The following is a 53,495-nucleotide window of genomic DNA, read 5'->3' as shown; positions in this document are numbered from 1 at the left end:
GGGCGGCTCGCTTTCGCCGCCTGGCGCGCGACTATGAGCGGCTTGCCGACACGCTGGCAGGACTTCATTTCGTCGCCTTCGCATGTCTCATGCTCAGTAAGGCCGCTGCCATGCTGGGTCAAGGTTCATAACACCCTCTAGGAGAATGCCGTCCGGTGTAATGACAGTCTGTGCAGTGCCCAAATCATTACAGACGTCGAGCAGGCCGGGCATGCCGTCCATGACGACTGAGCCGCGCGGGTTCCTCAACGGCCGCAAGGTCGACCTTGTCGATGATAGCTACGACAATGCTATCGGAATTGGCAAACTGCCGGAATCCGGCTGGCCGCTCGAGAGCCTGGAGCAAGCAGCCTCATCTTTCAGCCATGCTTCATCGTCGAGAAAGACGTCCGAGCCGGAACTATCTTTCTGCAATGGTCAGGACATTTGTTGATGTCCCGTTGGAACAGCTTATCCAAAGGAAGAAGGCAATCATTGATACTGCTTTAGTCCCAATAGATGCGTATTTAAATTGCCTGTATAATCGGCGCCGTCATTGGGGAGTAGCCGCCCTTCACCTTCTGAAGGGGCCTGCGTCAACATACTTGGCCCACCGGCCATGGCGCAAGCGGTTTCCAGACTTGGCAAGACCTTTGACCACTTCGCCTCCACACTGGCCGGGGACGCGTTGTGGTCAATCGTCTATGAACCGGCTCGGGATATTCTATGGAAGCACTCCTCATCTCAACAGGTGTTGTTGCCTTGGCAGAAATCGGCGACAAGACCCAGCTCCTCGCGTTCATCCTTGCGGCCCGCTTCAAAAAGCCTCTTCCCATCGTGGCCGGCATCCTGTGCGCGACGCTGGTCAATCATGGTCTCGCTGGCGTCCTTGGTGCGTGGATTACCGCGGCACTCCGTCCTGAAGTTTTGCGCTGGATTCTTGGCGCTTCCTTCATCGGCATGGCCATTTGGACGCTCATCCCGGACAAAATCGAGGAAGAAGAAACTCAGGTCGCCAAAAAGTTGGGTGTCTTCGGAGCCACCCTTGTCACTTTTTTTCTCGCGGAAATGGGCGACAAAACCCAGATTGCAACGGTTGCGATGGCTGCCCATTACTCGAATCCGCTGCTCGTCGTAGCCGGCACCACCCTCGGCATGCTCATCGCGGACGTGCCGGCTGTATTCGTTGGCGATAAGCTGGCGTCCAAGATTCCAATGAAATTGGTTCACTCGATTGCCGCCGGCATCTTTGCTCTGCTTGGCGTTGCTACATTGCTTGGGGCTGGCAAGGAACTTGGATTCTGATTTGCGCCGACGCTCAACTTCTTCCTTCCCTGACGTGTCATGGAAAGGAATGCAGACACCATGAACGCAAGCACAAAGAAATCGTGCGATGTACGTTGAGGCGATAGTCCTCTGTAGCTCAATATCTTGCGTGCAGAGTGCCGCTACTCACCAAGGCGGAACCACTGAGCGAAAGGCAGATGTATGGCGAATTCATATTGGTGGCAAGCGTGTTTTCGGCGAGGTGGACTTGATGCCCATGAAGTTTGCAAACGATTCTGCCGGCACGGCTGAATTCAAGCGCAATATCGTCCCAATTGAACGCCAAGCCAGTGGGCAACGGATTGCCCAGGCGGTTGACCGGAACGTCAAGTCATCGACGTCACCCAAGACCGTGCGACGATTTGTCAATCGCTTGCACCGTTCTATTTGTCTGTATCCTCAGACGGTGCAGTTACCTTTTATGCCGACGTCCTGTTTCAATGTGCGCAGTATCCAATACTGGCGCCGGAGCACTGATTGCTGCGGCGAGGGCGGCGGAAATTGCTATACGTTTCAACATGGCGGAGTCTCTTCATGAGTGCATGACCGGATACAGAACTAATCCGGCAACTGCCGAAGCCGCGATGACCACTGGTTCTTGGAGTTTTTTGAAGCGCCACAGCAAAATCACTACGACGACCGCGATGACGGCTGTCGGGATGTCGACGATTGAACGTCGCGCTAGCACTATGACGGAGCCGGTGATGGCACCGATTGCAGCCGCGGTTATACCATCGACAAACGCCACCACCCCAGGCAACTTGCCGTATTTTTTGAAATACGGTGCCGGGATGATGGTAAACAAATAGCAGGGAACAAACGTCGCCAAGGCTGCAACGATGGCTCCATTAAGACCAGCAATCAGGTAGCCAATGAATCCGACGGTAATGACCACCGGCCCAGGAGTAATCATCGCAACCGCCACAGCGTCGACGAATTGTTTCTCATTGAGCCAGTGGTGCTGCTGCACGACCCCGCCATACAGGAACGGCACAATGGCCAGCCCCGAGCCGAAGACGAATGCGCCGGCCTTGCCGAAGAACAGTCCGATTTGTGTCAGCAAGGACGCGTCCATCGACCCGAACCACGCACCTGTCATCGGTGTTTGCACCAACACCGCGGCATGGACGTCGCCACCTGTCAACCATTTCGGCGGAGCGCGCAGCAACCATATGGCGACGCCAGACGCGATGAACAGCCAGGCCACTTCCGACTCGGTCACAACCGTGACAGCTAGCAGCAACAGGTAAATCGCCCAGAGCTGCTTATCCTTGCCAATACTTTTCTGCGTCAGCTTCTTCGCGCTCATCGCGATAATGCCGATGACCGCCGCCCCGACCCCATAAAACACTGCCTGCATCCACGACAGCCCACCGAACCGGGCATAGGCCCAGCCGAGCGCCACCACCATCAGGAATGACGGCAATACAAATGCGAGACCTGCAAGCGTCGCACCGAGGACGCGATAGTGAACGAAACCGAGATAAATGCCGAGCTGCGCGGCTAGCGGGCCGGGCGCCATCTGAGCCAGCGCCAGCCCCTCCTTATAGTCGCTTTCGGTAATCCACTTCCTGTCTTCCACCAGGTCGCGATGCATGTAGCCAACCAGAGCTACCGGGCCTCCAAAACCCATCGCACCGAGACGCAGCATGTACAGCACCATCTGCCAAAGGCTGTAATGGGGAGGCTGATGAATATCAGTCATGTTGCCGGCTCCTTACGGTAATGGCGGTGGAGTGAATCCAGGACATGACTGAACTCCCTAAGAAGTTCATCGTCGTCCCGTAAGCGTTCCCGCGTTCCTGCCAGAATGGCTTCGCACCCGGTGGCTTCCGGGTGCGCGGCACCACCGACATCAAGGAAATGGACGAGCGCCGCGATTTGCGACAAGCCACGGTCTTTCTCCAGGTCGAAGCTCTCAAGTAGCACCTCGAATGTGACTTTGCCGCCGACGTGGGTGAATGCCGCGCCGTCGAAATCGAAGCCCAATGCATCCGGTGGGCAATGGGCCGGACTGTCAAGCCAGAGGAACTTCGACTCGCGGTCGATGAACCGCTTGATGTAGCCATGCCCTTGTATTTACATTCATGTAGCGAACTCTACTGCACGTCACAAAAATAACAAAATAGATTCACGAAATAACACGATGGGCAGCCCCCCCCTTCAGGCACGACATCCAACAATTTGCTCTAGCGGAATCCGCGCTGCCACTTCTATTGGCCTGCGCAGGAATTCTGGTATCGCACACTCCAACGCCTTCTCAATTATCTGGCCAGCGATTTCCTCAAGATATTTGCTTAGGCGCCATCAGGAAAGAAACAATGATTCATCCCGAGCTTCGTGCGTTCACCCAAAAGATGGCTGTGGTCGTGAGGGCGACTTGCATGCCGGTGTCCTTTATTGCCATCCTCTCCATACCATTCCAGCCTGGTTGCCGGGCGGGACTGCGGATTCCTTTTCAATTTTCGAAATTATCGAGAACCCGCGATGGCGACTAGATACGGTTTCGGAAAAAACGGTCGACAATTCATTCTCAGATGCAATCGACAAGGTGACAAAGGCACTTCAAGAGGAAGGATTCGGTATTTTGAGCGACATCGATGTGGCTGCAGCGTTAAAGAAGAAGCTTAATAAAGACATTCCTCCCTATCGCATCCTGGGCGCATGCAATCCTCCACTAGCTGACCTGGCCATCAAAATCGTCCCGTCCATCGGCTTGCTTCTTCCTTGTAACGTAGTTGTACGTCAAGACGACACTGATCGAGTACACGTCGAATTCATGGATGCAGATGCCGTGTTGAAGCTGGTCGACTCACTGGAAATCGCGGGGTTGGCAAGTGAGGTACGCCAACGATTGGAACGAGTAATGGAAGCAGTGCAGGAAACTGGCGGCACGCAGTTCGTCTCGTGTATCTAGGCCGCTACGCGAGAGATTTGATCTGACCCGGATTTCACTCCATGCTTTCTCTGAACAGCAGGTATATCGTCAAGTGCACGCCGGCGGAACCAAACGCTTTCCCCGTTACCCCTCGTTCGACCTCAGGCGCCTTCTGCATGCGGATACAGCAAATGCAGACTACGCACGAAGTGAAGCATTGTTCGAATAGCGCTTCGACATGCCCTCGATTTTTCGACGAGACAGTAACGAATATCTGCATTCATTTCCCTATCAAATAGATGACGGCGAAGTATTTGGTGCCTCGACGAATTTCCCGCCATACCCGCCTTGTGATACTCCGCGTATATGAGACGAGACTTCGTGCTGTTCTGTGTTCCAGCGCAGGTACTGCCCTAGCACGAGGAGTTGCGCAGGTTGTCTTTGCAGGTGAGAGAACCGCATTCGAGAATGCATTGCGTACTCCATCAGCAGCTTCTAAACGGGAAGTCCGGCTTTGCGCGGATAGCTTCTAGCTAAGAACAATTTTCGGCTACAATTATAAGTTGGAGGGTTGGCCGAGTGGTTTAAGGCACCGGTCTTGAAAACCGGCGAGGATGCGAGTCCTCCGTGAGTTCGAATCTCACACCCTCCGTATTAATTGCAAGCTCATGCAACTTCGGATTAGTTCACCCAATTTATTGCTTCTCATATTTCACGGACGGTTTCCCATCGGCAGTTTTCAAGACTGCCGGCTAAACCACTCACCCAAGTCTCCTAAACTTTATCCATGCCTGGTTGCGGAGATGATCCGCCTGCTACGGAGGCTCCTCCCTTCGAGCCCGCATGGAATCAAGAGCTCCAGGAATGGGAGCGACCTTCAGGATCAGTGCCGTAAACCGCTCGGCCGCGCCTCCGGTCATGGGAGCCATCACACAAGTGGCGGCGGTACGACCTTCGAATGCGAGAGCGTTCGTCCTCTGCCAATTTTTGTGCAGTGCGCGTCATACCTAAGTCGCGCGCGATTTCTCTGACGCCGATAGCAATTAATTCAGAAACAACTGTTGCAGGTCGTTCAGGAAGCGCTGTCCGAGTTCGGTCGGCTTGATGATCTTGTGGTCGCGGTACAGCAGCCCCTTGGCTTCAGCCGCGTTGAGCGCTTTTTCAATCGCATTGATCGTCAATCCGGTGCGCTCCGCGAACAGATGGGTTTCAAACCCGTTATTCAGCCGCAGGGCATTGAGCATGAACTCAAAGCCGAGCTCGTTCCTGCCGACTTCGAATTCTTCCTGCACCGGCCGGCCGGCTTGCACTTGTTCCATGTAGGATTTCGGCTGCTTGTAACGCATCTGCCGCACGATCCGATGCGGGAATGAAATCTTGGAATGCGCCCCTGCACCGATGCCGAGATAGTCGCCAAACTGCCAGTAGTTCAGATTGTGGCGTGCCTGCCGGTTGGGCTGCGCATAAGCCGAAACCTCGTAGTGCTGATAGCCGGCGTCGCCGGTCAGTTCCTGAATCATGTCCTGCATTTCGGCGCTGGCATCGTCGTCCGGCACCACCGGCGGATACTTCGCGAAGTAGGTATTCGGCTCGAGCGTCAAGTGGTACAGCGACAAGTGCGGCGGAGCGAAACCGATTGCCGTCGTCACATCCCTGCGCGCCTCTTCCAGCGTCTGCGAAGGCAGCGCATACATCAGGTCGAGATTGAAGTTGTCGAAATTCGCCTGCGCGATGTCGATCGCCTTGCGGGCTTCCTTGTCATCGTGGATGCGGCCAAGCGCCTGCAGATGCCGTGCGTTGAAACTCTGGATGCCGATCGACAGGCGATTGACGCCGCTGTCGCGGTAGGACTTGAACTTGTCCGCCTCGAAGGTGCCGGGATTGGCCTCCATCGTGATTTCCGCCGCGCCGTCGAGCGGCAGCAGCGTGCGGATGTCGGCGAGCAGCTTGTCGAGGCCGGCCGCGGACATCAGGCTGGGCGTGCCACCGCCGATGAAGATCGTGTAGATCTTGCGGCCCCAGATGAGCGGCAATGCCTGTTCAAGGTCGGCGCGTAGCGCGGCAAGGTAGTCGTCCTCGGGGAACCCGCCTTTCGCTTCATGTGAATTGAAATCACAGTACGGGCACTTCCGCACGCACCAGGGAAAATGCACATACAGCGACAACGGCGGTAGCGCTGTCAAATGCAGCGCGCCCGGTTTCAGGAATGCGTTTGCTGTTTCAATCGGCGTACTCGCCGTCTTGCCACCCGACGAAACGGGCTTAATGGGAATCATCGTAATTTCTCAACCAATGCACGCAGGGCCTGCCCTCGATGCGACAAGCGATTCTTTTCCTCGGCCGACAATTCGGCCGCGGTCTTGCCGAGTGCAGGCAGCAAGAAATGCGGGTCGTAACCGAAGCCGCCTTGCCCGCGCGGCGTCGCAACAATCTCGCCATTCCAACGCCCTTCGGCGATCACGGGCTGCGGGTCGTCGGCATGGCGCACGAAGACCAGTACACAGTAATAATAGGCCGACTTGTCGGCATGTGCGGCCAGGTCCGCAACCAGCTTCTGGTTGTTGCGCGCGTCGGATTTCGGCTCGCCGGCGTAGCGCGCGGAGTACACGCCTGGCGCTCCGCCCAGCGCGTTGGCGCAGACGCCGGAGTCATCCGCCAAGGACGGCAGGCCGGTGATGCGCGCGGCGTGGCGTGCCTTGGCAAGCGCATTTTCGACAAAAGTCGGATGCGGCTCTTCCGCCTCCGGTACGTTGAATTCACCTTGAGCATGCACTTCAAAGCCGATCGGGGCGAGCATTTCACCGAATTCCTTCAACTTGCCGGCATTATTCGATGCGAGAACGAGACGTTGCGTCATGAGAACCATAAAATGAAAACACGCGACCGTCGATCACCGGGCCGCGTGGCTTGAACGTGTAGGCAATGATCAGGCAGGCAACCCGAGGCTTGTCTTCTGTAGTGAAATCAGCTCAAGGATACCTTGCTGCGCGAGATCGAGCAGCCTGTTCATCGTTGCACGGTCGAAGGCCGCACCTTCCGCCGTGCCTTGCACTTCGACAAAATGGCCGGCATCGGTCATCACGACATTCATGTCGGTATCGCAGTCGGAATCTTCAAGGTAATCGAGATCGAGTACCGGCATGCCGCGATAGACACCGACCGAAATGGCCGCAACGAAATGCTTCAACGGAATCGCGGTAATCAGATTCTTCTGCGCGAGTTTGCTGAATGCATCGTACGCAGCCACCATGGCGCCGGTAATCGCCGCCGTACGCGTGCCGCCATCGGCCTGGATCACGTCGCAATCCAGATGCAGCGTACGCTCGCCGAATGCTTCCAGGTCGAACGCGGCGCGCAGCGAGCGGCCGATCAGACGTTGAATTTCCTGCGTGCGGCCGGACTGCTTGCCTTTGGCGGCTTCGCGGTCCATGCGCGAATGCGTCGAGCGCGGCAGCATGCCGTATTCCGCCGTCAGCCAGCCCTGCCCTTTTCCTTTCAGGAAGGGCGGGACTTTTTCTTCGATGCTTGCCGTGCAGATCACCTTGGTGTCGCCGAACTCGACCAGGACGGAACCTTCGGCGTGCTTGGTGTAATGACGGGTCAGGCGGACAGGACGCAATGCATCGGCGGGGCGTCCGCTCGGACGGTTTTCAAACAACATGGGTATGCCTTAATTTTTGGAAGTTACGCGGGAAGTCTTTTCGATGGCGCCACGGATCTCTTCGATCGCTTTTTCGATTTCCATGTCGTTGAAGACATCGGCGCCCTCCAGGTCGGCGTGGCGCGGCGCCTGGATGGTTGTGGTAACGCTGCCGATCGGCAGGGTATGCGTGATGATGGTGTTCGGCGATTCCTGCAGCGTGGTCGCGCCCTCCCACATCATTGCCAGCGCGGTGACATTGTCGCTGCTCTTGCCGGCGATGCCGGTGGCGGTCGCCAGCAATTCCGGTACCGCGCGCACGACGGTATTGGTGGCCAAGCTCTCTGCAAGCACATGGTCCGGCAGTACCGACCACAAGCCATCCGAGCACAATAGCAGAACATCGCCCGGTTGCAGGCTCGCGCGGCGCGACAGTTCGACGATGGGCATGTTGGGCGCGCCCAAGCAGTTGAAGAGCTTGTTGCGTTCCGGATGCGTGTCGCGTTCGGAGGGATCGACCTTGCCTTGCGCGATCAGGGTTTCGATGCGTGAATGATCGCGGGTACGCGCAAGAATCTGCCCGCGTCGCATCCAGTACAGCCGTGAATCGCCGCAATGCGCCCAGAACGCATTGTTGTGCTGGATGAGGCAGGCAACAATCGTGGTGCGCGGCGTTTCAGGCAAGTTGTTGATCGCGCGATAGCGATGAATTTCGCGGTGTGCCGCAAAGAAACTGTCTTCGAGAAACTTCTCCGGTTTTTTTACATACGGATTGGCATTCTGCTGGAACAGCGATCCGATGGTCTGCAAGGCGATGGTCGCGGCCATCTCGCCCTGAATATGGCCGCCCATGCCGTCGGCCAGCACCAGCAGCAGCGCATCGCGGGTAAAACAGTAGCCCATGCGGTCCTGGTTGTTCTTGCGGCCGCCGATATGGCTTTCTTGATAGACAGAAAATCGCATGCGCTTGTCGACTTAGCGTGTGTTGTTTTGGATCGTGGTGGTACCGGCATGAGGATGCTTGCCGAGACCGCTGAACAGGCCGCGCAGCTTGCTGCTCATTTTCTCCATCAGGTCCGCTTCCTTTTTCTCCGGCACCGGCTCACGCAAGGCCTTTTGCAAGGCGAACACGCTTTGCGGCCGCTCCAGCGGCTCGATGCGCAGCGCCCAGCGAATGACCTGGATCAGTTCACGCGAATACATGCCTTCGAGCTTGCGGAAGTGATCCTCCATCTTGTCGTTGGTCTTGCGCTGGTCGGCCGGCTGCGGCGGCGCGCCGACCATGCAGGCGAACATCGATGCGCCGATGCTGTAGATGTCGGTCCAGGGGCCGAGACTGCCGTTCTTGGCATACAGTTCGGGCGGCGCAAAGCCGGGCGTGTACATCGGGTACAGCTTCGGCATGTCGGTTTTCAGGGTCTGCCGCGCAGCACCGAAATCGAGCAGGATGGGCGTGCCGTCCATGCGCAGATAGATGTTTGCCGGCTTGAGATCCAGGTGCAGCAGCTTGTTTGCGTGCACTTCGCGCAGGCCGTTCATCACCTGATTGAACATTTTGCGGATGAATCGTTCCGACACCAAAGGTCGCTCGCCCTTGTCGCGCCGGCGCAGAATATGATCCTGCAAGGAACGTCCCGATTCATAGGCCATCACCATGTACACGGTGTCATTGGCGCGAAAGAAATTGATGACGCTGACCACATTGGGGTGGGAAATGCGCGCGAGCGCCCTGCCTTCCTCGAAGAAGCATTTCAGGCCGATGCGGAAAACCGGCAGGTTTTCCGAGGAAATCGCAGGGACGAGCTCGCCTGGCTGTCGCAATACCAACGAACTGGGCAAATATTCCTTGATTGCGACGGCGTTGCCATCTTCGTCGTAAGCCAGATAGACAATACTGAACCCGCCGGACGCAATCTTCTTTACAATGCGGTATCCAGCAATTTCGAGTCCGTCCGGCAATGGTGCATTGTTTTGCGCAGCCATCTTGTCCTTACCATATGTACATGCGAATGCCATAAGCATTCTTTCCGGATTGATTGTCTTGAGAAATCAGTGATTTGTAAAGCAAAAGGACTGCACTTTGACTATTAGCAGCATGACCGGATACGCAGTAGCCACACGCGAAACTGCCGCCGGAACCCTCACCGTGGAGCTGAAAAGCGTCAATTCCCGCTTTCTGGATTTGCAATTTCGTATCAATGACGAGTTGCGCGCCGTCGAACCGGCATTGCGCGAGGCCATCATGGGCCGGATCAACCGCGGCAAAGTCGAATGCCGCCTCAGTTTCGGCCGCAAATCGGGCACCGGAAGCGCGCTCAACCTCAATGCGACGCTGTTGACAACATTGTCGCAAATGCAACATCAAGTACGCCAAGTCTTTGCGAACGCGCCGGTCATGTCGGTCAATGAGTTGTTGCGCTGGCCCGGCGTGATCGAAGAACCGGAAATCACCCAGGAAACCCTGCAGGCCGATATCCAGTCCGTTCTGGCGGAAGCACTCGACGCTTTTGTCGATACCCGTGCCCGCGAAGGCGCCGCGCTGCAAGCGATGCTGCTCACTCGCATCGATGACATGGAAGCCATCGTGCAGCGCATCACACCGCTCATTCCCCAGGCGATCGCACAATTCCAGCAGAAAGCGACCGAACGCATGAAGGAAGCGCTCGGCCTGGCCACGCAGAACGGCGCCACCCCGTCGCAAAGCGTGTCCTCGGAAGACGCGTTGGAACGTATTCGTCAGGAAGTAACCCTGTATGGCATTCGCATTGACGTGGCGGAAGAGTTGTCGCGCCTGTCCGCGCATCTGACCGAAACCCGCCAGATCTTCAAGAAAGGCGGGCAGGTCGGCAAGCGTCTCGATTTCATGATGCAGGAGCTCAATCGCGAAGCCAACACGGTTGGATCCAAGGCTGCAATCAAGGATCTGTCCGACGCCTCGATGGCAATGAAGCTGTTGATCGAGCAGATGCGCGAACAAGTTCAGAATCTGGAGTAAGCCTTGACCGAGAATCTCATGTCCGAATCGCCCCCCCCGTCCGGAAGCCTGTTCATGGTGGTCGCGCCCTCCGGCGCGGGCAAATCAACCCTGGTCAACGCGCTGCTGGCGCAGGAACCGACGATCAAGCTCTCGATTTCCTTTACGACACGCGCGCCGCGCCCGGCGGAGCAGCATGGCCGCGAGTACTACTTCACGACGGTCGAGGATTTTCTGAAACGGCGCGAAGCCGGGGAATTTTTGGAATCCGCTGAAGTCCACGGTAACTATTACGGAACATCGCGGCTGCTGATCGAAGCAGAAATGAAGGCCGGGACCGACGTTCTGCTCGAAATTGACTGGCAAGGCGCTCAGCAGGTGAAAAAGCAGTTCCCGCATGCGGTCGGCATCTTCATCCTGCCGCCGTCGATCGCCGCGCTGGAAGAACGTTTGAAGAAGCGCGGACAGGACGAGCCGCATGTGATTACACGCCGGATTCTGGCCGCGGGCGGCGAAATCGCGCACGCTCCGGAGTTCGAATATGTTATTATTAATCAAGAGTTTGCGACCGCTTTGTCCGAATTGACCGCAATCGTCAAAGCGACCCGTTGCCGGTTCCCGCAACAGGCTGCACGCAACGCTTCCCTGTTCACCCAGCTTGGCATTCATGCCAGTTTGAGCTGATACCGCATTTTTAGGAGTATTCATGGCCCGCATCACTATCGAAGATTGCCTCAAACAAATTCCGAATCGTTTCCAACTGACTCTCGCTGCGACTTACCGCGCCCGTCAACTGCTGCAAGGCCACACACCCAAGGTCGACGCAAAGGACAAACCGACGGTCATCGCCTTGCGCGAAATCGCGTCAGGCAAGGTCGGGATCGAAATGCTGAAGAAAGTCCCGAGTTAAGTCACACCAAACGCCATGCGGCTGATATGCTTAAAGTATGAACCTGACACCTGCAGATTCAACACTATCAGCTGCTCCAAATAGCCGGGCGACACCCGATCGCCCGGTCGCCAAGAACGCCGACCCAGCCTTGAAGTCCGATCCCAACGCGGGACAGAACGCAAGCGTCGCTTCCGTTACCCATCTCAACAACAAGCTGGCCGAGTATCTGACGCCTTCGGAAATGAAGAAGGTGAAGGAAGCGTATCGCTTTTCGGATGAACGCCACCTGGGTCAGATTCGCAAGTCGGGCGAGCCCTACATCTCGCATCCGATCGCCGTCGCGGAAATCTGTGCCGACTGGAAGCTCGACGCGCAGGCCATCATGGCCGCGCTCTTGCACGACGTCATGGAAGACACGGACGTCAAGAAGGATGAATTGATCGAGCGCTTCGGCGCGCCGGTCGCCACACTGGTCGACGGACTGTCCAAGCTGGACAAGATCGAATTTCAGAGCCAGATCGAAGCCCAGGCGGAGAACTTCCGCAAAATGCTGCTGGCCATGGCACGCGACGTGCGCGTCATCCTCGTCAAGCTAGCCGACCGCCTGCACAACATGCGCACGCTCGGCTTCATGATCCCGGAGAAAAAGCGCCGCATCGCACGCGAGACGATGGAAGTCTATGTGCCGATCGCACATCGTCTCGGCCTGAACAATATTTATCGCGAACTGCAAGACCTGGCATTCGCGCATCTGTACCCATTGCGCTACAAAACGCTGTCGAAAGCGGTCAAGGCCGCGCGCGGCAACCGGCGTGAAGTGGTCAGCAAGATCATGGAGTCGGTCAAGAACACGCTGGTGGCGACCGGTATCCAGGCGCAAGTGTACGGACGGGAAAAGACGCTGTACGGCATCTACCGCAAGATGCGCAACAAGCACTTGTCGTTCTCCCAGGTGCTCGACGTCTACGGCTTCCGCATCGTGGTTGACAGCTTCGCCAATTGCTATGTCGCACTGGGAACGCTGCACGCGCTGTACAAGCCAATGCCTGGCAAGTTCAAGGATTACATCGCCATTCCGAAACTCAATGGCTATCAGTCGCTGCACACGACTTTGATCGGCCCGTACGGCACACCGGTTGAATTCCAGATCCGTACTCAGGAAATGCACCGCGTCGCGGAAGCCGGCGTCGCCGCGCACTGGCTGTACAAGGACGAGGAAGCCAGCCTGACCGATCTGCAGCAACGCACGCACGCATGGCTGCAATCGCTGCTCGATATCCAGAAGCAAACAGGCGATTCGGCCGAATTCCTTGAGCATGTGAAGGTCGACCTGTTCCCGGATTCGGTCTACGTGTTTACGCCGAAGTCGACAATCATTGCCTTGCCGCGCGGCGCGACCGTGCTGGACTTCGCCTACACCATTCACACCGATATCGGCGACCAGGCAATTGCCGCGCGCATCAATCATGAACAGGCGGCGCTGCGCACCGAATTGCGCAACGGCGACATCGTGGAAATCATCACGGCGCCCGCTTCGCGCCCCAACCCCAACTGGCTGACGTTCGTTCGCACCGGCAAGGCACGTTCCGCAATCCGGCATCATCTGCGCACGATTAACCTGGCCGAATCGACCGAACTCGGCAAGCGCCTCTTGGCCCAGGCGCTCACGGCGCTGCAGATCGATCCGGTACTGCCGGACACGATGCTGGAAAAACTGCGGAACGAGTCGAGCGCGAAATCGCTCGATGAACTCTATGCCGACATCGGCGTCGGCAAGCGCATGGCGACCCTGGTTGCGCGCCACATTCGCGGACTGATGGAGAGCGACCCCAATTCGCCGCAACCGCCTGCGATCGAAAAATCCTCGGGCAAGCTCGATCCGGTTGCGATCAACGGTAACGAAGGCGTTTCAGTACAATTGGCCGCCTGCTGCCAGCCGATTCCGGGCGACAGCATCATCGGCCAGCTCAAGCGCGACCAGGGCATCGTCGTGCATGCGACCGACTGCGACGTCGCCAAGCGCCAACATGCGAAGGAGCCGGATCGCTGGATCGAACTGGTATGGGATACGGAACTGACGCGCCGCTTCGACTGCCGCATCAAGGTGCTTGTCGATAATGAAAAAGGCGTACTGGCGCGCGTTGCGGCGGAAATCGGCGAATCGGATGCGAACATCACCTACGTCGGCATGGACGACGACCGTGACCAAATGATGAAACAGCTGCGCTTCACGGTCCAGGTGGAGGACCGCGTCCATCTCGCCCGCCTGATGCGCAACGTACGCAGAATCCGCGGCGTCGCCCGCATTCTCCGCGAACGAACCTAGAGCTCAGTTAAGACCGATCTATGCCGCATGGATGCTCTTGTGCATCCGGCGCAAGCCCAGCCACACGCCCGCTGCAATCAGCGGCAGCAGCAGCCCGGTCGACACATCCGGATTGACCGGCCAGCCCACCGCCTTCGCCGCCTTGCCGATATAGCTGAACAAGCCCGCCGTATAGTACGAGATCGCCACCACCGACAAACCTTCCACGGCCTGCTGCAGCCGCAGTTGCTGGGCGGCGCGCGCATTCATCGACTGCAGGATTTGCCGGTTCTGCTTTTCCTGCACGATGCCCACGCGTGTGCGCAACAAATCGTTGGTATGCGCGATCCGCTCGGCCAGCGCTTCCTGGCGGCGTGCCGTCGCCTCACACGTGCTCATTGCCGGCGTCAGTCGCCGGTCCATGAACTCCTCTACCGTTGGAAATCCCTCGATGCGCGTTTCGCGCAACTCCTCGATACGCGCATGGACGAGTCGGAAATACGCCTGCGAAGCAGAGAAGCGATAGCTGTTGTTCAGCGAGAGCTTTTCGATCCGCGCCGCCAGTCCGGTGATGTTGCCGAGCAGCGCCTGCTCATCGTCGGTATCCGAAAGCTGCGGAACATTGGACGTATTGACCATGGCTTCCGTCAATGTCGCCAGTTCGCCTTCAATCGCGTTCAGCACAGGTGTCGCGCGCTGCGCATGCGGCAGGCCGAGCAATGCCATCATCCGGTAGGTTTCGATCTCCAGCAAACGCTGCACCAGGCGCCCGGCCTGCTGTTCATGCAGGCCGACGTCGCGCACCACGAAGCGGCTGAAGCCGTCCGACTGGATCAGGAAATCGGTCCAGATCTCGCCGCCTTGCAGGACCTGGCTGCCAACCAGATTATTGCCCTCGAAGACGCGGCGCAGCCCGCTTGCGAAGGCTTCGGCCGAACCTCGGGTTTTGTCCAGCACGACATGCGCAGCCACCATGATCTTGCCTTGCAGGCCCAGCAGCCATTCCTGCGGAATTTGGAACAGCGGCACGCGTTCAAAAGCTTCCGCAAGCGACGGACTTTCATCATGGCGCTCGGCGAAGGTATAAGTCGCGAATTCGGTGTGGCACTCCCACTTGAGACGAAATCGACCGAAGTCGTGAAAGAAGTACTTGGCATCGGCGCCGGGCGCCGTGACACCGAAATGCTTGCATAAGGCGGACAGCAAGACGTGCTGACGCGCGGCGTTGGAGACATTCGGATTGGCGTCATCGCGCGCATAGACTGCCATATGCGTCAGGCTCTCCGGCGCGTCGAGGCTCAGAAAGGGGCGGGAATGCACTTCCGCGGCAAGCGGAACGCGCAGAACATGGTTCAGGCTGGAATAGATCATGGTCATGAAATTGTTTGTGTTCTTTTAAGCTATGCGGTCTCGCCACATTGTGTGCCGCGAAAATGACGGCGCCTTGACAAGCGGTGACAAAGGTGCGACCTGTCCGCGTCCTGTCCTGGCACGAATCAAATCAACCACCAATCGCTTATGACGCCGGATAGCTGACTTCGAGGATGGTGAGTTCATCGATACCGGCAGGCGTTTTCAGCACCACCGAGTCGCCCTCTCTGGCCTTGATCAAGGCGCGCGCCACGGGGGAAATCCAGCTGATTTTGCCATTGAGGGGGTCGAGTTCGTCGATGCCGACAATGGTGACGGTAAATTCGTCGCCTGCCTGATTCTCATAAGTTACGGTCGCGCCGAAAAAGATCTGATCGCTGCCGTGATGCACGGTCGGATCGACCACCTCGGCATTGTCCAGGCGCTTGGTCAGGAAGCGGATGCGGCGGTCGATCTCGCGCAGGCGGCGCTTGCCGTAAATGTAGTCGCCGTTCTCCGACCGATCGCCATTGGAGGCGGCCCACGACACGATGCCGACCACCTCGGGCCGGTCGACGTCGATCAGGTGCAACAACTCGTCCTTCAGGCGCTTGTGGCCGGCCGGCGTGATGTAGTTTTTCGTGCCGGCCGGTATGGCGGGCAAGCCGACGTCGACGTCATCATCGTCGTCCGATTCCTTGACAAATGCTTTGCTCATAATTGGCTATTGTAGCCCCGTGCGGCGCGTTCGAGACAGACGCTCACGGCAATCAGTTTGCGCTATGCGAAATCGCATTGCTCCACTCAAAGGCGGCGAGCTGCAGTTCGTACAGGTCTTCGCTCGACAGTTGCAGTTTTTGCAGCAATGCGTGAGCCTGTTCGCCGGCCTCCTCGATGTGCTCGATGCATTCCACCAGCTTGAGCATGTCGCCGAAGATCCCGCTACGCGACAAGAGCGCATCCTTGACTTCATCGGCTACGTGCAAGCGCGCCAGGGCTTGTTCCATGGGCAGTCCGAACAAGGCATCCATCAGCGACATGATGCCGACCGTAAATGCGGTATCGGCCATCGCATGATCCCCCGGCCGGATTTTCTCTGCCATCAATTCAAGCAGCTTCCCGCGTGTCGTTGCCAGGACAAACAGCGGCGACACCACGCCTCGCGGCCTGCCGAATTCAGCATAGAGCAGGATCTGCAGCCAGCGCTGCAGCTGAGCCCGCCCCAGGACCGTCAGTGCCTGTCCCAGAGAATTGATGCGTTGTCCTTCCGCCGCATTAGCGAGTCGCAGGAGCATCAGGCCAAGCGAAGCATCCCGCTTGATGTTGCGTTCAAGCTCGGCGTTATCCGCATTGGAAATGACTTGCGCCATCAATCGCATGATGGTCATCTGTGATGGCGACAGCTTTTTGCCCGTCAGCACCAAGGGCTTGGCGAAGTAATATCCCTGGAAATAATCGAAGCCGAGATCGAGGCAGATCTGGAACTGCGCAAGATTCTCCACTTTTTCTGCCAACAACTTCTTTTCTGCCTGCTTGAATCTGGCGCTCAGTCGGGACAAGCCCTCTTGCTCAACTCCTTTGATATCCACCTTGATCACTTCGACCAAGGGCAAGAGCTTCTGCACGCCGTCCGAATCGGCGACCACATCATCCAGCGCAAATACGTATCCCTCGCGAACAAGTTCCCGCACACGCCCGACCAGCCGGTCCGTGACCTTCACGGTCTCGAGGATCTCGAGCACAACGCGCTCGCGTGGAAGAAACTGGATGAAGTCGCTCATCAGGACCGCGGAGTCCACGTTGATGAAAGCGCGGGAAACGCCGATGACGTTCTCCATGCCGAGTTCCGAAGCATGCGCGATAACGGTGGCTGTCGCTGCAACATCGTCGGTGACGTTGGCGGGTCCTGCTGCGGCACTGCGAAACAGGAGTTCGTACGCAATGAGTTCTTGATCGCGATCGAGGATGGGCTGCCGCGCGAGGAAAAACTCCCGTCCGGGATGCGCGCGTGTGAAAATCTCCGGCGAAATATTGGCTACGAAATCGTCCATTGGCACGGTACTTTTTTCCTTGAACGCCGCTCCGGCGGGCCGCATGCTCAAACGAGGTCGGCACAGCACGGACGGACTTGAATTGATTTTCTCTCTTTATGATTGAAAATCGTTTCAATGATTCAAATGGTTACAGGTCTTGCCCTGTGCGGGATCGATTTTTCCAACGAATAAGCAAGCAATCAGCCGCGGCGCGCGCCGCCCTGGGTGCCGAGACCAGTGCCGGTTTCCAATGTAAACCCGGCGCCCGGGTCTTGTGCCAGCGCCTTCACCAGATACGGCATCAGTTCGCGCAACATCGGCTCCAGCGTCCAGGGCGGGTTGATGATGAACATTCCGCTGCTGTGCAAGCCGAAGCCATCGGGTGACGGCGTGCTCACGGACAAGGTGACGTTCAACCATTCCTTGACGGGTAAACGCTTGAGCTTGTCGGGCAGCTGACGCGACTCCATACGGTTGAGCACCGGGTACCAGACCGCATAGGTGCCTGTCGGGAAGCGGTCCAATGCATCCACCAGCGTGTCTTTCACACGCCGGTAGTCATCCTTCACTTCATAGGGCGGATCGATCAGGACGAGCCCGCGACGCGAGGGCGGCGGCAACAAGGATTTCAGGCCGATGAAGCCGTCCGTTTTCTGAATCATTGTCCGCTTGCCGCGTGCGTTCACGCGCTGGCCTTGCGCAGCGGCATGGGACTCCGTTTTGCGGAAGTTTTCTTCCAGAATTTTGCTCTCGCTCGGATGCAATTCGAACAGGCGAATCCTGTCCTGCTCGCGCGCAACCTTGTCCGCACAGTAAGGAGATCCCGGGTAATAGCGCATCTTGCCGCTCGGGTTCATCTCTTTGATCAAGCCGACATACTCTGCCAGGGCCGGCGGCAGGTCGGTGCGATCCCACAAGCGGCTGATGCCGGATTCGTATTCTGTGTTCTTGGCTGCGTATCCGGTGTCGAGCGCATAGACGCCGGCGCCCGCATGCGTATCGATGTACATGTACGGCGCGTCCTTCTGTCCGAGGTAGCGCAGCAACTGGATAAGCACGACGTGTTTCAGCACGTCCGCATGATTGCCTGCATGGAAGGCGTGGCGGTAACTCAACATGGGGATGCCCGGCAGTGATGATTGGTGAGGGCGCCCATTTTAACAGCCGGCACCACTATTCCACCGCCAGCTTGTCATGGTCAATGCATTTGTTGCAGACTGGCGGGCGCTTCAACTTCAGCTCTCCCGCTTCGTCATTTCGCCTTCTTTACGAACTCGCGCACCGATCGCCCAGCAAGCGAGAGTGAGCATGAAAAAGGCAAGAACGCCTTGCGCCAATTGAATTGCGCTATCAAAGAGCATCGGGGCAACCACGCCAGACACGAGAGAGAAAATCAGCATCTGCACGAAGCTCATCAGGGATGCCGCCAGTCCGCGCGTTCTCGGAAAAAGGTCAAGCGCCATGAGGCTCATCACTGGCATGGTCAGGCCCAATCCGAACGTGTAGAGCATGAGTGGCAGGACGGCCCAAGGCACCTTGGCAACGAAAAGCGCGTTGTAGGCCAGATTGCCGGCGGCAGCAACTCCCATGCAGGCAAATCCGATTCGCAGCAAGACGTTTTGCTGCATGCGATGCGCCAGCTTGCCGCTGAGCGCGGAACCAAGCACCATCCCTCCGATCATCGGCAAAAACAGCCAGGCAAACGCCGTCTCGGGTAGATGCAAGATCTCGATGATGAAACTGGGCGCAGAGGCAATGTAGAGTCCCATTCCGCCGAAGGCGAGTCCGACGGCCAGTGTTCTGGCCACGAATTGCGGATGCCGCAATGCGTTCCAATAATTTGTCGCCAGCGTGACCGGATGAAATCGAATACGAGATTGCCGCGGTAGGCTCTCCGGCAAGAAGCGGAAGCACGCCAGGAGCAATGCCAGCCCGAACACGGTCATGAAAACGAAGACCGAGCGCCAGCCGAAAGCGACATGCAAATATCCCCCCAGCACGGGCGCAATGGCCGGCGCCAGTCCGAATACCATCGTGACATGCGACATCAGGCGTTGTGCCGCCGCGCCCGTGAAATGATCTCGGATGATCGCCTGGCCGACCACGCGCCCGCCGCCGGCCGACAATCCTTGCAGCACGCGAAAGGTCAACAGCCATCCGAAACTGGGGGCAAGTGCGGCGCCGATGGAGGCTGCTGTAAAGAGCAGCAAGGACCCCAGGACGACCGGACGGCGCCCGAAGGAATCGGACAGCGTTCCGTAAAACAGGCTCATGACGGAAAAGGCGAGCAGGTACGCGCTCAAAGTCTGCTGCACGACCGCGAGGCTGACCGAAAACTGGCCGGCAATCGCCGGAAAGGACGGCAGGAAGGTGTCGATGGCGAATGCGCCGAGCATTGCAAGCCCGGCAAGCGTGGCGGTAAGTATCCAGGACGGCAAAACGTGGCTCCTCGGGCGGTTCGCTATTCGGGCTCGGATTCAAGATTGGCGCGCACCCGCTGAAGCAAGGACACAAGCTGCCCGCATTCCTCCGCGCTCAGACCCTTCACGGCGACACCGGACAGGCGAGATCCCTGTTTGTGCAAACTCCTGTGAATGGCCCGCCCTTGCTGCGTAAGTTGCAGATGCGTGCTGCGGCGGTCGCCCTCATCGATGCGGGCCTCCAGCAATCCCTTGTCGCGCAAGCCGCGAATCAGGCGCGCAAGCTGCGCCTTGTCGCGCCCAGAGTGCGTGACAAGGTCGCTCTGGGTAGCACCGGGATGCCTTGCAAAGAAACCCAGCACCTTGTTTTCCATGTGCGTGATGTCGTGAGGCCCATCGCGCAGACCACGGTACTGACGCGAGCGATAGAGATGCATGATGGTGTGGATCGACTCGAACACCTCGTCTGAAAGCATGGCAGCCATTTGGTTAACAACATCAACTTTTTTGCACAATGGATGACATTATCAACCAAATTCAAGAATTGTGAAAACCTTTTTCGACTGCGCGGGGCTGCAAGATTCCGTCATGAAGCGCCGCAACGAGCGGTGGATGTTGTTCGGGCGAATCCTTTCGACGCCAGCGCGGTTTGCACGCCAGCATCGTAGGAACGGGCAGCATGATTGCAAGAAAGGCAGTTTCTTGCCGATGCGTGGATATTTCTTGATTTGGAAAAACTCATACGCCGCTGCCAGGTATTAAACAGTAGTACTATTAAGCAATATAGCGCTGCACACATCAAAAAGGATCGTGCCGGCGCGCGAACTGCATGACCAGCGTGCATTCGTGCGGATCTACGTCGCAATGAATCAAGAAAATTCTTCCATTCCGCTGTCCGGCCTAGGTCAAATGGGCAAGGTCGCGAGCGTTCAGCCCTCGCATCTGCGTATTCCCGAATTGAAGCGTCTCAAGCGGCGCCAGGCCATCTTTCTGTTCGCCCTTGCAGTCATTTTTCTCATCGTCTGGCAAGCGCCGCCTCAACACGCATTCGCAGGCGTATCCCACTATGCCTGGCTGCACACCCTACTCGAGACGTTCGCCATCGTGGTGTGCGGCATGGTGTTTGGCGTCGCGTGGAATGCCTACAGCCGCGAGCGGCCGGGCAACACGATTCTGCTTGCGACCGGCTTGCTCGCCACCGGCATTATTCATGTCTTCCATATGCTGTCCTTTGCCGGCATGCCCGAGTTCGTCACACCGGCAGATCCGGAAAAGGCGATCAACTTCTGGCTCGCGGCACGTTCCCTGTTTGCGGCCTTGCTCCTGTACGTCGCGTTCCGCCCATGGAAGCCGTTTTCCCGGCCATCCGTGCGTTATATGCAGCTGGGCGGCGGCTTGGCCGTGGCGCTGCTGATCGGCTGGGTCGGCCTGTTTCATCGCGATCTGCTTCCGCGCACCTTTATCCCCGGACAAGGCCTGACAGAAATAAAAGTCGGTGCCGAATACATTCTTGTCGCCCTCTTCGCCGTTGCCGCCATTGCGTTTTTCCGGATACCGCAACAGGATCCGGCATACAACATCCCCAGCCTTTTCTCCGCCGCTGCTGTCTCGATACTCGGCGAGCTGTGTTTTACCCTGTACGCCGATGTGACCGATGTATTCAATCTCCTCGGCCATGTCTACACCGTGGTGTCGTTCGGCTTCATCTACCACGCCGTATTCATCAGCAGCGTTCGCGAGCCGTTCGAGCGGCTGGTGCGGGCCGAAGCGAAGACACGCGCCGCTTCCGCCTATGTGCACGGCCTGATCGAAACCAGCCTCGATCCATTGGTCACCGTCGGCATGGGCGGCAAGGTGACCGGGGCCAATCACGCCATGGAGGAAGTGACCGGCATCGATCGCGCGGGATTGATCGGAAGCGATTTCAGCACTTACTTCGTCGAACCGGAAAAGGCGCATGCGATATTCAAGGCCGTGCTCGAGCGTGGCCTGGCGCGCGACTATGCGCTGGCAATCCGTCACATCGACGGAAGGGCAACGCATGTGCTCTGCAACGGCAGCGTGCACTTTGACGAAGCGGGCCGTATTGCCGGCATATTCATCGCCGCGCGCGACGTCACCGAAACCAAGAAGGCGGAACGCGCCCTCGAACAGGCGCACGCGCTGCTCTCCAACATCACGGCGACCAGCCCGATCGGCATCACGGTATGGGATCTCAACGGGCGCATGAAATTTGTCAACGCCGAAGCGCAGCAGATCCTGAAGTGCAGCAAGGAAGAGTTGATGCAGTTGCCCTGGAACTCGGCAAGCTGGCGGATCACGGACTTGCGCGGCAAGACTTTGTCCGACGACGATCTGCCCTTCCACAAGGCGCTGACAAGCAAGCACCCCGTGTACGACTGCGAATTGGCCATCGAAGGACGCGACGGAAAACGCATCCTGCTTTCCGTCAATGCCTCCCCGCTGCGCGATGCCAGCGGAAAGCTGGAAGGCGTCGTGGCGACGCTCGACGACATCACGCAACGCAAGGCGGCGGAGGAAAAACTGCTCACTAGCGAAGAGCGTCTGGCGCAAGCCATGAGCGCAGCGCATATGGGTGCCTGGACCTGGGACGTGACACGCGACAAGGTGAAATATTCCGGCGATTTCATTGCACTGCTCGGATTGCCGAAGGATCAATCGGAAGCGAATCGCGCAACATTCTTTCAGCTGGTTCATCCGCAGGACCGAACCATGCTCGCCGATAAAATCGATCGCGCACTTCACGGCGACGAAGATTATTCAGCCGAATTCCGGGTAATCTGGCCGGATAAGAGCATTCACTGGATCGGCGTCAACGGCAGCGTCAGCTTCGACAGCAGCGGCAAGCCCTTGAAGATGTCGGGTGTCGGCCGCGACATTACGGGACTCAAGGAAGATCAGCTCGCATTGGAGCGCGCCGACCGGGCGCTGCGCACACTCTCCGCCGTGAACGACATGCTGATCCATGCGCAGGACGAACCCACGCTCCTGAATGCGGTCTGCCGCGTCATCGTCGAGATCGGCGGATATCCCATGGCATGGGTCGGAAAAGCCTTGCATGACACTCCGAAGACAGTTCAGCCTGTGGCGCACTTCGGGCGGGACGAGGGCTTTCTGGCACTGTCCCGGATTTTCTGGTCGGACAGCGAGAACGGTCGCGGTCCGACCGGCGCCGCCATTCGAACCGGCGTCACCCAGGTGAATCACAATTTCGCCACCAACCCGCTCATGAAACCCTGGCGCGAGGAAGCATTGAAACGCGGCTACCAGTCGAGCATTTCCTTCCCGCTCGGCGACTCCTTCTGCGTGCACGGCTCGCTCACGATTTACGCCTGCGAGCCCGATGCCTTCAGCCCGGACGAAGTCAGATTGCTGCAGGAAATGGCCGACGATCTCGCCTTTGGCATCACGACGTTGCGCATGCGGGCAGATCGTGACCGCATGGCAAAAGTGCAGCAGGAATACGACTCCATCCTGCGCCAGAGCCTGATGGAATCGATTCAGGCCATCGCCACGACACTCGAATTTCGGGATCCCTACACTGCCGGTCATCAGCGCCGGGTGGCGCTGCTTGCAAGCGCCATCGGCCGCGAAATGGGCCTGCCCGAGTCGACGATCGAGGGCATGCACCTCGCGGCGTCGATTCATGATGTCGGCAAGATCCAGGTTCCGTCGGAGATCCTGAACAAGCCGGGGAAAATCAGCCCGATCGAGCTGGAGCTGATCAAGACGCACCCGCAGGCGGGACACGATATCGTCAAGGACGTCCGCTTTCCCTGGCCGATCGCGCGCATCATCCTGGAGCATCATGAACGCCTCGACGGCTCGGGGTATCCGAATCATCTGAAGGACGACGAGATTCTGCTCGAATCGCGCATCGTGACGGTCGCCGATGTGGTGGAAGCGATGACCTCGCACCGTCCGTATCGTCCGGGACTCGGACTCGAGGCCGCACTGGAAGAGATCGAGACCAATCGAGGCAGCTGGTATGACCCGCAGGCGGTTGACGCCTGCCTACGCCTGTTCCGCGAAAAGCGATATTCGTTCGACGGGACCGACAATCACTGACCGGCCTGGCGTCTGCTTCGTCAAGCAGTCAGGCGGACAATCTCGCGATACGCCTGGCACGGCAGGCGAACATCGCACATCCAAAACAAAAGACCCCGCCTTTCGAAAAAGACGGGGTCTTTGCACAACCTTGCCACACCCGAGGCTTATTCCGGCCGCCGAAGCGGCCGCCCCGCAGGGAGATCAGGCAGATCAGTGGAACTGCTCTTCTTCGGTCGAACCGGTCAGCGCCTTCACGGACGAGGAACCGCCTTGGATCACGGTGGTCACTTCGTCGAAGTAGCCAGCGCCAACTTCCTGCTGGTGCGACACGAAGGTGTAACCCTTTTCGCGTGCTGCGAATTCCGGCTCCTGCACCATGTTGACGTAGTGCTTCATGCCTTCGCCGCGAGCGTATGCGTGCGCGAACTGGAATGTGTTGAACCAGTTGATATGGATGCCTGCCAGCGTGATGAACTGATACTTGTAGCCCAGTTCGGACAGCTTGTCCTGGAATTGAGCGATCGTCTTGTCGTCCAGGTTCTTCTTCCAGTTGAAGGACGGCGAGCAGTTGTAGGACAGCAGCTTGCCCGGGCATGCAGCGTGCACGGCTTGCGCGAATTCGCGGGCAAAGCCCAGATCCGGCGTGCCGGTTTCGCACCATACCAGGTCAGCGTACGGAGCGTAGGCAACGCCGCGGCTGATGGCTTGCTCCAGGCCGTTCTTGACGCGGTAGAAGCCTTCCTGGGTACGCTCGCCGGTCAGGAACGGCTTGTCGTTGGCGTCGTGGTCGGACGTGATCAGGTTCGCTGCTTCAGCATCGGTACGTGCCAGAACGATGGTCGGAACGCCCATGACGTCGGCTGCGAAACGTGCAGCAACCAGCTTCTCGATTGCCTCTTGCGTCGGAACCAGCACCTTGCCGCCCATGTGGCCGCACTTCTTCACTGCAGCCAGCTGGTCTTCGAAGTGCACGCCGGCTGCGCCAGCGGTGATCATGTTCTTCATCAGTTCGAAGGCGTTCAGCACGCCGCCGAAACCGGCTTCAGCGTCAGCAACGATCGGCAGGAAGTAGTCGATGAAGCCTTCATCGCCCGGGTTCACGCCACGCGACCATTGAATTTCGTCAGCGCGCTTGAAGGTGTTGTTGATGCGGCGAACCATGGTCGGCACGGAGTCGTATGCGTACAGCGACTGGTCGGGATACATGGTTTCGGAGGTGTTGCCGTCGGCAGCGACTTGCCAGCCGGAGAGGTACACGGCTTCCAGGCCAGCCTTGGCCTGCTGCATCGCTTGACCGGCGCTGATCGCACCGAAGGCGTTCACATAGCCCTTCTTAGCGCCGCCGTTGATTTTTTCCCACAGCTTCTCTGCGCCGCGCTTGGCCAGCGTGTGCTCGATCGGCATGGATCCGCGCAGACGGACGACGTCTTCCGCGGTGTAGTTACGCTTGATGCCTTTCCAGCGCGGGTTTTCAGCCCAGTCCTTGAGCAATGCCTGAATTTGCTGTTCGCGAGATGCCATGGTTATTCTCCTTGGTAAAACCGGTGAAAAGAAAAAGAAAACTCGATGGAGGAATAATATGCGCTTTTTTGCGAGGCAACAAGGTCTTATATAAGACATATAACTAAAATTAATTCTTTATTTTTCAATTACTTGATTGTTGTATTTTGCGATATGAAACGTTTTTTCTTAAAATGAAACAAGATTGTGACGCTCTGCGTCGGAGTTTTTCGCGATACGAAACGCGAATTTCGCGATATGAAAACTTGACCTGGATTAAGCGAATGCTCGGCAAATGAGGCCTTTGATTTGCATCTCCGCTTCAACATTCCGACTCCCTTCACCAGCAATTCTCAACACCGACGGTGCCAGAAGACCCTGACATACAGGGAACTGCGTCTGCACCCTCACATCTACCGCAGGAGGTCTTCTGCACGGCACGGATTCTTGATGCGAATACAATGGAAACCGACCGAACGACACATCACGCCTACACCATGAACCCAGGCATTCCTTACGCATTGCTGGCCGCGCTTCTGTTTGGCGCCAGCACCCCCTTTGCCAAGCTGATGATCGGGCAAATTGAGCCGGTCTTGCTGGCCGCCCTACTGTACCTCGGCAGCGGCATCGGCTTGAGCGTGTGGCTCATGGTGCGCCGCCTGCTTCGGCGCGCTGGCGGAGCAGGCGCTTCGCTCACGGCGGCCGACTTGCCCTGGCTGGCGGGCGCGGTATTTGCCGGTGGCATAGTCGGTCCGGTGCTGCTGATGACGGGGCTCCGCTATGTGAGCGGCGCGTCGGCCTCGCTGCTCTTGAACATGGAAGGCGTGTTCACGGCATTGCTCGCCTGGTTCGTCTTTCGCGAACACTTCGACCGGCGCATCTTCATAGGCATGATAATGATCATTTGCGCCGGCGCGCTGCTGACCGGCGGAAGCGCGTTCGGGCAATCGATTGACGTGTCCTGGGGCGCCTTGTGCGTGGTGGCAGCCTGCCTGTGCTGGGCGATCGACAACAACCTGACGCGCAAGGTGTCGGCCAGCGATGCGGTTCAGATCGCGGCGGTGAAAGGACTCGCCGCGGGAGCGGTCAATCTGTCATTCGCATTGGCATGGCTCGGATTACCCTTTCCCGCGCCGGTCGAGTTTGCCGCCGCGGGCGTGATCGGCTTTTCCGGCTACGGGCTCAGCCTCGTCCTGTTCGTGCTGGCGCTGCGCCATCTGGGCACCGCACGCACCGGCGCTTACTTTTCAACCGCGCCATTTGCCGGTGCGTTGATTGCCATGCTGATGCTGGGCGAGCGGCCGGAACCGACTTTCTGGATGGCGGCTGCCCTGATGGTGATCGGCATCTGGTTGCATTTGACCGAAACCCACAATCACATGCACACCCACACGCGCTTGTCGCACACGCATGCGCACAGCCACGACGCGCACCATCAGCATGCGCATGACTTCACTTGGGATGGCACGGAGCCGCACACGCATCCGCATGAACACGAGCCGCTGGTGCATAGCCATCCCCACTTTCCGGATATTCACCATCGGCATCCTCATTGATTGCGCGCTCAGGCCGATCCGGCAAGCGCTTCGCCCTGTCCGGCGTCAACCATTTGCCGAAGTTCCCGCGCGGCGCAGACCATGCGCGACAAAGCCTCGCGCGTTTCAGGCCAGCCGCGCGTCTTGAGTCCACAATCCGGGTTGACCCACAGACGCGCATCCGGAATGACTTCCCTCGCCTTCTGCAACAGCCGCATCATTTCCTTGGCGCGAGGAATGCGCGGCGAATGGATGTCATACACGCCCGGACCGATATCGTTCGGATAGGCGAATTCGCCGAAACCTTCGAGCAGCTCCATGTCCGAGCGTGAAGTCTCGATGGTGATCACATCCGCGTCCATCGCGGCAATCCAGGGAAGGATGTCGTTGAACTCGGAATAGCACATGTGGGTGTGGATCTGCGTTTCATCCGTTACGCCCGATGCGCTGACCTTGAATGCCCGCACCGCCCATTCGAGGTAGTGCGGCCAATCACGTTGCTTGAGTGGCAGACCTTCGCGGAAGGCCGGTTCGTCGATCTGGATCATGCCGATGCCGGCCTGCTCCAGGTCGCATACTTCCTCACGCAAGGCCAGCGCAATCTGCAATGCCGTCGTTTCGCGCGGCTGGTCATCGCGCACGAACGACCATTGCAGCATCGTGACCGGTCCGGTCAGCATGCCCTTCATCGGCTTTTCGGTGAGAGACTGCGCGAAGTGGCTCCAGCCGACCGTCATCGGCTCGGGCCGGTACACGTCGCCGTAGATGAAAGGCGGTTTCACGCAGCGCGAACCGTAGCTCTGCACCCAGCCGTTGCCGGTGAAGCCGAAGCCCCACAACTGTTCGCCGAAATATTCGACCATGTCGTTGCGTTCAGGCTCGCCGTGCACCAGCACGTCGAGGCCGAGTGCCTCCTGCTCCCGCACCGCCACGCGGATTTCTTCGCGCATGCGATTCAGGTAATCGAGGTGTCCGATGTCGCCACGCTTATATGCGGCGCGCGCTTGCCGGATTTCCTTCGTTTGTGGAAAGGAGCCGATCGTCGTGGTGGGAAACAGCGGCAGCTTCCATCTTGCCTGCTGCTTCGACGCGCGAGTGCCGAACGCGGACTGGCGCTGCGCATCGGCGTCTGTCACGGCAGCAAGGCGCTTTTGCACAATCGCATTTCGAGTCCTCGGCGATGTCATGCGAGTAGCAATCGCAGCGCGCGCAGCAGCGAACTGTGATTCGACAGGTTCGATGCCTTCATTCAGTGCGCGCCTGAGGACGACGACCTCATCGAGCTTTTGCGTGGCGAACGCCAGCCAGCCCTTGAGTTCGTCATCCAGCGCGGTTTCCTGCGCCAGATCGACCGGCACATGCAGCAGCGAACAGCTCGGCGCCACCCAGAGACGCTCGCCCAGTGCGCTGCGCAGCGGCTCCAGCTTTGCCAGTGCGGCGTCGAGGTCGGTACGCCATATATTGCGTCCGTCGACAATCCCGGCAGAGAGCACACGGTCCGACGGCCAATCGGTCAGAAAGCGTTGCAACTGCTCGGGTGCGCGCACCAAGTCCAGGTGAACGCCGTCGACCGGCAGATCACGCAACAATTCTGAATGCTCGCTCACATCGTCGAAGTACGTGGCAAGCAACAAGGCGGGCGATGCGGTTTTCAGTGCCGCATAGGTCGGCACGAACGCATGACGCCATGACGCATCCAGTTCAAGCGCGAGAATGGGCTCATCAATCTGCACCCACTCCACGCCGATGCTCTGCAAGCGACGCAGAACCTTCTGGTAAGCGGCGACCACGCGCGGCAACAGGTCAAGCTTGTGCGTCAGCCCGGATTTGATCTTGCCGAGATATAGCAGCGTCAGCGGCCCGACCAGCACGGGCTTGACGCGATGCCCTTGCGCACGCGCTTCGACGATTTCATCGAACAGCCAATCGACGCCGCCGTCAAAGCGCAGATCCGGCGTCCACTCCGGGACCAGATAGTGGTAATTGGTGTCGAACCACTTCGTCATTTCCATCGCGAAGTGTTTGTTGCTGCCGCGCGCCATCGTGAAATAGTCGGACAAGCTCAGGCGCGCCGGATCGAACCCGAAACGCGACGGGATCGCACCGAGCAGCGCCAGCGTGTTCAGAACCTGGTCGTACCATGCGAAATCGCCGACGCTGACCCAATCCAGCCCGGCCCTGGCTTGCGTTGTCCAATGGCGCTCGCGCAGACCATGACCGACTTCCTGCAAGGCCGCTTCATCCGTTTCGCCGCGCCAGAACGATTCCAGGGCAAATTTCAGCTCGCGCTGCGCGCCGATGCGCGGGAAACCCAGGGTATGCGCCATTGCCATGACATGCTCTCCAATAAGTGGTCTTGAGGCTTGCCATCTTCACCCAGGCTCATTTATGATTCAAACGATATATTTTAAGAATCATCTTGAATTTTACTCATAATGCAATCCATCCTTGAACTGCGACACCTGAAAACCCTGGTCGCGCTGCGCGAAGCGGGCAACCTGCTGCGCGCAGCGACCTTGCTCAACGTCACGCAATCGGCCTTGTCGCATCAGCTCAAGCAACTGGAGGATCACCACGGCGTGCCGCTGTTCGAGCGCAAATCGGTGCCGGTCCGCTTTACGCCGGCCGGCGAACGGCTGTTGAAACTGGCGGATGCCGTGCTGCCGCAGGTGGAAAATGCGGAGCGTGATGTGGTGCGCATGGCGCAAGGCGTGGCGGGGCAATTGCGGATCGCCGTCGAGTGCCATACCTGTTTCGACTGGTTGATGCCCGCGATGGATGTATTCCGCAGTCGCTGGCCTGAGGTGGAACTGGATATCGTGTCAGGCTTTCACGCCGACCCGGTGGGTCTGCTATACAGCCGCAGGGCGGACGTGGCCATTGTGTCCGACGTCGATCCGGATGAGGCGGTGGACTATCATCCGCTGTTTCGTTTTGAAATCATCGCGCTGCTGGCCAAGGACCATGCGCTCGCCACGCGCGAGTATCTGAACGCTGAAGACTTCGCGACCGACACGCTCATTACCTACCCGGTGCCGGACGACATGCTCGATATCGTGCGCCAGGTACTCAAGCCGGCCGGCGTCAATGCGGAACGACGCACGACGGAATTGACAGTCGCGATGCTGCAGCTCGTCGCCAGCAAGCGCGGCATCGCTACCCTCCCCGTTTGGGCCGCGCGGAACTACCTCGATCGCAACTATGTGCTGGCCAGGCGCATTACCGCGAATGGCCTGACCGGGCATCTGCACGCGGCCTGCCTGCCCGAACTGTCGGCCAAGCCATTCCTGGCCGACTTCGTCAGCACCACGAGAGAAAGCTGCTATCTGAATCTGCGCAGCATCGAGTTGCTGTAAGAGTCCATTCCTTCGGTAAGCAGAACAGGGTGAACGCTGCTGCATCTGCGGCGCCAGCGACTGCGAAAAAGTGGATGAGGGCGAATACCTGAAGCGATATTTATCTCTCGGCTCAGGCCAGATCCTCTGCAGAAACCAGCACGCCGTCCGCATCGGCGTAAATCCAGTTGCCCGGCCTGACGGTCACGCCGGCGATCGATACGGCGATATCGCGCTCGCCGACACCCTTGCGGATACTGCGTTGCGGATGGGTTGCCAGTGCGCGCACGCCGATGTCACAGGCATTGATCTCCTCCGAATCGCGGATGCAGCCATTGACGATGATGCCGACCCAGCCGTTTTTCTCCGCCAGCACGCCGAGATTGCCTCCGACCAGCGCGCAACGCAGGCTGCCGCCGCCGTCTACCACCAGCACCCGTCCATTGCCCGGCGTCTCCAGCGTGGAACGCACCAGCACGTTATCTTCAAATACCTTCAGCGTCGCGGCCTGTCCGGAAAACGCGGCGCGCTTGCCGAATTTCTGGAATACCGGCGGCAGCACGGCCAGTGTGCCGGCGGCGATCTTGTCTTCGTTGGCGTCGCAAATGTCACATGTTGCAAAACTCATCGACTTCTCCCGTCATTGAAAAGCAAATAAACAGAATTGTAAGCGAGCCGGGCAACAAAAAAGCCACCGCGGCGTGCGATGACTTTTGGGATGATTTTTTGCGATCAGGCTGCGAGTGAAGTCTTGACCGCCGTTCTTGCGGTATTGGTGCCCACGCCCACCGCGGTCACGATGGCCATGCACTGGAAGATACCGATTCCGATGAACACCCACGCGGGATGATTCGCATCCATCAATGCGCCGAACAGCAGCGGCGCCATCGACAGCCCGATATCGAGGCCGGAATACACCACGCCGTACACGCGGCCGGTCGCGTTCTTCGGCGAGGCGGCGCGGATCAGCAAGTCGCGCGACGGCCCCGCGATCCCTGCGCCGAAACCGACCGCACCCATCAATACAACCGCCATCATGGGCGGCACGACGCCGGCCGCGATCACCACCGCAAACAGGCCGGACGCAGTAAATGCGAAGGCAATGGTGCGCTCGTGCCGCGAGGTCTTCGCCGCCAGGAATCCACCCCAGATCATCCCCGCCGCCGAGGCCAGCATGTAGGCCGTATAGCCGGCGGTGGCGGAAGCAAGCGACATACCGTACAAGGCGCGCAGGCTGGGCGAGGAGAAGCTCTGGATTCCGCCCAGCGCCATCGCGGTAATCAGGAAAAATGCAAAGCACATCCATACCGCGGGCAGACGCATGAAATCGAGCACATGACCGCCGGGCGCTTCTGCATGCTTCGATGCCGTCGGCTTGATGTCGTCAGTACGCAATACGTCGCGGTAGACGAACAGCAGCAGCAATAGGGCGAACGGAACACAGGCCGCCGCCATCAGCGCCACATGCCAGCCGGCGAATCCGGCGATGCCGGTCAGGAATACCGGCGCCGCAGCCCAGCCGAGATTGCCCGTGATCCCGTGCATGGAAAAAGCATGGCCGAGTCGCGCCGTCGAAACGCGCTTGTTCAACAGCGTGTAGTCGGACGGGTGAAACACGCTGTTCCCCAGGCCGGCGAGCATGGAGCCTGCCAACAGCATCGGGTAATTCGACGCTTGCGACAGTACCAGTGCCGACACCCCGAGCAAGCCGACGCCCGCGAACAGCACATTGCGCGCGCCGACACGGTCGACCACGAAACCGGCAAGCGCCTGACCGACGCCGGAGACAACGAAGAAGACCGTCATCAGCAAGCCAAGCTCCGCATACGACAAACTGAATGCCTCCTTCAGCCAGGGAAACAGCGGCGCAAGGATCAAATGAAAAAAATGCGATACGCCATGGGCGAGGCCGACGAGGCCGATCACCTGGGCATCCTGGCGGAAATTGGGAACGGCGGCAGTCGTCATGACACTCTCTTTGGTTTCTGGGATGACATGAGTCTATGCAAAACAGGCGCGTCTGTTTTAAGATAGAACGACAATTTTTATCGAATATCAGCCAAAGCGGAATTCCTCGTATAGTCATGGCAACGCTGCCTGTCACCCATACCCGTCTGCATCTCCCCGGCACGGCGCCGACGCCGAAGCGGCCGGTGCGACTGGTAGCGCGCGACCTCGACGCATCGGAACTGCTCGCCGCGCACAGTCATGCGTGGGGACAGGTTACCTACGCGCTGGACGGCGTCGTGCGCGTCACTGTCGGCAACAGCACCTGGATCGTGCCGCCGATGCGCGCGATCTGGATCCCGCCCAGGTCGCTGCATGAAGTTGCCACTCTCGAAAAGGCAAAGCTGCGGGCGCTGTACGTGCATGCCGATGCCTCCCCGTTCAAAGGCGAAGAATGCGAAGTCCTGGAGGTGTCGTCGCTGCTGCGCGAACTGATCCTTGCCTTCGCGCAGGTGCATGCAGGCGAAGAGCGCGAAGCCTTGCTGTCCTCGCTGATCCTCGATGAACTGGCCCGCTCGCGAACGCAACCGATCCGGGTTGCGCTGCCGGACGACAAGCGCTTGAAGGCATTGTGCGAATTGCTGATTGCCGATCCGGCCTCACCCCACACGCTGGATGAACTGGCGGCACAGGTCGGCGCCTCCGGCCGGACGCTGGCGCGCCTGTTTGAACGGGAACTCGGCATGAGTTTCAGTCAGTGGCGACAGCAGGTGCGTCTCGCACACGCGGCGCCGCTCATCGCGCGCGGCCTGCCCTTGTCGCATGTCGCCGCCGAACTTGGCTATGCCAGCCAGTCCGCGTTCTCCGCCATGTTCAAGAAGACCTTCGGACAATCGCCGACCACTTTCTTTGCCAATAGGCTGGCGTAACTGTCGCAAAAAAAGAAAGGCCACCCGCAGGTGGCCTTTCCTCATGCCGCAATCATTCTCCGAGATTACGCGACCTTGCCCTTTTCGAATGCCAGCTCGTTGCCGCGTACCGTCACTGAAATGACATCCTTCGGAGCGAACTTGCCTTCGAGGATCAGCTTCGACAGCGGGTTCTCGATCTGCTGTTGCACCGCGCGCTTCAAGGGGCGTGCGCCATACACCGGGTCGAAGCCGGCCTCGGCGATCTTTTGCAGCGCCGCGTCCGAGATTTGCAAGCGCATATCCATCTTGGCAAGCCTTTGTTCCAGCACTTGCAGCTGGATGCGTGCGATCGAGCCGATATGCTTTTCGTCGAGCGCATGGAACACGACGATCTCGTCGACACGGTTGACGAACTCCGGACGGAAATGGCTCTTCACCTCCGCCATCACCGCAAGCTTCACCAAGGCCGGGTCGCTACCTTCCATCGACTGGATCTTGTGCGAACCGAGATTGGAAGTCATCACGATCACGGTGTTCTTGAAGTCCACCGTGCGCCCCTGGCCGTCGGTCATGCGACCATCGTCCAGCACTTGCAGCAGGACGTTGAACACGTCGGCATGCGCCTTCTCGATCTCGTCGAGCAGGATCACGCTGTACGGCTTGCGCCGCACCGCTTCGGTCAGGTAGCCGCCCTCTTCATAGCCGACATAGCCCGGCGGCGCACCGATCAGGCGTGCGACGGAATGCTTCTCCATGAACTCGCTCATGTCGAGGCGAATCAGAGCCTCTTCGGTATCGAACAGGAAGGAAGCCAGCGCCTTGCACAGCTCGGTCTTGCCGACACCGGTTGGGCCGAGGAACATGAAGGAGCCATACGGACGATTCGGGTCCGACAGGCCGGCACGCGAACGCCGGATGGCGTCCGACACCGCAACGATCGCCTCGTCCTGGCCCACCACGCGCTTGTGCAATTCCTCTTCCATATGCAGCAGCTTGTCGCGCTCGCCCTGCATCATCTTGGAGACCGGAATGCCGGTTGCGCGCGACACCACCTCGGCAATTTCTTCCGCACCGACCTGGGTGCGCACCAGCTTGCGCTCGCCCTTCTTTTCTTCGCCGCCAACGTCCTTGTCGGCTTGCTTGAGCTGGGCTTCCAGCTGCGGCAGCTTGCCGTACTGCAGTTCGGACATCTTCTGCCAGTCGCCCTTGCGCTTGGCTTCTTCCATCTGCAGCTTGACCTTCTCGATTTCTTCCTTGATCTGCTGGCTGCCCTGCACCGCCGCCTTCTCGGCTTTCCAGATTTCTTCCAGATCGGCGTATTCGCGCTCCAGCTTGTGGATCTCTTCCTCGATCAGGCCGAGGCGCTTCTGCGACGCCTCGTCCTTTTCCTTCTTCACGGCCTCGCGCTCGATCTTCAACTGGATCAGGCGGCGGTCGAGCCTGTCCATGACTTCCGGCTTGGAGTCGATCTCGATCTTGATCTTGGATGCGGCTTCATCGATCAGGTCGATGGCCTTGTCCGGCAGGAAGCGGTCGGTAATATAGCGATGCGAGAGCTCGGCCGCGGCGACGATCGCCGGGTCGGTGATATCGACGCCATGATGCACTTCGTATTTTTCCTGCAGGCCGCGCAGGATCGCGATGGTCGCCTCCACGCTCGGCTCGCCAACCAGGATCTTCTGGAAACGACGCTCCAGTGCCGCATCCTTCTCGACGTATTTGCGATATTCGTCCAGGGTGGTCGCGCCGATGCAATGCAGCTCGCCGCGCGCGAGTGCCGGCTTCAGCATGTTGCCCGCGTCGATCGCTCCCTCGGCCTTGCCTGCGCCGACCATGGTGTGCAGCTCGTCGATGAAGACGATGGTCTGCCCCTCATCCTGCGCGATTTCCTTGAGCACTGCTTTCAAGCGCTCTTCGAATTCACCACGGTATTTCGCACCGGCCAGCAATGCGGCCATGTCGAGTGACAACACGCGTTTCGATTTCAGGCTGTCGGGCACTTCGCCATTGACGATGCGCTGCGCCAGTCCTTCCACGATCGCGGTCTTGCCCACACCCGGCTCGCCGATCAGCACCGGATTGTTCTTGGTGCGGCGTTGCAGGACCTGGATCGCGCGGCGAATCTCATCGTCACGGCCGATCACCGGGTCCAGCTTGCCGGCGCGGGCGCGTTCGGTCAGATCGAGCGTGTATTTCTTCAGGGCTTCGCGCTGCCCTTCGGCATCCTGCGAATTGACGTTGCCGCCGCCACGCACGGCGGTAATTGCGGCTTCGAGCGCCTTGCGCGTCAAACCGTTGTCGCGCGCCAGGCGACCCGCCTCCGACTTGTCTTCGGTCAGGGCAAGCAAGATCATTTCGCTGGCGATGAACTGGTCGCCGCGCTTCTGCGCTTCCTTGTCGGCCAGATTCAGCAATGACGCGGTTTCGCGGCCGATCTGCACTTCGCCGCCGGTACCGGACACCTTGGGCAGGCGTTCCAGTGCGCTCTTCAGTCCGTTCTGCAGGCCGCCGACGTTCACGCCGGCGCGTTGCAGCAGCGAACGCGCGCTGCCGTCCTCCTGGTTCAGAAGGGCGATCAGGACGTGCGCCGGCTCAATGTATTGGTTATCATTGCCGACTGCCTGGCTTTGGGCATCGGCAAGGGCTTCTTGCAACTTGGTTGTCAGTTTGTCGAGACGCATGGATTGTTCTCCAAAATTCGATTTGCTACCAAAGTAAGGGCGACAGACAACATTTCAAGAAAGGACATTTGATTCTGCGCGCTTCAGAATCAGATTGGGATGGAATTGCATCAAATTCAAGTGACTTATGTGGCCGAGGAAGACCGCATCCTGTGCCGGACTTCGTTCAAGGACGAGGGCGACGGCTTGCAGGAGGTCCGTGCCTGGCTGACGCGGCGCATGGTCGCGAAGCTGTGGCCGAGCATTATTGATGCACTGGAAAAACAGGTGGCCCTGGACAAGCCGCTGGCCGCGCATGCGAGCGCCGATATCGTCGGCATGGACCACTTTGCCAGCGTGGAAGAAATCAGGGGCAGCGGCAGCTTCAGCAGCCCTTATGAGTCAGCAATAGAAAGTTTTCCGCTGGGGGAGACGCCGATCCTCGTCACGACGGTCAACTTCACACTCAATCCCGACCAGCCGATCCGGATGAATCTGGCTCCCGCGGAAGGTTTTGGCTTCGAGATAGCCTTTACGCAGACGGTGCTGCACGGCTTTTGCTCCTTGCTGAAGGATGCCGTGAAAATCGCGGAATGGGATCTGGATCTCGCCATGCCCGGCATGCTTGCCCCGAGTGGCAACGCGGCACGCGTGTTGAACTAACCGGTGATCGCGCGATAGGACGCGAAGCCGGCAAAACAGAAAGCGATCGAGCCGATCAGATGCATGGCGCTATGAAAAAGCGCCCATCCATAGTCTCCGCGTTGCAACAGCACCATAGCTTCGGCGGAAAAAGAAGAAAAGGTCGTCAGCCCGCCCAGGAATCCGGTCACCGTCAGCAGACGCCATTCCGGCGACAATTCGGGATGCGAGGCAAAGAAGCCGACGGCGATGCCGATCAGGTAGCCGCCGCTAAAGTTGGCAGCCAGCGTTCCCCAGGGCAACTTGTGGTGAATTGTATTCAGCCACAGCCCCAAGCCCCAGCGCAGCCATGCGCCGATCGCCGCACCGAGCCCGACCGCCAGCCAGCTCATGCCTTGTCGCCGCTGTTATCCGACTGGATGCCCCATTTGGCCATCGCCTTGTCGTCGGTGACGCGGGCATCCACCCAGCGCGCGCCCTGCGGCGTTTGCTCCTTCTTCCAGAACGGCGCCTGCGTCTTGAGGTAGTCCATGATGAATTCGCAGGCTGCAAACGCTTCGCCGCGATGCGCCGAGGTCACTGCAACCAGTACGATCTGGTCCAGCGGCTTCAGCGGCCCGACTCGATGGATCACGAGCGCGTCGAACAGCGACCAGCGCGCCCTCGCCTGCGCAACGATGTCTTCCAGGGCCTTCTCGGTCATCCCCGGGTAGTGCTCCAGCTCCATCTCGCTGATGCCCGTGCCTTCATTCATGTCGCGCACGGTACCGACAAACGCCACCACGGCGCCGATCTGCGGCTGGTTGGCTCGAAGGTCGGCAACTTCCTTGCCGAGGTCGAAGTCCTGGGTTTGAACACGGATCGGCATAGTCCTAGCCACCTGTCACCGGCGGGAAAAAGGCGACTTCGCCACCTTCGCCGAGGCGGGTGTCGGCACCGCTCATCACTTGGTTATAAGCCATGCGCAAGGCGCGTCCCTCGGCCAGGGTTTCGGCCCAGACGCCGCCACGCGCACGCAGGTAGCTGCGTACGTCGCCCACCGTCTGCACATCGTCCGGCAATGCGACGGTTTCCTGCGCCGTCCCCAAGGCTTCACGCACACTGGCAAAAAAGCGGAGCTGGATATTCATGTCGTCTTAAAAAAGCAATTCACTGAAAGGAATGAAGCGTACCGTATCGCCCGGCGCGATCGTCTGGCCGGCAGGATTGTCGACCAGACCGTCACCCCAAACGGTCGACGTCAGCACCGCCGAGCTCTGGTTCTTGAACAGGTCCAGGCCGCCCGAGGCATTCATGCGGGAACGCAGGAATTCATTGCGGCGATCTGCTTTCGGCACCGCGAAATCGGCACGCATGTTGAATGTCCTCGGCGCGACGTCGGTCACGCCCTGCAGGCGCAGCAGGAACGGGCGCACAAACAGGAGGAAGGTGACGAAGCTGGAAACCGGATTGCCGGGCAGGCCGATGAAAAACGTGGGCTCATTGCACTCGGCACGGTTGACCTCGCCGAACGCCAGCGGCTTGCCGGGCTTGATCGCAATCTGCCACATGTTCAGGCGCCCTTCCGCCTCGACTGCCGGCTTGATGTGATCCTCTTCGCCGACCGACACGCCACCCGAGGTGATGATCAGGTCATGGCCGGCTGCGGCCTGCCGCAAGGTGTCGCGCGTGGCGGACAACGAATCCGGGACGATGCCGTAATCGGTGATGTCGCAGCCGAGGTTTTCCAGCAGGCCGCGCAAGGTGAAACGATTGGAATTGTAGATGGCGCTGGGCTTCAAGGGCTCGCCCGGCATCGCCAGTTCGTCGCCGGTAAAGAACACCGCGACGCGCGGTTTGCGCACCACCGGCAGAGTCGCAATGCCAACTGACGCCGCCATGCCGAGTTCCTGCGCGCGCAGCCGCGTCCCTGCTGCAAGAATGATGCTGCCGGCCCGGATGTCCTCTCCGGCGCGGCGTATCCATTCCCCGGCTTGCGGCGCATGCTTGATCGTGACCAGATCGCCATCCGCGGCTTTTTCCAGCTCGCATTGCTCCTGCATCACCACCGCATCCGCGCCCTGCGGAATCATCGCGCCAGTGAAAATGCGCGCCGCGGTCCCCGGCTGCAAGGGCTGCCCCACATGCCCGGCAGGAATGCGTTGCGATACCTTCAGCCTGGCACTGCCGCTCGCACAGTCGGCGGCACGTACCGCATAGCCATCCATCTGCGTATTGTCCATCGGCGGGACACTCAACTGCGATGTCTGGGCGGCGGCGAGCACCCGGCCGTTGCAGGACAGCGTTGCCAGGGTTTCCGTTTCCGCGATCGGACGAACCGCGGAGAGAAGAAAATCGAGCGCCTCGGCGGCGCTCAACATCGGTTTCTTTTCAGTCATGTTTGCAATGACAGCTCTTGATTACAAACCGGTGTGCTTCGCAATGAAGGCTTTCACCTTTGCGACATCGGCCGGCATCACGTCGAAGCGTTGCGGCAGGGACTCGATATTTTCGAACCCGGCAGGACGCTCGGCATCACGGCCCAGCGCCTCGCGTATCGTTTCATTGAACTTGGCCGGCAATGCGGTCTCCAGCACAATCATCGGCACGCCGGGCGTCAAGTACTCGCGCGCGACCTTGACGCCGTCTGCGGTGTGGGTATCGATCGTCACACCGTATTTCGCATGCACGTCGCGAATGGTCGCGACGCGATCCTGGTGCACCGACTTGCCCGACAAGAAACCGTATTGCGCGACCTTCTTGAATTCGTCGCCATCGCTGCCGGGCTTGCCGGACAGGTCGAAGCCGCCATGCGTATCCACCTTCTTGAACAAGGCGCGCACGCGCTCCGCATCGCGGCCGAGCAGATCAAAGACGAAGCGCTCGAAGTTGGATGCCTTGCTGATGTCCATGCTCGGGCTGGTGGTGTGATAAGTCTCGGACGATTTGCGCACGCGGTACACACCGGTGCGGAAGAACTCGTCGAGCACATCGTTCTCGTTGGTGGCGGCGACCAGCTTGTCGATCGGCAGACCCATCATGCGCGCGATGTGGCCGGCGCAGATATTGCCGAAATTGCCGGACGGAACGGTGAACGAGACTTTCTGGTCGTTGCTGGTCGTCGCCGCCAGGTAGCCGCGGAAGTAGTAGACCACCTGCGCCACCACGCGCGCCCAGTTGATCGAATTGACGGTACCGATCTTCTGGCGCGTCTTGAATTCGAGATCGTTCGAGACTGCCTTCACCATGTCCTGGCAGTCGTCGAATACGCCTTCCACCGCGATGTTGAAGATGTTCGGATCCTGCAGGCTGAACATCTGCGCAGTCTGGAATGCGCTCATCTTCTTGTGCGGCGAGAGCATGAACACCCGGATGCCCTTCTTGCCGCGCATTGCGTATTCCGCGGCGCTGCCGGTATCGCCCGAGGTCGCGCCGAAGATGTTCAGTTCGGCATGCTGTTTGGCCAATGCATACTCGAACAGATTGCCGAGCAGCTGCATTGCCATGTCCTTGAACGCCAGCGTCGGACCGTTGGACAAGGCCTGCAATACCAGCTTGCTGCCGTTCTTCTCTTCCAGCACGCGCAGGGGCGTGATCTGCGATGCGTCTTCGCCTGCCCGTACGTTGCGATACACATCGGCCGTATAGGTCTTGTGCGCGAGTGCCTTCAGATCCGCTTCCGGAATGTCAGTCGCGAATTTCTTCAATACCTCCACCGCCAGATCCGCGTACGACAGCTTGCGCCACGCGTCGAGATCCGCGCCGCTGATCTTCGGATATTCGACCGGCAGATACAGGCCGCCGTCGGGGGCGAGCCCGCCGAGCAGGATTTGGGAGAACGACTGTGCCGGGGCTTGACCGCGTGTAGAGACGTATTGCATAAATTCTTGAAAATTTAATAATGTGAGTACCATGCCGCCCTCGCGCCAGCGCGCCGAACGAACAGACGTTTAACCTCTCATTATAAAGCGGCCTTGCCTCGGATCGGCAATTTGCTCAAGCGGCGTGATGCAGCTCTCCCCGTGCCGCGGCGCGCCGTCTTGCGGGAATATGCTTGAGCATGTCTTCCACCAGTTCGTCGAGCCCGATTTTCGCCTTCCAGCCCCAATCGGCGCGGGCGTAGGTGTCGTCGAGACTGTGCGGCCAGGTTTCGGCAATCGCCTGACGGTGGTCGGGTTGATAGCGGATCTCAAAGTGCGGCACGCGCCGCCGGATGGCCTCGGCCAAATCCCGCGGATTGAAGCTCAACCCGGCCACGTTGTAAGCCGAACGGACCCGGATCTGCCCGGCCGGCGCATCCATCAGTTCGATGGTCGCTCGGATCGCATCGGGCATGTAAATCATCGGCAGCGTGGTTTCCGGGCCGAGATAGCAGGTGTACGGCTCGCCGTCCCGCGCCGCGTGAAAGATCGCAATCGCATAATCGGTGGTGCCGCCACCCGGAGGGGATTTGTAGCTGATGATGCCCGGATAACGGATGCTGCGCACGTCCACGCCGAACCTGGTGAAGTAGTACTCGCAAAGACGTTCGCCGGCCTGCTTGCTGATGCCGTAGATGGTTGTGGGATCCATGACCGCCAATTGCGGCGTATCGACCGCCGGCGTATGCGGACCGAAGGCGGCGATCGACGACGGCCAGAACACTTTCAGCGGCTTGCCTGCCTCACCGCGTTCGCGCGCCAGTTCCAGGATATTCAGCAAGCCGTTCATGTTCAGCGTCCATGCCTTCAGCGGTGCTTGCTCGCCGGTCACCGACAGCAGCGCGGCCAGCTGATAGACCTGCGTAACACGATGATGCTCGACCACCTGGGCCAACCGGTTCGTGTCGAGCACGTCCACCGTCTCATAACGGGTCGCGCCAAACAGGCTGCGCGGCCCGATATCCGCCGCGATGACGTTATCCGCGCCATGCCGTGCGACGAGCGCCTCGACCAGTTCGCTGCCGATTTGCCCGTTGGCGCCAATGACAAGAATCCGTTCCATGCTGCCCCTCCTTCAATTCTTCAAAAGGCCGAGCTCCTGCCCCGCCAGCCTGAACGCCGCCAGGGCGCGATCCAGTTGTTCCGTGGTGTGTGCCGCCGACAATTGCACCCGGACACGAGCCTGCCCCATGGGCACCACCGGGTAAAAGAAGCCGGTTACCAATACGCCGAGTTCATACAATCGCTGCGCAAACTTCTGCGCGAGCGGCGCATCGAACAGCATCACGGGCACGACCGGGTGTGTGCCCGGCTTGATGGTGAAGCCAAGCTCGCTGATGGCCTTGCGGAAATACGCGGTGTTCGCATGCAATCGGTCGCGCAGTTCCGTCGACGACGACAGCCGTTCCAGCACGGACAGCGAGGCGCCGGCAATCGCCGGGGCCAGTGAATTGGAAAACAGATAGGGACGCGACTTCTGGCGCAAAGTCTGCACTACCTCGCTCCGTGCCGCGGTGAAGCCGCCCATCGCGCCGCCGAGCGCCTTGCCAAGCGTGCCGGTGATAATGTCGATACGGCCCATCACATCGTGGTGTTCATGCGTGCCGCGTCCAGTCTTGCCCATGAAGCCGGTAGCATGGCATTCATCGATCATGACCAGTGCGTCGTAGCGGTCAGCGAGGTCGCAAATCCTGTCCAGCTGCGCGATGGTACCGTCCATCGAGAACACGCCGTCGGTGGCGATAATCTTGTGGCGTTTGCCCTCGGCCGCCTGCAACTGCTTCTCGAGATCAGCCATGTCATTGTGCTCGTAACGATAGCGCGCGGCCTTGCACAGCCGGATGCCGTCGATGATGGAGGCGTGGTTCAATGCGTCGGAAATGATCGCGTCCTTCTCATCGAACAAGGGCTCGAACAGCCCGCCATTCGCATCGAAAGCCGCCGCATACAGAATGCTGTCTTCCATGCCGAGAAATTCCGACAAAGCCAGTTCCAGCTGCTTGTGCACGGTTTGCGTACCGCAGATGAAACGCACCGACGACAGCCCGTAGCCGTATTTTTCGGTTGCCGCAATCGCGGCGCGCACGGTCGCTTCGTCGCCCGATAGCCCGAGATAGTTATTGGCGCACAGATTGATGAGTTTTCGCCCATCGTCGCAAACCACCTCGGCGCCCTGACGGGAAGAAATCACGCGTTCGGGCTTGTACAAGCCTTGTTCGCGCAGGTTGTCCAGGTTGCGCGTCAGCCCTTCGTAAAAATCCTGTTTTGCATTGACCACAGTCATCCTTGTCTCCCGTGTGTGGATGGCGCCGCAAGCAGCGAATCCTTACTTTTATTGCCATGCTTCTGGTACGATCGGAGTTCAATAATTTCACACATATTCATTATAAAGAACTTAGGTTCGATATATCGAATATTAACATTCTCATTAAACATTGCAAGCCTTGTTCATGAAAAAAGCCCTCGCCCCCAGTTCGCCGCCGGAAGTTGGTGCCACGCTGCAAAAAATCCGCTTGAAACGTGGTTTGACACTGGAAGACCTGTCGCGTGCGGCGGGCGTGTCGAAATCCATGCTTTCTCAAATCGAGCGGGAAAAGGCGAATCCGACGATCGCCGTTGCATGGCGGCTGGCCAATGCGCTGGGAATCGGCATCGAGGAGTTGCTTGCTGCAAACACGCAGGAATCCGAAGCGATTCACCTGCTCGAGCCGCATGAAACACCTACGCTGCCCGGCAACCATTCCGGCTACGTCTTGCGCATCCTGGGTCCCATGGACCTGGCCGGGAAGTTCGAGTGGTACGAGTTGACGCTCGCGCCGGACGGTGCGCTGAAATCGAGCCCGCATGATCCCGGCACGATTGAGCACCTGACCCTGCTCAACGGTTCCGTGGATGTGGAAGTGGATGGCGTCACGAAGAAGCTGAAAGCGGGCGGAACCGCACGCTACCATGCCGACAAGCCGCACGCGATTCTGAACGCCGGCAAGAGCGAGGCGAAAGCATTGCTGGTGGTGATCCACCGCTAACCTTACCCACTTTGCCCCCCGGCAAGACAAGAAAAAAGCGTGCGGACCAGAACGGTCGGCACGCCTTGAAGTGCAGCGCCACGCCGGCTGAATCTGCCGGCGCCACGAAATATCAACTCAGTTTCAGCTCAGTTCCTCGAGTCGGATCCTGGTTACCTGGCCCACCACCGTGGACAGTGCCTCGATCTTGGCAATCGCCGCTTCGATGTTCTTTTCCTGCGTCTGATGCGTCAGCATGATGATGTCGGTCTTGGTTTCGCCTTCGGCCGGTTCCTTCTGCAGCATCGCATCGATGGAAATCGTCGAATCCGCCAGGATGCGCGTGACATCGGCCAGCACGCCCGGCTGGTCTGCCACCTGCATGCGCAGGTAGTAGCTGGTGGTGACTTCCGAGATCGGCAGGATCGGCGTGTTGTCCATGGCATTCGGCTGGAACGCCAGATGCGGCACGCGGTGTTCCGGATCGGCCGTCGCCAGGCGCGTGATGTCGACCAGATCCGCAATCACGGCCGACGCGGTCGGTTCCGAGCCGGCGCCCTTGCCGTAATACAGCGTCGCGCCCACGGCATCGCCCTGCACCACGACGGCGTTCATTGCACCTTCCACATTGGCAATCAGGCGCTTGGCCGGGATCAGGGTCGGGTGCACGCGCAATTCGATGCCTTTTGGCGTGCGCTTGGTGATGCCCAATAGCTTGATGCGATAGCCGAGTTGCTCAGCATAGCGAATATCGGTCGCCTGCAGCTTGGTGATGCCTTCCACGTAGGCCTTGTCGAATTGCACCGGAATACCGAATGCGATCGCGGACATGATGGTCGCCTTGTGCGCGGCGTCGATGCCTTCGATGTCGAAGGTCGGATCGGCTTCCGCATAGCCGAGGCGCTGCGCCTCCTTCAGCACGACGTCGAAATCGAGGCCCTTGTCGCGCATCTCGGACAGGATGAAGTTGGTAGTGCCGTTGATGATGCCGGCCAGCCATTGAATGCGATTCGCTGTCAGGCCTTCGCGCAATGCCTTGATGATCGGAATCCCGCCAGCGACTGCGGCTTCAAATGCGACCATGACACCCTTGTCCTGCGCGGCCTTGAAGATTTCATTACCGTGCGTGGCCAGCAGTGCCTTGTTGGCGGTCACGACATGCTTGCCGTTGGCAATCGCTTTCAATACCAGCTCCTTGGCAATTCCGTAGCCGCCGATCAGCTCGATGACGATGTCGATTTCCGGGTTGTTCACCACCAGGTTGGCATCGCTCACCACCTCGCATTCGCCGTTGGTCAATTCCTTCGCGCGCGCAGTGTTCAGGTCGGCCACCATCGTGATCTGAATGCTGCGGCCAGCACGACGCGTAATTTCTTCCTGGTTGCGCTTCAATACATTGAACGTGCCGGAACCAACGGTACCGATGCCTAACAAGCCTACTTTGATGGGTTTCATAGTTTTCGAAAAATAAAATGCTGCCGGGGTCCGGCTCGCGCCGGAATGGAAAAACCAGTCGAACGATGAAAGCTTACGCGATCGCGCGCCGCTTGCGATAGCTCTCGAGGAAGCGGGCAATCCTGCCGATCGCCTCGGTCAGATCATCCGAATTGGGCAGGAACACGACACGGAAGTGATCCGGCGCAATCCAGTTGAAGCCCGTGCCCTGCACGATCAGGACCTTTTCTTCCGCCAGCAATTCGTAGGCGAACTGCTGGTCGTCCGCGATCGGATAGATCTTCGGATCGAGCCGTGGAAACATGTACAGCGCCGACTTCGGCTTGACACAGCTGACACCGGGAATCTCGGTCAATAGCCGATGCGCGAGGTCGCGCTGCTTGAGCAGGCGCCCACCCGGACTCACCAGATCGTTGATGCTCTGGTATCCGCCGAGCGCGGTCTGGATCGCATACTGGCCGGGGGCATTCGCGCACAAGCGCATCGACGCCAGCATGTTCAAGCCTTCGATGTAATCCTTCGCCGGCTTCTTGTTGCCCGACACCACCATCCATCCCGCACGATAACCGCAGGAACGGTAGTTCTTCGACAGGCCGTTGAGCGTCAGGAACAGGACATCGTCCGCGAGCGATGCGATCGATGTGTGCGTCTCGCCGTCATACAAGGTCTTGTCGTAAATCTCGTCAGCAAACACGATCAACTGATGCTGGCGCGCAACCTCGACAATCTGCTGCAGCAACTCCACCGGATACAGCGCGCCAGTCGGATTGTTCGGGTTGATCACCACAATGGCCTTGGTGTTCGGCGTGATCTTTTTCTTGATGTCATCAATATCGGGCAACCAGCCCGATTCTTCATCGCAAATATAATGCACGGGTTTACCGCCGGACAGGCTTACCGCAGCCGTCCAGAGGGGATAATCCGGCGCAGGCACAAGCACTTCGTCACCGGAATTCAGCAATGCATTCATGCCCATGACGATCAGCTCGGACGCGCCGTTGCCGATATAAATATCGTCGATGGTGACACCCTCGATATTCTTTTCCTGGGTGTAATGCATGATAGCCTTGCGCGGCGCGAACATGCCCTTGGAGTCCGTATAGCCGGCCGCGTTCGGCATGTTGAGAATCATGTCCTGCACGATCTCGTCCGGGGCATCGAAGCCGAACACGGCCAGGTTACCGATATTCAGCTTGATGATCCGATGGCCTTCGTCCTCCATCTGCTTGGCCTTTTCCAGCACCGGGCCGCGAATGTCATAACAAACGTCTGCTAATTTTCTGGATTTCTGAATCGGTCGCACGCGTGCAATTCCTTGTAGTAAAGGCAAGAATTGGGATGCAATGCTGCACCGCCAAAATACCCATTTTGCCGAAAGCAACTCGTTTTATCAATCTGAAACAAGCCCTTTTAATATCGGAAAGGCTACAATGCCCCAACTTTTTTCTTCAGATTGTCGGAAATTCACGCTTTCTCGGATGTCTACAGGATCATGAAGCTGCATTCCACCACGACCCAGCATTACCAAACCGTTACCGCCTATTTCGATAACGCGGTAGAAATCAACGCAGTAAGGTTCGACTACAACCTGGTTGTCATGCCTGAGGTTGCCCCGGCAGCATGGCCAGTGGCATCGTTCGATGCATTGACGCCCGAGAATTTCGCACCGATCGAGGCGGCCAGCCCGGATGTGGTCATCCTCGGTACCGGCAAGCGGCAGCGCTTCATTCATCCTCGCCTGATCGCCAATCTCACGGCGCGCCGGATCGGCGTCGAATGCATGGACAGCCAGGCCGCCTGCCGCACCTACAACATCCTGATGACTGAGGGCCGACGCGTCGCGCTCGCACTCATTTTCGATTGATCTTCACTGCGCAACGCACCTCATGACCGAATTGCACCGACCGAAACCGGCCGTCTGGGCCCTGCTCCTGCTTTTTTGTGCAATCTGGTTCCTCATGCTCGACGTGCGTCCGCTGACGCCGACCGATGAAGGCCGCTATGCCGAAATGGCCCGCGAGATGGTCTCGACAGGCGACTGGATCACTCCGCGCCTGAATGGCATCAAATACTTCGAGAAGCCTCCTCTGCAGACGTGGATGACGGCACTCGGCTTTCAGGCATTCGGCCTGGGTGAATGGCAAGCCAGGCTATGGACCGGACTCTGCGGGCTGTTCGGCATTTTTCTGACGGCCTATACCGGGCGGCGGCTGTTCGGGCCGCGCGTCGGCTTCAATGCCGGCCTGGTGCTTGGCTCCAGTCTGCTGTGGGTAGGACTCGGCCACTTCAATACGCTCGACATGGGGCTGGCGGCCATGATGAATCTCTCCATGTGCAGCCTTCTGCTGGCGCAGCGCAAGGATGCGAATCCCGAGGAGAGACGCCGCTGGATGTTCGCCTGCTGGGCCGGCATGGCGCTGGCTGTCTTGTCCAAGGGCCTGATCGGCGTCGTCCTGCCCGGCGCGGTGCTGGTGCTCTACACATTGCTCTCCCGCGACTGGGCTATCTGGAAACGTCTGCATCTCCTTGCGGGCATCCCGCTTTTTCTGGCGATCACGGCGCCATGGTTCATTCTGGTATCGCTGAAAAATCCGGAGTTTCCGTATTTCTTCTTTGTGCACGAACACTTTGCGCGTTTCACGACCAAAGTGCATCACCGCACCGGTCCCTGGCACTATTTCATCCCGGTCGTCTTGCTCGGCAGCATTCCGTGGGTCACGATGCTGCCACAGAGCTTGTGGAAAGCGCGGCGCGAACGCGCACCGGGCTTCCAGCCGAAGCTCGTGTTGCTGATCTGGAGCGTGTTCATCTTCTTCTTTTTCAGCATTTCCAACTCGAAGCTGGTGTCCTATATCCTGCCGATCTTTCCGGCAATGGCACTTCTGATCGCGTGTCATCTCGAAGAAGCCTCGCGCAAAGCCTTGACCGTCAATGCGGGGCTGCTCGCTCTCCTGTCCGCAATCGGACTGGCGCTTGCCACACGTTTTCCTTCACTCGCGCCCGAGGCCTATGATCGCCCGCTGTTTCAGGCCTATGTGCCGTGGATGATTGGCGCGGCACTGACCGGACTGGTTGGCGGGCTGCTGGCCATCAACTGGGCAAAGCAGAAAAGGGAATGGTCGATAGCCACACTGGCCGTGTCCAGTTTTCTCCTCGTGCAACTGCTGATGGCCGGACATGCGCCACTGGGGCGTTACAAGGCGGGCATAGAACATCTGGCAGCCATCAAGGCGGAGCTGACGCCGGAAACGCCGATCTACGCCGTAGGACTTTACGAGCAATCGCTCCCGTTCTATCTCCGGCATACCTTGACCCTGGTCGAGCACGCGGATGAAATGGACTTCGGATTGCAACAGGAACCGCAGCTCTGGATACCGACGTATCAAGGTTTTGCGGAAAAATGGAAGGCAGACGCCCGTGCCGGGAAAAAATCGCTGGCAATCGTGCGGCCTGATATGCTTGCAAAGATGCAGAACGACAATCTGCCGATCCGCGTGATCGCCGAGGATCCCAGGCGGGTCGTCGTGACCAATATGCCCCAGGAAAAACCTGCTCCATGAACCTCTCCACCTTCGGATTCATACTTACCGGCATTCTCCTGAATGCGACCGCGCAGTTGCTTCTCAAGGCGGGGACCAACGCCGTGGGGGAAATTCACCTGACTGCGGCGAACTGGTTTGCAACCGGCGTGAAGGTCGCCACGCAACTGCCCATCGTCGGCGGGCTGGCATGCTATGTTCTTTCAGTCGTCGTCTGGATAATCGGGCTGTCGCGGGTCGACGTCACCATTGCGTATCCCATGCTTTCGCTCGGTTACATCGTCAATGCAATTGGTGCCTGGTATTTTCTTGGCGAAGCGGTGTCCACGCAGCGCATGCTCGCGATCGGCATCATAATCATAGGCGTGGCATTACTCGCGCGCAGTTGATCCGCATGCGTTTCAACAGACAAAAGATTCATTTTTCATGACCGAACCCTTTCTCCCGTTCACGCGACCGGCAATCGATGAAGCGACGATCACCGCAGTGGCAGATGTTCTGCGCTCCGGCTGGATCACCAGCGGTCCGAAGGTCCAGCTGTTCGAGACACAGCTTTCGGCATATTTCGGCGGCCGGCCGGTGCGTGCATTCAACTCCGGCACATGCACCATGGAGATTGCCTTGCGCATCGCAGGTATCGGGCCCGGCGATGAAGTCATCACCTCGCCCATTTCCTGGGTCGCAACAGCCAATGTCATTCTCGAGGTCGGCGCGACACCGGTTTTCGCGGATATCGATCCGATTACCCACAATATCGATTTGAACCGGCTTGAAACCGCCATCACACCTCGGACCAAGGCAATCATTCCGGTCTACCTGGCAGGACTGCCGGTCGACATGGATCGCCTCTACGCGATTGCCAGAAATCACGGCCTGCGCGTGGTGGAAGATGCAGCCCAGGCATTGGGAACATCCTGGCACGGTCGACGCATCGGCGCCTTCGGCGATTTTGTTTCGTTCAGCTTTCAGGCGAACAAAAACATCACGACATCCGAAGGCGGATGCCTCGTGTTCAGCAATGCGGAAGAAGCGGCGCTGGCCGAAAAGTATCGACTGCAAGGGGTCACGCGCACCGGCTTCGACGGTATCGAGGTCGATGTCCTCGGCGGCAAATTCAACATGACCGATATCGCCGCGACCATCGGACTCGGCCAGTTCGCCCAGATCGAAGCGATCACGGCGAGGCGACAGGCCTTGGCGCGCCGCTATTTTGCCGCTTTCGGCCCTGATTTCGAAATGAAATATGGCGCACAGCTTCCAGTCGCCGACTTCGAGCATAGCAACTGGCATATGTTCCAGATCGTGCTTCCCGATCGCATCAAGCGCGCGGATTTCATGGCGCAATTGGCTGCGCTGAAGATCGGCACCGGCTGCCACTATCCGCCGATCCATCTGTTCAAGCTTTATCGTGCACGCGGCTTTACTGAAGGCATGTTTCCCGTTGCGGAGAGAATCGGCCGTCAAATCGTGACCTTGCCGATGTTTAATGCGATGACGGAAGGCGATGTAGATCGGGTCGTCAACGCGGTAAAATCAGTTCTTCAACAAGAATAAGATGCAGCGATTGATGAAACCAGAACTCTCCGTCGTCATTCCGGTGTACAACGAAGAAGCGGGGTTGGCGACACTGTTCGCGCGACTCTACCCGGCTCTCGACAAACTCGGCATCTCGTACGAAATCCTGTTCGTCAATGACGGCAGCCGCGACCGCTCGGCCCAGCTCCTTGCCGATCAGTTCCGCGCGCGGCCGGACGTCACGCGCGTCATGCTATTCAATGGCAATTACGGCCAGCATATGGCGATTCTCGCCGGCTTTCAGGCAACACGCGGCAATATCGTCGTCACACTGGACGCCGACCTGCAGAATCCTCCGGAAGAAATCGGCAACCTGATCGCGAAGATGCGTGAAGGTTACGACTACGTCGGCTCGATCCGCCGCGAACGGCAGGACGTCGCCTGGCGCAAGCATGCTTCGCGTGCGATGAATCACCTGCGCGAAAAGCTGACCCATATCAAGATGACCGATCAGGGCAACATGCTGCGCGCCTACGGCCGCAACGTCATCGACCTGGTCAATCAATGCAGCGAGGTGAACACCTTCATTCCCGCACTCGCCTACACCTTTGCCCGCAAGCCGACCGAGATCATCGTCGAGCATGAGGAACGGGCCGCGGGAGAGTCGAAGTATTCCCTGTACAGCCTCATCCGGCTGAATTTCGATCTGATCACCGGATTTTCGCTACTGCCGCTGCAAGCCTTTTCCCTGTTCGGCATCGCGCTATCCTTCCTGTCCGGAGCGCTATTCGTTGCGCTGATCGTGCGGCGCTTCCTGCTCGGCTCTGAAGTGCAAGGCGTTTTCACGCTGTTTGCACTCGACTTCTTCCTGATGGGCGTCATCCTGTTCGGCATCGGACTGGTCGGCGAATATGTCGGCCGGATTTACCAGCAGGTGCGCGGACGTCCTCGCTATGTCGTCCAGGCCATCCTTGAACAGAAGGATGATTTCGGCAACGTGTCCTCCATCTCGAATGCACGCGAATGAGTAGCGCACGCGCCGTCGTCTTCGCCTATCACAACGTCGGGGTGCGCTGCCTCAAGGTATTGCTCGCGCGCGGTGTGGACGTTGCGTTTGTCGTTACGCATCGCGACAATGCATCCGAAAATATCTGGTTCGAGTCGGTCGCCGCGTTATGCGACGAGCATGGCATACCCTATCTCACGCCGGACGATCCGGCAACACCGGAACTGCGGGAGAAATTGCGCGCGGCGCAACCGGATTTCCTCTTCAGTTTTTATTACCGCCACATGCTGCCGGCAGACCTCCTGACCATCGCAAAGCATGGCGCCTACAACATGCACGGCTCGCTGCTCCCCAAATATCGTGGTCGCGTGCCGGTCAACTGGGCTGTATTGCATGGCGAGAGCGAAACGGGCGCGACGCTGCATGAAATGACGGTCAAGCCGGATGCCGGTGCCATTGCGGCGCAGGTCGCAGTGCCGATCCTGCCGGACGACACCGCCTTTGAAGTCTTCGGCAAAGTGACTGTCGCTGCCGAGCAGGCATTGTGGAATGTCTTGCCAACCATGCTTGCTGGACAAACGCCACGACTGCCGAACGATCTGGCCAAAGGCAGTTATTTCGGAGGACGGAAACCGGAAGACGGGCGCATCGACTGGGCACAACCCGCGCAAAGCATCTACAACCTGCATCGCGCAGTCGCTCCGCCTTACCCTGGCGCCTGGACCACGATTGGCGAACGACGCTTTGTCATCGGCAAGGCCCGTATGGCCCGGCAGTCCGATCTTCATCTGCCGCAAGGCCTGACTGTCGTGGATGATTGCATTTACGGCGTTGGCGGCGACGGCCGCGCCTTGTTGATTCATGAGTTACTGGAAGGCGGCAGACCCGTGTCGCCGCAACAACTACAACATGCGCTGAAATCGGCTTCAACCGAGCCCGATGGCGCAGCCATACAAAAAAACCAATGAAAAAAATCCTCATCCTCGGCGTCAACGGCTTCATTGGACATCATTTGTCCAAGCGTATTCTTGAAACAACCGACTGGCACGTGTTCGGCATGGACATGATGACCGACCGCATCAGCGATCTGCTCCAGAACGATGCATACAAGAGCCGCATGCATTTCTTCGAGGGCGACATCACGATCAACAAGGAGTGGGTCGAGTACCATGTGAAAAAGTGCGATGTGATCCTGCCTCTGGTCGCGATCGCAACGCCATCGACTTATGTGAAGCAGCCGTTGCGCGTATTCGAACTCGATTTCGAAGCCAATCTCCCTATCGTCCGCTCCGCCGTCAAGTACAACAAGCACCTGGTCTTTCCTTCGACCTCCGAAGTGTATGGCATGTGCCATGACGAGGAATTCGATCCGGATGAATCCGAGCTGATCTGCGGCCCGATCAACAAGCCGCGCTGGATCTACTCCTGTGCGAAACAGTTGATGGATCGCGTGATCTGGGGCTACGGCATGGAACAAGGCTTGAATTTCACGCTGTTCCGTCCGTTCAACTGGATCGGCGCGGGTCTTGATTCCATCCACACAGCGAAGGAAGGCAGCTCGCGCGTGGTCACGCAGTTCTTCGGACACATCGTGCGCGGCGAAAATATCTCCCTGGTGGACGGCGGCCATCAGAAGCGCGCGTTCACCTATATCGATGATGGTATCGACGCACTCATGCGCATCATCGCCAATTCCGACGGCATTGCGAGCGGCAAGATCTACAACATCGGTAATCCTGCGAACAATTTTTCGATTCGGGAACTGGCCGCGATGATGCTGAAACTCGCCGCCGAATACCCCGAATATGCGGACTCCGCAAAGAACGTGCAGCTGGTGGAAACCACATCCGCCGAATACTACGGAAAAGGCTATCAGGACGTGCAGAACCGCGTACCGAAAATCACGAACACCTGCGCCGAGCTCGACTGGAAACCGACCACCTCAATGCAAGATACGCTGCGCCACATCTTTGATGCCTATCGCGGCCAGGTTGCATCGGCCCGGGCCTTGATGGACTGATGCCGTCCCTTACACTGAAAATTGACGTCGACACCTATCGCGGCACACGCGAAGGCGTACCGAACCTGGTTCGTTTGTTGCAAAAACACGGTGCGAACGCGACATTCCTTTTCTCGCTTGGCCCAGATCACACCGGCTGGGCCTTGCGGCGCGCTTTTCGGCCGGGATTCTTCCAGAAAGTCGCACGCACCTCGGTCGTCGAGCATTACGGGCTGAAAACCTTGATGTACGGCGTCCTGTTGCCTGCGCCGGACATCGGCAAAAGCGCTGCCGCCGAAATGCGATCGGTCAAAGCCGCCGGATTCGAATGCGGCATTCATTGCTGGGACCACGTACGCTGGCAGGACAATGTGCGCAAGCAGAATGCCGCGTGGACCGAGACGCAGATGCGGCAGGCGTTTGGCCGCTTTTGCGATGTCTTCGGCGAGGCGCCGTGCACGCATGGCGCAGCGGGCTGGCAGATGAACGATCGTGCATTTGCGCTGCTTGATGCATTCGGGTTTGACTATGCCTCCGATGGCCGCGCACGCTTGAATGATGACGGTACCTTGTCCGACCCCACCGCCGGGCCCTATCGCATCAAGGCGGCGTGTAAGACGGTTTCCTGCATTCAGTTGCCCACGACCCTGCCAACGCTGGACGAAATGCTCGGCAGGCA

Annotated in this window: 47 protein-coding genes, 1 tRNA gene, 2 pseudogenes and 1 riboswitch (1 of these 51 running past the window's edge); of the genes and pseudogenes, 23 read left to right on the top strand and 27 right to left on the bottom strand. The window is 58.8% G+C overall.

The features are described from left to right. The 3 genes and pseudogenes from VJ651_RS15360 to VJ651_RS15350 form a co-directional block, all read left to right on the top strand. Positions 1 to 131: pseudogene (locus tag VJ651_RS15360) on the top strand (IS5/IS1182 family transposase); the annotation flags it as partial. Between the two features lie 80 nt (positions 132 to 211). After that, complete coding sequence (locus VJ651_RS15355; protein WP_324108285.1) at positions 212 to 433, top strand: hypothetical protein; 222 nt, start codon at positions 212 to 214, stop codon at positions 431 to 433. A gap of 90 nt (positions 434 to 523) precedes the next feature. Then, positions 524 to 704: riboswitch (yybP-ykoY riboswitch) on the top strand. A gap of 1 nt (position 705) precedes the next feature. Beyond that, positions 706 to 1,284, top strand: a complete 579-nt coding sequence (locus VJ651_RS15350) for a TMEM165/GDT1 family protein (protein WP_324108284.1) — start codon at positions 706 to 708, stop codon at positions 1,282 to 1,284. 553 nt (positions 1,285 to 1,837) lie between these two features. Here the strand turns inward: VJ651_RS15350 and VJ651_RS15345 are convergent. Both VJ651_RS15345 and VJ651_RS15340 read right to left on the bottom strand, forming a co-directional pair. Next, positions 1,838 to 3,010 (bottom strand): chromate transporter, encoded by a 1,173-nt coding sequence (locus VJ651_RS15345; RefSeq protein WP_324108283.1) that lies wholly within the window; start codon positions 3,008 to 3,010, stop codon positions 1,838 to 1,840. Beyond that, a pseudogene (locus VJ651_RS15340) lies at positions 3,007 to 3,366 on the bottom strand (chromate resistance protein ChrB domain-containing protein); the annotation flags it as partial. The gene VJ651_RS15345 and the pseudogene VJ651_RS15340, both read right to left, overlap by 4 nt. Before the next feature lie 85 nt (positions 3,367 to 3,451). Here VJ651_RS15340 and VJ651_RS15335 point away from each other — a divergent pair. After that, complete coding sequence (locus VJ651_RS15335; RefSeq protein ID WP_324108282.1) at positions 3,452 to 4,222, top strand: DUF302 domain-containing protein; 771 nt, start codon at positions 3,452 to 3,454, stop codon at positions 4,220 to 4,222. 526 nt (positions 4,223 to 4,748) lie between these two features. Then, a tRNA-Ser gene (locus VJ651_RS15330) sits at positions 4,749 to 4,835 on the top strand. 391 nt (positions 4,836 to 5,226) lie between these two features. Here the strand turns inward: VJ651_RS15330 and hemW are convergent. From hemW to VJ651_RS15305, 5 genes are all read right to left on the bottom strand, one after another. Next, on the bottom strand, positions 5,227 to 6,459 hold the full coding sequence (hemW, locus tag VJ651_RS15325) for a radical SAM family heme chaperone HemW (RefSeq protein WP_324108281.1): 1,233 nt from the start codon (positions 6,457 to 6,459) through the stop codon (positions 5,227 to 5,229). Continuing rightward, the gene (rdgB, locus tag VJ651_RS15320) at positions 6,456 to 7,040 is read right to left on the bottom strand and encodes an RdgB/HAM1 family non-canonical purine NTP pyrophosphatase (protein WP_324108280.1); all 585 of its coding nucleotides are present in this window, start codon (positions 7,038 to 7,040) and stop codon (positions 6,456 to 6,458) included. The genes hemW and rdgB overlap by 4 nt, the downstream gene beginning before the upstream one ends. Positions 7,041 to 7,109: 69 nt before the next feature. Next, positions 7,110 to 7,844, bottom strand: coding sequence for a ribonuclease PH (gene rph / locus VJ651_RS15315; RefSeq protein ID WP_292934541.1), 735 nt, complete (start codon positions 7,842 to 7,844; stop codon positions 7,110 to 7,112). Positions 7,845 to 7,853: 9 nt separating this feature from the next. Further along, positions 7,854 to 8,786 carry a PP2C family serine/threonine-protein phosphatase gene (locus tag VJ651_RS15310; RefSeq protein WP_324108279.1) on the bottom strand — a complete coding sequence of 311 codons (933 nt, stop codon included), beginning with the start codon at positions 8,784 to 8,786 and terminating at the stop codon, positions 7,854 to 7,856. 12 nt (positions 8,787 to 8,798) lie between these two features. Continuing rightward, positions 8,799 to 9,806, bottom strand: coding sequence for a serine/threonine-protein kinase (locus VJ651_RS15305; protein ID WP_324108278.1), 1,008 nt, complete (start codon positions 9,804 to 9,806; stop codon positions 8,799 to 8,801). Between the two features lie 97 nt (positions 9,807 to 9,903). Between VJ651_RS15305 and VJ651_RS15300 the strand changes: the two genes are divergently transcribed. From VJ651_RS15300 to VJ651_RS15285, 4 genes are read left to right on the top strand one after another with little or no spacing between them, the layout of a single operon-like run. Continuing rightward, on the top strand, positions 9,904 to 10,818 hold the full coding sequence (locus tag VJ651_RS15300; protein WP_324108277.1) for a YicC/YloC family endoribonuclease: 915 nt from the start codon (positions 9,904 to 9,906) through the stop codon (positions 10,816 to 10,818). An 18-nt stretch (positions 10,819 to 10,836) separates the two neighbouring features. Next, on the top strand, positions 10,837 to 11,481 hold the full coding sequence (gene gmk / locus VJ651_RS15295; RefSeq protein WP_324108289.1) for a guanylate kinase: 645 nt from the start codon (positions 10,837 to 10,839) through the stop codon (positions 11,479 to 11,481). Positions 11,482 to 11,503: 22 nt separating this feature from the next. Continuing rightward, positions 11,504 to 11,707, top strand: a complete 204-nt coding sequence (gene rpoZ, locus VJ651_RS15290; RefSeq protein WP_324108276.1) for a DNA-directed RNA polymerase subunit omega — start codon at positions 11,504 to 11,506, stop codon at positions 11,705 to 11,707. Between the two features lie 37 nt (positions 11,708 to 11,744). Then, on the top strand, positions 11,745 to 14,015 hold the full coding sequence (locus VJ651_RS15285) for a bifunctional (p)ppGpp synthetase/guanosine-3',5'-bis(diphosphate) 3'-pyrophosphohydrolase (RefSeq protein WP_324108275.1): 2,271 nt from the start codon (positions 11,745 to 11,747) through the stop codon (positions 14,013 to 14,015). Positions 14,016 to 14,033: 18 nt separating this feature from the next. On the opposite strand, the gene VJ651_RS15280 is transcribed toward VJ651_RS15285, so the two are convergent. From VJ651_RS15280 to VJ651_RS15255, 6 genes are all read right to left on the bottom strand, one after another. Then, entirely contained in the window at positions 14,034 to 15,371 is a 1,338-nt protein-coding gene (locus tag VJ651_RS15280; RefSeq protein ID WP_324108274.1) for a DUF3422 domain-containing protein, read from the bottom strand. A 139-nt stretch (positions 15,372 to 15,510) separates the two neighbouring features. Next, entirely contained in the window at positions 15,511 to 16,062 is a 552-nt protein-coding gene (gene greB, locus VJ651_RS15275; RefSeq protein ID WP_324108273.1) for a transcription elongation factor GreB, read from the bottom strand. Positions 16,063 to 16,114: 52 nt separating this feature from the next. After that, a complete protein-coding gene (locus VJ651_RS15270) occupies positions 16,115 to 17,395 on the bottom strand; it encodes an EAL and HDOD domain-containing protein (RefSeq protein WP_324108272.1) in 1,281 nt (426 codons plus the stop codon). Between the two features lie 182 nt (positions 17,396 to 17,577). Next, a complete protein-coding gene (locus VJ651_RS15265) occupies positions 17,578 to 18,495 on the bottom strand; it encodes a 23S rRNA (adenine(2030)-N(6))-methyltransferase RlmJ (protein WP_324108271.1) in 918 nt (305 codons plus the stop codon). 117 nt (positions 18,496 to 18,612) lie between these two features. After that, positions 18,613 to 19,815 (bottom strand): multidrug effflux MFS transporter, encoded by a 1,203-nt coding sequence (locus VJ651_RS15260; RefSeq protein ID WP_324108270.1) that lies wholly within the window; start codon positions 19,813 to 19,815, stop codon positions 18,613 to 18,615. A 23-nt stretch (positions 19,816 to 19,838) separates the two neighbouring features. Next, on the bottom strand, positions 19,839 to 20,273 hold the full coding sequence (locus VJ651_RS15255) for a MarR family winged helix-turn-helix transcriptional regulator (RefSeq protein ID WP_324108269.1): 435 nt from the start codon (positions 20,271 to 20,273) through the stop codon (positions 19,839 to 19,841). 388 nt (positions 20,274 to 20,661) lie between these two features. Here VJ651_RS15255 and VJ651_RS15250 point away from each other — a divergent pair, with 388 nt between their 5' ends. Continuing rightward, complete coding sequence (locus tag VJ651_RS15250) at positions 20,662 to 23,886, top strand: MASE3 domain-containing protein (RefSeq protein WP_324108268.1); 3,225 nt, start codon at positions 20,662 to 20,664, stop codon at positions 23,884 to 23,886. A gap of 192 nt (positions 23,887 to 24,078) precedes the next feature. Here the strand turns inward: VJ651_RS15250 and aceA are convergent, their stop codons facing one another. After that, positions 24,079 to 25,389, bottom strand: a complete 1,311-nt coding sequence (gene aceA / locus VJ651_RS15245; protein WP_136415499.1) for an isocitrate lyase — start codon at positions 25,387 to 25,389, stop codon at positions 24,079 to 24,081. A gap of 440 nt (positions 25,390 to 25,829) precedes the next feature. Between aceA and VJ651_RS15240 the strand changes: the two genes are divergently transcribed. Further along, positions 25,830 to 26,924, top strand: a complete 1,095-nt coding sequence (locus VJ651_RS15240) for a DMT family transporter (protein ID WP_324108267.1) — start codon at positions 25,830 to 25,832, stop codon at positions 26,922 to 26,924. 8 nt (positions 26,925 to 26,932) lie between these two features. Here the strand turns inward: VJ651_RS15240 and metE are convergent, their stop codons facing one another. Next, a complete protein-coding gene (gene metE / locus VJ651_RS15235; RefSeq protein WP_324108266.1) occupies positions 26,933 to 29,236 on the bottom strand; it encodes a 5-methyltetrahydropteroyltriglutamate--homocysteine S-methyltransferase in 2,304 nt (767 codons plus the stop codon). A 99-nt stretch (positions 29,237 to 29,335) separates the two neighbouring features. Between metE and VJ651_RS15230 the strand changes: the two genes are divergently transcribed. Then, positions 29,336 to 30,259 (top strand): LysR family transcriptional regulator, encoded by a 924-nt coding sequence (locus VJ651_RS15230; protein ID WP_324108288.1) that lies wholly within the window; start codon positions 29,336 to 29,338, stop codon positions 30,257 to 30,259. A 112-nt stretch (positions 30,260 to 30,371) separates the two neighbouring features. Here VJ651_RS15230 and rraA read toward each other — a convergent pair whose 3' ends face one another. Both rraA and VJ651_RS15220 read right to left on the bottom strand, forming a co-directional pair. Beyond that, positions 30,372 to 30,866 carry a ribonuclease E activity regulator RraA gene (gene rraA, locus VJ651_RS15225; RefSeq protein ID WP_324108265.1) on the bottom strand — a complete coding sequence of 165 codons (495 nt, stop codon included), beginning with the start codon at positions 30,864 to 30,866 and terminating at the stop codon, positions 30,372 to 30,374. Positions 30,867 to 30,970: 104 nt separating this feature from the next. After that, entirely contained in the window at positions 30,971 to 32,206 is a 1,236-nt protein-coding gene (locus VJ651_RS15220; protein WP_324108264.1) for an MFS transporter, read from the bottom strand. A 116-nt stretch (positions 32,207 to 32,322) separates the two neighbouring features. Between VJ651_RS15220 and VJ651_RS15215 the strand changes: the two genes are divergently transcribed. Further along, complete coding sequence (locus tag VJ651_RS15215; protein ID WP_324108263.1) at positions 32,323 to 33,114, top strand: helix-turn-helix transcriptional regulator; 792 nt, start codon at positions 32,323 to 32,325, stop codon at positions 33,112 to 33,114. Positions 33,115 to 33,179: 65 nt separating this feature from the next. On the opposite strand, the gene clpB is transcribed toward VJ651_RS15215, so the two are convergent. Continuing rightward, complete coding sequence (gene clpB, locus VJ651_RS15210) at positions 33,180 to 35,777, bottom strand: ATP-dependent chaperone ClpB (protein WP_324108262.1); 2,598 nt, start codon at positions 35,775 to 35,777, stop codon at positions 33,180 to 33,182. Between the two features lie 99 nt (positions 35,778 to 35,876). Here clpB and VJ651_RS15205 point away from each other — a divergent pair, with 99 nt between their 5' ends. Continuing rightward, positions 35,877 to 36,419: a hypothetical protein gene (locus tag VJ651_RS15205; RefSeq protein ID WP_324108261.1), complete on the top strand. Its 543-nt coding sequence runs from the start codon at positions 35,877 to 35,879 to the stop codon at positions 36,417 to 36,419. Here the strand turns inward: VJ651_RS15205 and crcB are convergent. From crcB to kbl, 7 genes are all read right to left on the bottom strand, one after another. Further along, positions 36,416 to 36,790 carry a fluoride efflux transporter CrcB gene (gene crcB / locus VJ651_RS15200; RefSeq protein WP_324108260.1) on the bottom strand — a complete coding sequence of 125 codons (375 nt, stop codon included), beginning with the start codon at positions 36,788 to 36,790 and terminating at the stop codon, positions 36,416 to 36,418. The genes VJ651_RS15205 and crcB overlap by 4 nt on opposite strands. Next, on the bottom strand, positions 36,787 to 37,266 hold the full coding sequence (moaE, locus tag VJ651_RS15195) for a molybdopterin synthase catalytic subunit MoaE (protein WP_324108259.1): 480 nt from the start codon (positions 37,264 to 37,266) through the stop codon (positions 36,787 to 36,789). The genes crcB and moaE overlap by 4 nt, the downstream gene beginning before the upstream one ends. A 4-nt stretch (positions 37,267 to 37,270) precedes the next feature. Continuing rightward, positions 37,271 to 37,528, bottom strand: a complete 258-nt coding sequence (gene moaD, locus VJ651_RS15190; RefSeq protein ID WP_292934564.1) for a molybdopterin converting factor subunit 1 — start codon at positions 37,526 to 37,528, stop codon at positions 37,271 to 37,273. Positions 37,529 to 37,534: 6 nt separating this feature from the next. Continuing rightward, a complete protein-coding gene (glp, locus tag VJ651_RS15185; protein ID WP_324108258.1) occupies positions 37,535 to 38,776 on the bottom strand; it encodes a gephyrin-like molybdotransferase Glp in 1,242 nt (413 codons plus the stop codon). A 21-nt stretch (positions 38,777 to 38,797) separates the two neighbouring features. After that, complete coding sequence (thrC, locus tag VJ651_RS15180; RefSeq protein ID WP_324108257.1) at positions 38,798 to 40,258, bottom strand: threonine synthase; 1,461 nt, start codon at positions 40,256 to 40,258, stop codon at positions 38,798 to 38,800. A 115-nt stretch (positions 40,259 to 40,373) separates the two neighbouring features. Beyond that, positions 40,374 to 41,360, bottom strand: a complete 987-nt coding sequence (locus VJ651_RS15175; protein WP_324108256.1) for an NAD-dependent epimerase/dehydratase family protein — start codon at positions 41,358 to 41,360, stop codon at positions 40,374 to 40,376. 12 nt (positions 41,361 to 41,372) lie between these two features. Continuing rightward, entirely contained in the window at positions 41,373 to 42,581 is a 1,209-nt protein-coding gene (gene kbl, locus VJ651_RS15170; protein ID WP_324108255.1) for a glycine C-acetyltransferase, read from the bottom strand. A gap of 166 nt (positions 42,582 to 42,747) precedes the next feature. Between kbl and VJ651_RS15165 the strand changes: the two genes are divergently transcribed. Further along, positions 42,748 to 43,323 carry an XRE family transcriptional regulator gene (locus VJ651_RS15165; RefSeq protein WP_324108254.1) on the top strand — a complete coding sequence of 192 codons (576 nt, stop codon included), beginning with the start codon at positions 42,748 to 42,750 and terminating at the stop codon, positions 43,321 to 43,323. Positions 43,324 to 43,446: 123 nt separating this feature from the next. Here VJ651_RS15165 and VJ651_RS15160 read toward each other — a convergent pair whose 3' ends face one another. Both VJ651_RS15160 and VJ651_RS15155 read right to left on the bottom strand, forming a co-directional pair. Continuing rightward, on the bottom strand, positions 43,447 to 44,757 hold the full coding sequence (locus tag VJ651_RS15160; protein ID WP_136415460.1) for a homoserine dehydrogenase: 1,311 nt from the start codon (positions 44,755 to 44,757) through the stop codon (positions 43,447 to 43,449). 73 nt (positions 44,758 to 44,830) lie between these two features. Next, positions 44,831 to 46,060, bottom strand: a complete 1,230-nt coding sequence (locus VJ651_RS15155) for a pyridoxal phosphate-dependent aminotransferase (protein WP_324108253.1) — start codon at positions 46,058 to 46,060, stop codon at positions 44,831 to 44,833. A gap of 189 nt (positions 46,061 to 46,249) precedes the next feature. Here VJ651_RS15155 and VJ651_RS15150 point away from each other — a divergent pair, with 189 nt between their 5' ends. The 8 genes in view from VJ651_RS15150 to VJ651_RS15115 are tightly spaced (at most 37 nt apart) and all read left to right on the top strand, a layout consistent with a single transcriptional unit that may run on beyond the window. Beyond that, positions 46,250 to 46,621: an Mth938-like domain-containing protein gene (locus VJ651_RS15150; RefSeq protein ID WP_324108252.1), complete on the top strand. Its 372-nt coding sequence runs from the start codon at positions 46,250 to 46,252 to the stop codon at positions 46,619 to 46,621. 22 nt (positions 46,622 to 46,643) lie between these two features. Further along, positions 46,644 to 48,317, top strand: coding sequence for a glycosyltransferase family 39 protein (locus VJ651_RS15145; RefSeq protein WP_324108251.1), 1,674 nt, complete (start codon positions 46,644 to 46,646; stop codon positions 48,315 to 48,317). Further along, complete coding sequence (locus VJ651_RS15140; protein WP_324108250.1) at positions 48,314 to 48,685, top strand: EamA family transporter; 372 nt, start codon at positions 48,314 to 48,316, stop codon at positions 48,683 to 48,685. Before VJ651_RS15145 ends, VJ651_RS15140 begins: the two co-directional genes overlap by 4 nt. 37 nt (positions 48,686 to 48,722) lie before the next feature. Continuing rightward, positions 48,723 to 49,850: a DegT/DnrJ/EryC1/StrS aminotransferase family protein gene (locus VJ651_RS15135; RefSeq protein WP_324108249.1), complete on the top strand. Its 1,128-nt coding sequence runs from the start codon at positions 48,723 to 48,725 to the stop codon at positions 49,848 to 49,850. 13 nt (positions 49,851 to 49,863) lie between these two features. After that, entirely contained in the window at positions 49,864 to 50,838 is a 975-nt protein-coding gene (locus VJ651_RS15130; protein WP_324108248.1) for a glycosyltransferase, read from the top strand. Beyond that, positions 50,835 to 51,785 (top strand): formyltransferase, encoded by a 951-nt coding sequence (locus VJ651_RS15125; RefSeq protein WP_324108247.1) that lies wholly within the window; start codon positions 50,835 to 50,837, stop codon positions 51,783 to 51,785. The genes VJ651_RS15130 and VJ651_RS15125 overlap by 4 nt, the downstream gene beginning before the upstream one ends. After that, positions 51,782 to 52,837, top strand: a complete 1,056-nt coding sequence (locus VJ651_RS15120; RefSeq protein WP_324108246.1) for a bifunctional UDP-4-keto-pentose/UDP-xylose synthase — start codon at positions 51,782 to 51,784, stop codon at positions 52,835 to 52,837. The genes VJ651_RS15125 and VJ651_RS15120 overlap by 4 nt, the downstream gene beginning before the upstream one ends. Then, positions 52,837 to 53,495, top strand: partial view of a xylanase gene (locus VJ651_RS15115; protein ID WP_324108245.1) — the 5' portion only. Its footprint extends 301 nt past the window's final position; only the first 659 of its 960 coding nucleotides appear in the window; it begins with the start codon at positions 52,837 to 52,839; its stop codon lies beyond the right edge, outside the window. Before VJ651_RS15120 ends, VJ651_RS15115 begins: the two co-directional genes overlap by 1 nt.

Source organism: Noviherbaspirillum sp. (assembly GCF_035254865.1).
Taxonomy (GTDB): Bacteria; Pseudomonadota; Gammaproteobacteria; order Burkholderiales; family Burkholderiaceae_D; genus Noviherbaspirillum.
The sequence above is the reverse complement of the archived record's forward strand: the minus strand, read 5'-3'. Positions and strand labels throughout refer to the sequence as shown.

Bases quoted from the DNA above. Each gene is read 5' to 3' on its own strand.
- VJ651_RS15355 (WP_324108285.1), top strand. From the start codon at position 212: ATGCCGTCCATGACGACTGAGCCGCGCGGGTTCCTCAACGGCCGCAAG.
- VJ651_RS15350 (WP_324108284.1), top strand. From the start codon at position 706: ATGGAAGCACTCCTCATCTCAACAGGTGTTGTTGCCTTGGCAGAAATC.
- VJ651_RS15345 (WP_324108283.1), bottom strand. From the start codon at position 3,010: ATGACTGATATTCATCAGCCTCCCCATTACAGCCTTTGGCAGATGGTG.
- VJ651_RS15335 (WP_324108282.1), top strand. From the start codon at position 3,452: ATGGGCAGCCCCCCCCTTCAGGCACGACATCCAACAATTTGCTCTAGC.
- hemW (WP_324108281.1), bottom strand. From the start codon at position 6,459: ATGATTCCCATTAAGCCCGTTTCGTCGGGTGGCAAGACGGCGAGTACG.
- rdgB (WP_324108280.1), bottom strand. From the start codon at position 7,040: ATGACGCAACGTCTCGTTCTCGCATCGAATAATGCCGGCAAGTTGAAG.
- rph (WP_292934541.1), bottom strand. From the start codon at position 7,844: ATGTTGTTTGAAAACCGTCCGAGCGGACGCCCCGCCGATGCATTGCGT.
- VJ651_RS15310 (WP_324108279.1), bottom strand. From the start codon at position 8,786: ATGCGATTTTCTGTCTATCAAGAAAGCCATATCGGCGGCCGCAAGAAC.
- VJ651_RS15305 (WP_324108278.1), bottom strand. From the start codon at position 9,806: ATGGCTGCGCAAAACAATGCACCATTGCCGGACGGACTCGAAATTGCT.
- gmk (WP_324108289.1), top strand. From the start codon at position 10,837: ATGTCCGAATCGCCCCCCCCGTCCGGAAGCCTGTTCATGGTGGTCGCG.
- rpoZ (WP_324108276.1), top strand. From the start codon at position 11,504: ATGGCCCGCATCACTATCGAAGATTGCCTCAAACAAATTCCGAATCGT.
- VJ651_RS15285 (WP_324108275.1), top strand. From the start codon at position 11,745: ATGAACCTGACACCTGCAGATTCAACACTATCAGCTGCTCCAAATAGC.
- VJ651_RS15280 (WP_324108274.1), bottom strand. From the start codon at position 15,371: ATGACCATGATCTATTCCAGCCTGAACCATGTTCTGCGCGTTCCGCTT.
- greB (WP_324108273.1), bottom strand. From the start codon at position 16,062: ATGAGCAAAGCATTTGTCAAGGAATCGGACGACGATGATGACGTCGAC.
- VJ651_RS15270 (WP_324108272.1), bottom strand. From the start codon at position 17,395: ATGGACGATTTCGTAGCCAATATTTCGCCGGAGATTTTCACACGCGCG.
- VJ651_RS15265 (WP_324108271.1), bottom strand. From the start codon at position 18,495: ATGTTGAGTTACCGCCACGCCTTCCATGCAGGCAATCATGCGGACGTG.
- VJ651_RS15255 (WP_324108269.1), bottom strand. From the start codon at position 20,273: ATGCTTTCAGACGAGGTGTTCGAGTCGATCCACACCATCATGCATCTC.
- VJ651_RS15250 (WP_324108268.1), top strand. From the start codon at position 20,662: ATGAATCAAGAAAATTCTTCCATTCCGCTGTCCGGCCTAGGTCAAATG.
- aceA (WP_136415499.1), bottom strand. From the start codon at position 25,389: ATGGCATCTCGCGAACAGCAAATTCAGGCATTGCTCAAGGACTGGGCT.
- VJ651_RS15240 (WP_324108267.1), top strand. From the start codon at position 25,830: ATGGAAACCGACCGAACGACACATCACGCCTACACCATGAACCCAGGC.
- metE (WP_324108266.1), bottom strand. From the start codon at position 29,236: ATGGCAATGGCGCATACCCTGGGTTTCCCGCGCATCGGCGCGCAGCGC.
- rraA (WP_324108265.1), bottom strand. From the start codon at position 30,866: ATGAGTTTTGCAACATGTGACATTTGCGACGCCAACGAAGACAAGATC.
- VJ651_RS15220 (WP_324108264.1), bottom strand. From the start codon at position 32,206: ATGACGACTGCCGCCGTTCCCAATTTCCGCCAGGATGCCCAGGTGATC.
- VJ651_RS15215 (WP_324108263.1), top strand. From the start codon at position 32,323: ATGGCAACGCTGCCTGTCACCCATACCCGTCTGCATCTCCCCGGCACG.
- clpB (WP_324108262.1), bottom strand. From the start codon at position 35,777: ATGCGTCTCGACAAACTGACAACCAAGTTGCAAGAAGCCCTTGCCGAT.
- VJ651_RS15205 (WP_324108261.1), top strand. From the start codon at position 35,877: ATGGAATTGCATCAAATTCAAGTGACTTATGTGGCCGAGGAAGACCGC.
- crcB (WP_324108260.1), bottom strand. From the start codon at position 36,790: ATGAGCTGGCTGGCGGTCGGGCTCGGTGCGGCGATCGGCGCATGGCTG.
- moaE (WP_324108259.1), bottom strand. From the start codon at position 37,266: ATGCCGATCCGTGTTCAAACCCAGGACTTCGACCTCGGCAAGGAAGTT.
- moaD (WP_292934564.1), bottom strand. From the start codon at position 37,528: ATGAATATCCAGCTCCGCTTTTTTGCCAGTGTGCGTGAAGCCTTGGGG.
- glp (WP_324108258.1), bottom strand. From the start codon at position 38,776: ATGACTGAAAAGAAACCGATGTTGAGCGCCGCCGAGGCGCTCGATTTT.
- thrC (WP_324108257.1), bottom strand. From the start codon at position 40,258: ATGCAATACGTCTCTACACGCGGTCAAGCCCCGGCACAGTCGTTCTCC.
- VJ651_RS15175 (WP_324108256.1), bottom strand. From the start codon at position 41,360: ATGGAACGGATTCTTGTCATTGGCGCCAACGGGCAAATCGGCAGCGAA.
- kbl (WP_324108255.1), bottom strand. From the start codon at position 42,581: ATGACTGTGGTCAATGCAAAACAGGATTTTTACGAAGGGCTGACGCGC.
- VJ651_RS15165 (WP_324108254.1), top strand. From the start codon at position 42,748: ATGAAAAAAGCCCTCGCCCCCAGTTCGCCGCCGGAAGTTGGTGCCACG.
- VJ651_RS15160 (WP_136415460.1), bottom strand. From the start codon at position 44,757: ATGAAACCCATCAAAGTAGGCTTGTTAGGCATCGGTACCGTTGGTTCC.
- VJ651_RS15150 (WP_324108252.1), top strand. From the start codon at position 46,250: ATGAAGCTGCATTCCACCACGACCCAGCATTACCAAACCGTTACCGCC.
- VJ651_RS15145 (WP_324108251.1), top strand. From the start codon at position 46,644: ATGACCGAATTGCACCGACCGAAACCGGCCGTCTGGGCCCTGCTCCTG.
- VJ651_RS15140 (WP_324108250.1), top strand. From the start codon at position 48,314: ATGAACCTCTCCACCTTCGGATTCATACTTACCGGCATTCTCCTGAAT.
- VJ651_RS15135 (WP_324108249.1), top strand. From the start codon at position 48,723: ATGACCGAACCCTTTCTCCCGTTCACGCGACCGGCAATCGATGAAGCG.
- VJ651_RS15130 (WP_324108248.1), top strand. From the start codon at position 49,864: ATGAAACCAGAACTCTCCGTCGTCATTCCGGTGTACAACGAAGAAGCG.
- VJ651_RS15125 (WP_324108247.1), top strand. From the start codon at position 50,835: ATGAGTAGCGCACGCGCCGTCGTCTTCGCCTATCACAACGTCGGGGTG.
- VJ651_RS15120 (WP_324108246.1), top strand. From the start codon at position 51,782: ATGAAAAAAATCCTCATCCTCGGCGTCAACGGCTTCATTGGACATCAT.